The sequence below is a fragment of the Flavobacterium araucananum genome (assembly GCF_002222055.1).
GTDB lineage: Bacteria > Bacteroidota > Bacteroidia > Flavobacteriales > Flavobacteriaceae > Flavobacterium > Flavobacterium araucananum.
Genome location: NZ_MUGS01000015.1, coordinates 115,343 through 173,013, shown reverse-complemented (window position 1 = coordinate 173,013; position 57,671 = coordinate 115,343). Strand labels below are relative to the sequence as shown.

Here is a 57,671-nt window from a genome sequence, read left to right as displayed (position 1 = left end):
GAAACCTTAAGAAATGAGTTTTTTACTGCCGGAAAAGTACCATCAGACGTTAATGAAGAAACCTGGGCTGCATTTAAAACTGCCGTAAGAAACTTTAATTCTTTTAAAAATTCATTTTATAAAGACATTAAAAAAGATCAGAACGACAATTTGAATAAAAAAATGGCCCTTGTTGCAAAAGCCAAAGAATTGCAGGAAAGTACAGATTTTAGTGCTACTACTCCTGTAATGAAACAAATTCAGGAAGAATGGAAACAAATAGGTCACGTTCCTAAAAAGTATTCAGATAAAATCTGGAAAGAATTTAAAGATGCCTGCAATCATTATTTTGACAAACTAAAAGAACACAAATCAGAAGAAAACGTTGACGAAGTAGCTGCTTTTGATAATAAAAAAGCTTACCTGGATATTTTAAGAGCTTACCAACTTACAGGTGACCACAAAACTGATCTGGATGCTATTAAAGCACATATCGAAATCTGGAAAGGCTACGGAAAAGTTCCTTTTTCAAGACGTCATATCGAAGGAAAATTCAATAAAATTCTGGATGCTCTTTTTGAAAAATTAAGTTTGAGCAAAAAAGAAACAGAAATGATGCGTTTCTCGAATCGTATTGATTCTTTGTCTGATAGTAACGATACCCGTAAACTGGATAATGAAAAGATTTTCTTAATGCGTAAAATTGAAGAAGTTCAAAATGAAATTTTCCAATTAGAAAATAACATTCAGTTTTTTACGAATACAAAAAATGCTAAAAAGGAAAATTCAATAGTACTTGAAGTTCGCAAAAACATTGCTGTTCACAAAGAGAGTCTTGAACTTTGGAAAGACAAATTGAAACAATTGCGCAACCTGGGACAGGAATAAAGTTCTAAGTTTCTACCATAATCAAAAAAGGTGTAATGATATTTTCGTTACACCTTTTTTTGTTAGGCTCATTTTACCGCAAAGGTGCAAAGGTTTTATAAAAAGAATGCTAGCTCATTTTTTCGCAAAGACGCAAAGACGCAAAGTTTTATTTTTCTCCGCGTCTTTGCGCGAGATAAAACCTATGCGCCTCCTATGTTTGCGGTAAAATTCACTCCAATATTTATCTCATTTCAATCCCAAACATAACATTCTAATAAAATTTTATAAAATTATTCTTTAAAATATTGATTATATTTGAGAATCAAAAGATTACAAACCTAAAAATCGTATAAAATGAAATTTACAAGAAAAGCAAATGCCAACTGGAAAGGAACGGGCATGGAAGGAAAAGGAACTATCAGCACACAAAGTACAACACTGGATAATGCTCAGTTATCCTTTAAAACAAGATTTGCAGACGGAGTTGGAACAAATCCGGAAGAATTGGTTGCAGCAGCACATTCTGGCTGTTTTACGATGCAATTAAGCTTTTTACTTAACGAAGGAGGTTTTACGGCAGATGATTTAAATACAGAAGCTACAGTTACTTTTGAAGATGGAACAATAACATTGATTCATTTAGACCTTAAAGGAAAAGTTCCGGCAATCTCAGCCGAAGAATTTGAAAAAACAGCAGCAAAAGCAAAAGAAATCTGCCCGATTTCTAAACTTTTAAATACAACAATTACACTTTCTGCTACTTTGGTTTCTTAGAAATATATTTTTAAAGCATAAAAAAAACCATTCGCCGCGGCGAATGGTTTTTTTTATTTCTATGTCTGCTTATAATTACATTGTAGCTTTTAAAGCTTTTGCTTCAGCAGTCATTTCTAATGCTTTATAAACTCCTAATAATGTTTTAGAAACATCTTCGTTTTTAGGATCTAATTCATTTGCTTTTTTAAGGTATGGAATTACTCCTTTAAAAACGTTTTCTCTTTGTCCTTTCAACACATCGTAACGTTTCATATCTTTTGCAGAAGTACCCAATTTATTCATCTCATCAATAATTGGTTTTTCAGCTTCTAATTTCAAAGCTGCCAGGTTAAGATAAGCATTTGCGTAGTTTGGATTGATTTCGATTGCTTTCAAATAATATTTCTCAGCATCGGCATTGTTTTTAGAGTTAGCACTGATAACTCCTAAGTTAAATACTAAATCAGCATTGTTTGGTTCTTTTTGCAAAGCCTCACCTACTAATTTTTTGTATGTTTCAAAATCTTTAGATTCTAAATACAAGTTTGCTTCTGTAAGAATCAAAGAACTATCGTCCGGATTCGCTTTTCTGGCATCAGCGATCGCTTTTTTAGCATCTTCGCTGCGTCCTTTTTGAACTAATATCAAAGCTAAGTTTTTGTAAATCTCACCTCTTTTAGAAGGAATTGCTTCTGTTTTAGGTTTTTCGTGAGTTCCTAATTTTACAGCTAAATCTCTTTCTTTCGCATTATTAAAACCGTCTTCACTACCTGAAATTTTGTTTACAGCAGTAAAACTAGTTCCTTTTCCTGAATAGTTCAATTTTTTAAGCTCTTCGTACATTGGCAAAGCAAGATCAAAATCCTGAGCATTTACCGCTGTTGAAGCTGCGTAATATAAATTGATTGTATCATTTTTATCTAATAAATAAGCATCATACAATTTTTTTGCACCTTCGGCATGTTTACTTTCCTTAGAGTCTGCAATTGCAGCATTAATCAATTTTCCTTTGATCTCAGTAATCGAAGCGGCAGCCTGAGTAGAATATTTAATTTTTCCGGAAGCTTTTTCAACATCAATTAACTTTTTGTAGCTTTCGGCAGATAGAGAAAGGTTTTTGCTTTCATCTGTTTTTTTATCTGCCAGGGCCAAATAAGCATTACCTTGTACAAAGTAGTATTGTGCTTGTTCAACATCTTTGGCATTTACTACCAAATTTTCAGCATCTTTCAGGATTGCAATTGCTCCTTGAGCATCTCCTCCTTTTAACGCTTTTTCAGCACTTTTTATCTGATCTTTTTGAGCAAAAGTAGCTACTGAAATCAATAATGCTGACGCAAGTATTACATATTTACTTTTCATAGTATTCAATTTGTATATTTAATTATGTGTGGTTATTAATTTATTCTTCAGATTCTTCTTCTTCAGCGTCATCTTCATCTTCTAATTCTTCTTCTGTATCATCATCGTCGTCGTCTTCTACAGTACCGTCGTCTTCAAGAACTTCTAAGTCCGGTTTAACTCTTTCGATAACGGACTCTATAACATTACCGTCTTCATCAACAACAACTTCGGCAACATCATCTTTCATAACTTTTGTTACAGCTGCAATAGAATCTTTACCTTTTAAGTTAATCAATCGAACACCTTGTGTTGCACGACCCATAACACGTAAATCCTCAATAGCCATTCTGATTGTTAATCCGGATTTATTGATAATCATTAAATCATCAGCATCTGTTACAGCATTAATCGAAATTAATTTCCCTGTTTTCTCTGTGATATTAAGGGTTTTTACACCTTTTCCTCCACGGTTTGTAATTCTGTAAACATCCTCACCATCGTCATCAACTAATTTGGTACGTTTTCCGTATCCATTTTCAGTTACAACCAAAATTTGCGAATCGTTTACATTGTCTTTATCAACTGTAACCATACCAATCACTTCATCAGTATCGTCTTTTAAGGTAATACCGCGAACTCCGGAAGCTGTTCTTCCCATCGGACGTGTTTTAGTTTCTTCAAAACGAACCAATTTACCTGATTTAACAGCTAAGATAATCTGACTTTCGCCATTGGTTAATTTTGCTTCCAGTAATTCATCACCTTCTTTAATAGTAATTGCAGCAACACCATTTACCCTTGGTTTAGAATATTTCTCTAAAGAAGTTTTCTTAACCTGACCTTTTTTAGTTACCATTACCAGATTATGGCTGTTGATATAATCTTTGTCTTTTAAGTCTTGTGTACAAATGAAAGCTTTTACTTTATCATCACTTTCAATATTTACTAAGTTCTGAATCGCCCTTCCTTTTGCGGTTTTACTTCCTTCTGGAATTTCGTAAACACGCATCCAGAAACATTTTCCTTTTTGCGTAAAGAACATCATATATTGATGATTGGTTGCTACGAACATGTGCTCAAGGAAATCCTGATCTCTTGTTCCGGCACTTTTTTGTCCAACTCCACCTCTATTTTGCGTTTTGTATTCGGTAAGGTTAGTACGTTTGATGTAACCTGCGTGAGAAATGGTAATAACTACGTTTTCATCGGCAATCAAATCTTCGATACTTACATCTCCACCAGAATATTCGATTTGGGAACGACGGGCATCTCCGTATTTCTCACGAATCTCTTCAAGTTCTTCCTTGATAAGGTTCGTTCTTAAATTTACATCTTCTAATAAAGCTTTCAAATGTTCGATTAACTTCATTAATTCCTCATATTCAGCTCTTAACTTGTCTTGTTCAAGACCTGTTAACTGACGTAAACGCATTTCTACAATTGCACGGGCCTGAATATCTGATAATTTAAATCTTTCGATTAATTTCTCACGAGCTTCTTCTGTATTTTTCGAACCTCTGATCAAAGCAATTACTTCATCAATATTATCCGAAGCAATAATTAAACCTTCTAAGATATGAGCTCTTTCTTCGGCTTTACGCAATTCGAAACGAGTTCTGCGAACTACTACATCATGACGGTGCTCAATAAAATAGTGAATCATATCTTTTAGATTCAGCATTTGTGGGCGACCTTTTACCAGCGCAATATTGTTTACACTAAAAGAAGATTGTAATGACGTAAATTTATATAAGGTATTCAATACTACGTTTGGCGTAGCATCACGTTTCAGGATATAAACGATACGCATACCGTTTCTGTCAGATTCGTCACGAATATTGGCAATACCTTCAATTTTTTTATCGTTTACCAAATCAGCCGTACGTTTGATCATTTCGGCTTTATTCACCTGATATGGAATCTCTGTTACGATGATACATTCTCTACCGTCAACTTCTTCAAAACCAACTTTGGCACGCATGACAATACGTCCTCTACCGGTTTTAAATGCTTCACGAACTCCTTCATAACCATATATAATACCACCGGTTGGAAAATCCGGTGCTTTAATATGTGTCATTAATTCGTCAATTTCGATATCGTTATTACCAAGATACGCTAATGTACCGTTGATAACTTCAGTTAAATTGTGTGGAGGCATATTTGTTGCCATACCTACCGCGATTCCTGTTGCTCCATTAATTAATAAAGTAGGAACACGGGTTGGCATTACTTTTGGCTCATATAAAGTATCATCAAAGTTCAATTGAAAGTCAACTGTTTCTTTTTCGATATCTGCCATAATATCTTCAGATATCTTACGCATTCTGGCCTCAGTATAACGCATTGCTGCAGGACTATCACCATCGACAGAACCAAAGTTACCCTGACCATCCACTAATAAATAACGCATACTCCATTCCTGAGCCATACGAACCATCGCGTCATAAACAGAAGTATCTCCGTGTGGGTGATACTTACCCAGAACCTCTCCTACGATTCTCGCAGATTTTTTGTGGGCAGATCTTGAAGTTACACCTAAATCATACATTCCGTAAAGAACTCTTCGATGTACTGGTTTCAAGCCATCTCTAACATCAGGAAGCGCTCTCGATACAATTACTGACATCGAATAATCGATGTAAGCTGATTTCATTTCATCTTCTATGTTAATAGGAATTAACTTTTCTCCTTCAGACATAAGTTGTTATGTTTAAATAATTATATTAGTTTCAAAGCGTGCCAAGATACGGTTTTTTGAAATTTTTTCAGCTATTTACTTACACTTATTTCAATGATTTATTAACAACTTTATTTTAGGTTTTAGTTAATAAATTAAGCGTTTTTTAACGCTTTTATTGTTATTTTTTTTGTCACTTAGCTGTCAGGAGTTCCTTAAGGGTATGGTTTTTGTTTTTCAAACACTAATTCACTAAATTTACAATACCAATTATATATTATGGATGATAATTTTTCACCAAGAGTAAAAGATGTTATTACCTACAGTAAAGAAGAAGCCTTACGTTTGGGTCACGACTTTATTGGTACTGAACATCTAATGCTGGGCATTTTAAGGGATGGAAACGGAAAAGCTATTCATATACTTAATAACCTTGCAATCGATTTAGATCATTTACGCAGGAAGGTAGAAATACTGAGTCCGGCCAATCAAAGCGTTGAAGTAAATGCAGAAAAGAAAAATCTTCATCTAACCCGTCAAGCGGAAAGAGCCCTGAAGACAACCTTTCTTGAAGCTAAAGTATTTCAGAGCTCGTCTATTAGCACGGCGCACTTGCTATTATGTATCTTGCGAAACGAAAACGATCCAACAACCAAGCTATTGAATAAACTAAAAATAGATTATGACATAGCCAAAGAACAATATTTAAATATGACTCCAAACGAAGAAGAATTCTTAGAAAACTTGCCAAGAAACGAATCGTATAATGACGATTCAGGACAAGATGACAGTCTTAAAGAAAGTAGTTTTAACAATCCAGCCAATAAGTCAAACAAAAAATCAAAGACTCCGGTTTTAGATAATTTTGGGAGAGATTTAACAGAAATGGCAGAAGAAGGAAAACTAGATCCGGTAGTAGGACGCGAGAAAGAAATTGAACGTGTCTCACAAATTCTAAGCCGTAGAAAAAAGAACAACCCACTTCTTATTGGAGAACCTGGAGTTGGTAAATCTGCTATTGCAGAAGGACTGGCACTGCGCATTATCCAAAAGAAAGTATCTCGTATTCTTTTTAACAAACGTGTGGTAACCCTTGATCTTGCGAGTTTAGTAGCCGGAACAAAATACCGCGGACAGTTTGAAGAAAGAATGAAAGCCGTGATGAACGAGCTCGAGAAAAATGACGATATCATTCTTTTTATTGATGAAATTCACACTATTGTAGGTGCCGGCGGAGCAACTGGTTCTCTTGATGCTTCGAACATGTTTAAACCTGCTTTGGCAAGAGGAGAAATCCAATGTATTGGTGCTACAACTCTTGACGAGTACAGACAATATATTGAGAAAGACGGAGCACTAGAAAGACGTTTCCAGAAAGTAATTGTTGAGCCAACATCTGTTGAGGAAACAATTGCAATCCTGAACAATATAAAAGACAAATACGAAGATCACCACAATGTAACTTATACTCAGGAAGCTATTGAAGCTTGTGTTAAATTAACAAACAGATATATGTCTGAGCGTTTTTTACCGGACAAAGCTATTGATGCCCTTGACGAAGCAGGATCTCGTGTACACATTACTAATATTGATGTTCCTAAACAAATTTTAGACTTAGAACGTCAGTTAGAAGAAGTACGTGAAAACAAAAATCTGGTAGTCAAAAAACAAAAATACGAAGAGGCTGCCAAACTTCGTGATGATGAAAAACGTATCGAAAAAGATCTGGCTGTTGCGCAAGAACAATGGGAAGAAGACTCTAAAAACAACCGTATCGAAGTTACAGAAGATAACGTAGCCGATGTTGTTTCTATGATGACCGGAATTCCTGTAAACAGAATTGCCCAGACAGAAAGTAATAAACTAGCCAAATTACCTGAATTGATTCAGAACAAAGTAATTGGTCAAAACGAAGCAGTTTTAAAAATTGCACGTTCTATACAACGTAACAGAGCCGGACTTAAAGATCCTAACAAACCAATTGGTTCGTTTATTTTCTTAGGTCAGACCGGAGTTGGTAAAACACAATTAGCCAAAGTTCTTGCAAAAGAATTATTCGATTCTGAAGATGCATTAGTTCGTATTGACATGAGCGAATACATGGAGAAATTTGCTATCTCTCGTTTAGTGGGAGCGCCTCCGGGATATGTAGGATACGAAGAAGGTGGACAATTGACAGAAAAAGTTCGCAGAAAACCGTATTGTGTCGTACTTTTAGATGAGATCGAAAAAGCACATCCGGATGTATTCAACATGATGCTTCAGGTTCTTGATGACGGATATTTGACGGATAGTTTAGGTCGTAAAATCGACTTTAAAAACACGATCATTATCATGACATCAAATGTTGGTGCACGTCAGTTAAAAGATTTTGGACAAGGTGTAGGATTTGGAACTGCTGCCAAAGTGGCTCAGGCCGATGATAACTCTAAAAGCATTATCGAAAATGCATTGAAAAAAACTTTTGCTCCTGAATTCTTAAACAGAATTGATGATGTAATCGTATTCAACGCTTTAGAGAAACACGACATTGATTTGATTATCGAAATTGAACTTAAAAAATTGTATTCTCGTATTGCTGAGTTAGGATATACCCTAAGCCTTACCGATAAAGCAAAAGCATTTATTGCCGAAAAAGGTTTCGACAGACAATTTGGAGCAAGACCTCTAAAAAGAGCCATTCAAAAATATGTTGAAGATTTGTTAGCCGAGGAAATCATTACTTCAAAAATACATTCAGGTGATGAAATCTTGATGGACTTAAAAGACGATTCTCAGGAACTTTCAGTAGAAATACATAAAGCCGAAGAACCGAAAAATCAATAAATTAGTTTTATTTTATAACAGAAATAACAAACCCGTTACGTTTTCATAACATAACGGGTATTTTTTTTAGATAAATTACTATCTTTAATAAAAGCAAATAGCTATTTTTGACTATTAAATTTATATAATATAAAACAACGTATGCTTCAAAACAAAGTCATTTTAGGTAGCGAAGAATGGTGCTCATTTCCAGAATTAGGAATTCCAACAATCAAAGCTCGTGTAGATTCTGGTGCCAAAACTTCGGCAATGCACGCTATAAACATAGCTCCTTTTATAAAAAATGATGCCAATTGGGTGAAATTCGATATTAATCCAATTCAGAATAATATTAAAACCATCATTCATTGCGAAGCTCCTCTGGTTGACAAAAGAATTGTAAAAAGTTCGAGTGGTTTCAGAGAACATCGTTATGTAATTCAAACCAGCATAAAACTTGGCGAAATAAAATGGCCAATAGAAATGACATTGACCAACAGGGATTCAATGGGTTTTCGCATGCTTTTAGGCCGTGAAGCTATGAGCGGACGTGTATTGGTTGATCCGGAAGAAAAATACATGTTAGGGCAACCTTCTACTGAAACATTAAAAGAATTATATCAAAATTCAGAAAAAGCAACTTCTGGTTTGCGTATCGGACTTTTGGCGAGTAATCCTGAATTGTACAGCAATAAAAGAATCATGGAAGCCGGTGAAATGCGCGGTCACGAAATGCATTTCCTGAACATCAAAGAATGCTACATGAAACTGGACGCTAAAACTCCGGAGATTCATTATAGAGGCGGAAAAATATTAAATCAATTTGATGCGATTATTCCAAGGATTCGACCAAGCATTACTTTTTACGGTTGCGCTCTAACACGTCAGTTTGAAGCTTTGAAGGTTTTTGTTTTAAACTCGGCTACAGCCATAACGCAATCACGAGATAAATTATACTCTTTGCAATTGCTTTTAAACAACGGAATTGACATACCAACAACTGGTTTTGCCAATTCTCCTTTGGATACTGACAATCTGATTAAAATGGTTGGAGGCTCTCCTTTAATCGTAAAACTATTAGAAGGAACACAAGGAAAAGGGGTTGTTCTTGCCGAAACTAAAAAAGCAGCAGAAAGTGTTATCAATGCTTTTAAAAGCTTAAATGCCAATATTTTGGTTCAGGAGTTTATTAAAGAAGCAAACGGAAAAGACATTCGTTGTTTTGTAATCGACGGAAAAGTGGTTGCCGCTATACAGCGTGAAGCAATGCCAGGAGAATTTAGAGCAAATATTCACCTTGGCGGAACCGCATCGATCATAAAAGTAACTCCCGAAGAGAAAAAAATCGCCATAAAAGCCGCAAAAGCAATGGATTTAAAGGTTGCTGGTGTTGATATTATTCGTTCTTCAAAAGGACCTTTATTGCTTGAAGTAAACTCTTCGCCAGGTCTTGAAGGTATCGAAGGCGCGACAAACAAAGATATTGCCGGAGAAATGATTAGAGCAATCGAAAAGAATTTTAAAATAATTAGTTAGTTCATTCTAACTTAATATCCTATATTTATATTAGCAGCTTTGTCAGGGTTCAACACTTTGACAAAGCTTTTTTTTAATTTAAATCCTAAAAAGAAAATGAACCTACTACCCTATTTAGATATTATTTTAAGAAGTGTTGCTGTTTATTTTTTTATGACAATTGCTTTGCGAATCTTTGGAAAAAAAGAACTTTCGCAATTAAACACTGCCGATATTATCCTGATTTTACTGATTAGTAATTCTGTTCAAAACGCTATGGTTGGTCCTGACACGAGTCTTTCTGGTGGTTTGGTAGCGGCGTTGGTTTTATTTATAATCAATTACATCATTAAAAAGCTTACGCACAAATACAAAATTCTAAACAATCTGCTTCTAGACAAACCCGAGATTTTAATCCATGACGGAAAGCTGGATTTTACAGCATTAAGCAAATTAGACATCTCACACGAAGAACTAAAAGAAGCAATGCGGGAACACGGAATTGAATTTTTTGGAGATGTAAAGCTTGCTATGCTGGAAATCGACGGGACTATAAGCATCATTTCTGAAGATAAAAAAAATCTTAAGCAAACTCATTACAAGCGAAAACACAATCGCAAAAATTTACAAAAATAGCTTCATTTTACTTATTCGGGATCTTGATCTGATAGGTATCCGTATTTATATTTTTTATTGTTTTATTGGTTAAACCAAATGGTTTAAGCCTATGATTAAGATTAGCTAAAATATAATCTTCTTCTATTGGAAATTTTTCAGCAATGAGTTTATAAAACTTTAAAAGCTTTTTATCTTCTACTCCTTCCAACGCCTGCAAAGTTGTATGAATAACTCTGTTTGAATCATCATTAAGACCTGCAATAAAAACATCTGTATAATTGCTTTTATTCTCCAATTGTCCAAGCGAGTAATAAGCATCAATTCTTATTTTCTTATTTTTATGAGATGTAAAGGGAACAATAATACCACCATAATCCAGGTTCATCTCTCTTAGCAAATAGGTACAAAATCGAAAGGTTTCAACATCATTGATATTTTCTGTATTTGATTTTATAACTTCTAACCAATCCGTACTTCTATCTTTTGCGTACCAAAATACAAACTGAAAAACACCTAATAAACTTTTATTTGCAAAATCAATTAAATAAGGTTTTGCACGTTCATAATCAAACTTGGTCAATATTTGAAGTAGCATTTTTTGAATTTCACCCAAGCTTAATTCGTATTGTTTTTCTACCACAACAAGAACATCAGAATCTAATTTTTTCTTTTTTAAGATTCCGTTCAAACATTCTTTTTTAGTTTCATCATCCTCCGCACAAAAATAAACTTCAAAAATAGAACGAGACAACCCGCCTAATGTAAACTTAAACAAATCAGGATCAGTTACCATTACATCTTCAGGTATAATGGCATCCAGCCATCTTTCGTACCAATCTAAAAAATTAGTCTCAAAAGCAAAATATGGCTTTTGCCTGTCACTATCAACATAAACGACTCTATCTTTAAATTCACCGTTTAAAACAAGTGCATAATAATACGTACAACCTTGAGTTCCGACTGGTAATAATCCTGAAAATATTCTACCTAATTCAAGATCAAAGTCCTCTGTAGAAATATCTTCATTTTCTTCGATATTTTTATTCAGGTCAGACCAAAATTCATCAGACATATTTGGATAAATTACACAATCTTCTGCCAAATATTGTTTTACATTTTCAGAGATGAATTCATCAATGTTTTTTCCGAAAGGATAAATTCCATAACCTGGTCCAGCAGCAGAATTTGCATACGAAATTCCACCATTGCCAACGTGAAGTAAAAACGCTTTATAATCCTCCGGAAGCTCTAAATTATAGTCCTTTTCAAAACCCAGAATATCATCGCTACTTACCGTTTTTGTTAAAGTATATTGATGACTGCCTGCACCAAATACTTTAAAATCCTTATCCGCACCTTTTGCAAGGATCAGCTTGCTTTTTATTCTTTCTATTTGGTTCAATTTATCCATTCCTTAACCTTTATCTATTCTTTTATTATGGAGTAAATATAAATACATTATAATTTCAAAACAACTAACAACATCAAACAAAAAAGCCAGTTTCAGTAAAGAAACCAGCTTTTTTGGTATGTTTTAAAATATGATTTTTACCTCTCACATTTTTCAAAAATCTTTTTTATTTTAGATAAATACACTTAAAATATAGTATACTAAACCTGCTAATATTGCTGAGATTGGAATGGTTAATATCCAAGCCCAAATTAAGCTTACAGTAACTCCCCAACGTACAGCTGAAACACGTTTTGTTAATCCAACCCCGATGATAGAACCTGTAATGGTATGTGTTGTACTTACCGGAATTTTTAGGTGCTCTGTAAAATAAAGTGTCAAGGCTCCTGCAGTTTCAGCAGCAACACCTTCAAACGAAGTTACTTTTGTGATTTTAGAACCCATTGTTTTTACAATTTTCCAACCACCACTTAATGTTCCGGCAGCAATTGCAGAATAACACGCTAACGGAATCCATCCCGGCATTACTCCTTTGATACCTAAATCGTCGTTTGGTAATACAACATCTAACCAGGTAGCCATGTGAACACCCGGATTTGTATTGATATAAACTGCTACAGCAGCAGCAATAATACCCATTACTTTTTGCGAATCGTTTCCACCGTGACCTAAACTAAAGGCCGCAGAAGATAATAATTGCATCTTTTTTAATGCAGCATCTGCCTGATGAAGATTCAAACTACTAAATATCAAACAAAATGCACTTACCGTTAAGATGATAAAAGCAACTAAAAACCATTTAATATTATGCGGATCGAAAGCCACACTCCAAAAATGAGAAGCAAATCTAGGTTTGTCAATATCAGCATAAGGAACCATTAAACTGCTCACCAACCAAACTGTGGCAATCATTAAGGCAACTGTAAATATTTTAGGACCAATAACTTTTCGGGAAGCATTAAGCAACCAAATCGAAATTAAATAAGAAGCCAACGCCCCTAACAATGGTGCTAAAACAATAAAAGCAATAATTATAAGTACTCCTGAGGGCATTCCGCCATCTTTTCCTGCCTTATACCAACTTACGATTTGATACCAATAATGTGTGGCACCATCTGCATCGACATAACCAGAAAAACCGTGTACAGCGATCGCATGAGCAACTGCTGCTCCTGCAAAACCACCAATTAAAGTATGAGATGAACTTGAAGGAATTCCTAACCACCAAGTCAATAAATTCCAACAAATTGCTGCAATAACACCGGCCAGAATAACAACCAGGTTAATCTCCATGGTGTGCGCCGTTTTTGCAACAGTATCCGCAACACCAAATCCAAAAACCCAATAGGCCAAAAAGTTAAAAAATGCTGCCCAAAGAACTGCCTGAAAAGGCGTTAGAACCTTTGTGGCAACAACTGTTGCAATAGCATTTGCCGCATCATGAAAACCGTTGATGTAATCAAAAATTAAGGCTAATACTATAATGATTATAAGTAGCGTCATAAATTATAACTTCAGAATGAAATAAATTGAATTTAAGAATGTTTTACAGAAATAGATTCCAGTATGTTTGCAACACTCTTACATTTATCTGTTGCTGATTCTAAAACAGATAATACTTCTTTATATTTAATAATATTTTTAGCATCTGTTTCGTTTTCAAAAATTTCAAAAACTGCTTTGTTATAAACGTTATCTGACTTGTTCTCTAATTTATTAATTCTCGCACAAGCATCTTTTATGACTTTGAAATTTTTTAAATTTCTCAATTCTTTTACGGCACTATCAATGTTTTGACACGCTTCAAGATTAATTTCGGTCATTTTTCTGATCGATTTTGTAATCTTATCAACCTGATACAATCTCATTCTGCTTGCTGCACCGTGCAAATAATCTGCAACGTTATCAATAGAAGTAATTAATGTATGAATGTCCTCTCTATCAAATGGAGTAATAAAATTTCTACTCAATTCCAGATTGGTCTGACGTGTAATGTCTTCTCCTTTTTGCTCTAACTCGTCAATTTTCTGAAAAAGAACTTCTCTTTCTTTCAATGGAAGATTTACAGCTTCGTGTAAATTAGACGCTAATTCAATTAAATTGCTTGAAGCTTCTTCAAAAAGTGGAAAGAATTTCTTGTCTTTCGGCACTAAAAATTGGAAAATACTGTTTATTGACATTTTTATATTTTTGATAGTGCAAAATTACTTCAATAATACTTTGCAATGTTAAGCCATTGTTAACAAATCGTTTTCAATTTGAAAACTGTCCAGGAATTCAACAGTCTTTTCGATGTCGTAATGCAGGATTCTATCTTCCTTTACAAGAGGAACTACCTCTCTGTAACTGCTCAAAAACATCTCGATAAAATCACTTGATTTTAGAGGTTCTCTGTATGCAATCGCCTGAGAAGCATTCATTAATTCGATCGCCAAAATACGCTCCAGATTATCTAAAACACGTAACGCTTTTGTTGCTCCGTTTGCCCCCATACTTACATGATCTTCCTGCCCATTGCTGGATACAATACTATCTACGCTTGACGGAGTTGCCAATTGCTTGTTTTGACTTGCAATACTTGCCGCTGTATATTGCGGGATCATAAATCCGGAGTTTAATCCCGGATTATCTACCAAAAATGCCGGAAGATTACGCAATCCTGAAATCAATTGATAGGTTCTTCTTTCAGAAATGCTTCCTAACTCAGCCAAGGCAATTGCCATAAAATCTAAGGCCAAAGCCAAAGGTTGCCCATGAAAGTTTCCTCCGGAAATAATCTGATCGGCATCGATAAATATATTTGGATTATCGGTAACCGAATTGATCTCGGTTTTGAATACTTTTCGAACATAATCGATCGCATCTTTTGAAGCGCCGTGAACTTGTGGCATACAACGGAAAGAATACGGATCTTGTACATGTTTTTTCTCCTGAGCAATAATCTCACTTCCTTCCAGAAATTCATTAATACGTTGCGCCGTAACGATTTGCCCTTTGTGAGGACGTATATAATGTATCAATTCGTTAAAAGGTTCGCTTCTTCCGTCAAAACCTTCTAATGAAATGGTACCTATTAAATCTGCTAAATAAGAATATTTATAGGCTTTTATTAAAATATGAGCTCCGTAAGCACTCATAAATTGAGTTCCGTTTAATAATGCTAAACCTTCTTTTGACTGTAAAACAATTGGTTTCCAGTCAAAACGTTTTAAAACTTCGCTTGAAGCTACTTTTTTTCCTTCAAACAAAACTTCACCTTCTCCTAATAAAGGTAAAGATAAATGTGCCAAAGGTGCCAAATCTCCAGAAGCTCCAAGAGAACCCTGAGTATAGATAATAGGCAAAATATCGTTGTTGTAAAAATCAACCAGACGATTTACCGTTTGTAACTGAATTCCAGAATGTCCGTAACTTAAAGATTGAATTTTAAGCAACAACATTAACTTTACAATTTCAGCAGGAACTTCTTCTCCCGTACCGCATGCATGCGATTTTACGAGGTTTTCCTGAAGTTTTGATAAATTTTCATTCGAAATTTTCACATTACACAAAGACCCAAATCCTGTATTGATACCATAAATAGGTTCTGAATGCGAAGCCATTTTTTTATCTAAATAATCACGACATTTTTGAACATTTACTTTCGCTTCCTCTGATAATTCAAGTGTTTTTTGATTCACTATGATTTCCTGAAGGGCTTCTAAACTTAAGGTTTCTGTACTTATATAATGGATTTCTCTCATGTTGTTTGTATTTTAAGACCCCAAAATTCAACAAATCAATATTAAAAAGCAATGATTATTGAGGATTATTTAATCTTCATTGCAAATAAAATAAAAAAGACATCTTAAAAACAACAAAAGCAAGTCCTTATAGTATAATAAATCAAATTATAAATTTCGTCTTTGTAAACGGCAAAAATATTTCCTACTTAATATATAGGATAAAAACACTCCTTTTTGAACTAATTTTTAAAATTATTAAGGTTGTATTAATTTTAAACCATGTACGAAAAAGCTTTAAATATAGGAATAAGCCAACTTTAGAGTTTTAATTTTAACAAATACTCAATATTAAATTTCTTATAATTGAAATATTAAAATATTCGTAAAAAGGAAATTAGAGTTTTTAACTTTTATAAAAAACTGTACTTTTGAAAAATCAAAATGAAAAGTAACAGCGCAAAATATCAATCTACAATGACAACTCAAACCAGAGTTACAATTGCTGCTACAACAACTTCTACTACAACAACTACTACCCCTTAGGGGTATACATTTTACATATAATCCAGGTTATCTATACTTTTCTCTCGAAAGAAGAAAGGCAATGGATACATGAAAAACATTTACAAAGAAAAAAAAATAGTCGCAGTTTTCAGTTTCAGTTCACAGTGGATAACCATTGAACCTTTGTTACTCAAAATCTTTGCACCTTATTAAAAAACATCAAAATGAAAGTATTAAAATTTGGCGGAACTTCGGTTGCCAATGCTCAAAATATAAAACTCGTTCTCGAAATTATAAATCAAAAATCGAAACAAGATCAATTAATTGTCGTTGTATCTGCTTTAAGCAAAGTAACCGATTTATTGCAGTTAGCAGCGTCAAAAGCAGCAGCAAACGACGAAAGTTTCAGAGATATTGTCGCTGAAATCGAGAAAAAACACCTTGACACCCTAAAAGATTTAATTCCGGTAAGCGAGCAAAGCAGTTTGCTAAGCCATGTAAAAAGAATCATAAACCACTTAGAAACGTTATTAGACGGTTGCTTTTTATTAGGCGAATTATCGCCAAGAACTGCCGATACTATTTTAAGTTTTGGAGAATTGCTTTCGTCTTATATTATAGCACAAGCGTATCAACAAATTGATAAAAATGTCGTTTATAAGGACAGTCGCGAATTAATAAAAACCAACAATAACTTTGGTAAAGCGGTTGTGAATTTTGAAATTTCGAACAAACTCATTCAGGAATATTTTGGCGAAGACCAATCGAAAATCAATATTTTACCCGGATTTATCGCTCAGAATCTTGACGGAATCACAACTACTTTGGGTCGTGGCGGTTCTGATTATACTGCTGCCATTATTGCCGGAGCTCTTGATGCAGAACAATTAGAAATCTGGACTGACGTAAACGGTATGTTTACTGCCAACCCAAAAATTGTAAAACAAGCACAACCAATCGCGACTATCTCTTATCAGGAAGCAATGGAGTTATCGCATTTTGGAGCCAAAGTGCTGTATCCGCCAACGATTCAGCCTGTTTTACGAAAAAATATTCCAATATTAATCAAAAATACTTTTGAGCCGGAAGCTGAGGGAACTTTAATTTCCGATCACGTTTCATCAAAAGATACTGTTGTAAAAGGAATCAGCCATATCGACAATATTTCGCTTGTAACCCTTGAGGGTCCGGGAATGATTGGAGTTTCAGGTTCATCAAAACGACTGTTCGAAGTATTGTCTCAGGAAAAAATCAATGTGATCTTTATTACTCAGGCTTCTTCTGAGCACTCTATTTGTATCGGAATTTTAAACTCGGACGCAGATAATGCAGAAGCTGCGATCAACAAAGCTTTTGAAGTTGAGATTTTACAAAACAAAATTGATCCTGCTATTGTCGAAAAAGATCTTTGCATCATTGCTTTGGTTGGTGAAAACATGAAAAATCACCAGGGTTTAAGCGGAAGAATGTTTAGTACTTTAGGTAAAAACAACGTAAACATTCGTGCCATTGCACAAGGAGCATCTGAACGTAATATTTCGACTGTAATTAACGAAAGAGATGTTAAAAAAGCATTGAATACGTTGCACGAAAACTTCTTTGAAGAAAACACCAAACAGCTGAATCTATTTGTAATGGGCGTTGGAAATGTGGGTGAAAAATTCATCGAGCAAATTCATAACCAAAGAAAGTTTTTAAAAGAAAATTTAAAGATAAATGTTCGTGTAATTGCTTTATCAAACTCCAGAAAAATGCTTTTTGATGAAGACGGAATTTCACTAAAAGACTGGCAATCGGCTTTGGACAAAGGAGAACACGCGATTCCAACAGAGTTTATCGCACGCGCCAAAGAGCTTAATTTACGTAACAGTATTTTTGTGGATATTACTGCAAATGCAAGCGTTTCTGAAACTTACGAAAAATTCTTAAAACAAAGTATTGCCGTTGTAACTTGTAATAAAATAGCTTGTTCATCTGCTTATGATAATTATAAAAAACTAAAAAGTTTATCTCGTCAATACAATGCTCCGTTTTTATTTGAAACGAATGTTGGCGCGGGATTACCTATTATTGATACTGTAAAAAACTTAATTGCTTCTGGCGACAAAGTGCATAAAATCCAGGCGGTTTTATCCGGAAGTCTGAACTTTATTTTCAACAATTTTGATAAGAACAATTCTTTTCACGATGTAGTAAAAGAAGCCGGAGTTCAGGGATTTACTGAACCAGACCCAAAAATTGACTTAAGCGGAATTGACGTTGCCCGTAAAATCCTGATCTTAATTCGCGAAAGTGGTTACGAAATGGATATTGATGCCATTGCAAACGAGTCCTTCTTGCCAGAAGAATCTTTAGCCACAACCAATAATGAAGACTTTTTTGCTTCGTTAACAAAACACGCTGCTCATTTTGGAAAGATTTATGAAGAGGCATTAGCCAAAGATTCAAGATTGAAATACGTTGCTCAATTCGAAAACGGAAAAGCAAGCGTTGGTCTTCAATTCATCCCGAAAGATCATCCTTTCTATAACTTAGAAGGAAAAGACAATATCGTACTTTTCTACACAGATCGTTACGTAGATCAGCCGTTATTGATAAAAGGAGCCGGAGCAGGCGCAGCCGTAACCGCTTCAGGAATTTTTGCGGATGTAATTCGAATAGGGAATAACTAGTATTAGCCGCTAAGGCACTAAGACGCTAAGTTTCTAAGTTTTGTTCTTTGAAACTTAGCGCAAAAAATAAAAAAATCTTTGCGTCTTCGCGCCTTCGTGGCAAAAAACCAAAGCATTAAAAAATAAAACTTTGTGACTTTGTGCCTTCGTGGCAAAACCAACCAGAAATGAAAGAAATAAAACTATTTTGCCCGGCAACTATCGCGAATCTTTCGTGCGGATTTGACGTACTTGGACTTTGCTTAGACAATGCGGGTGATGAAATGATTGTTCGAAAAACAGAACAAAAAGGAGTTCGTATTACTAAAATTGTGGGTGCCGATTTGCCTTTAGAAACCGAGAAAAATGTTGCGGGAGTTGCGGCTCTGGCAATGTTAGAAGCCTATGAAAGAGATTTTGAACCGATAACTTTTGGTTTTGAAATCGAAATCTACAAACATATCAAAGCCGGAAGCGGAATTGGAAGCAGCGCTGCAAGTTCTGCCGGAGCCGTTTTTGGGATTAATGAATTATTAGGACAACCCTATTCTCGTAAAGATTTGGTGCAATTTGCGATGCAAGGCGAGAAATTAGCCAGCGGAAACGCTCATGCAGACAACGTTGCTCCTGCCCTTTTGGGTGGCTTTACTTTGGTAAGAAGTTATGCTCCACTGGATATTATCAGGATTGATAGTCCGGAGGAATTATTTGCAACGGTGGTTCATCCTCAAATTGAGCTCAAAACATCTGATGCACGTTCGGTATTAAAACAAACCGTTTCCCTGAAAAGCGCCATTATGCAATGGGGAAATGTGGGCGGATTAATCGCAGGTTTATACACCAAAGATTATGATTTGATAGGAAGATCTCTTCATGACGAGATCGTCGAGCCTCTGAGAAGTGTTTTGATTCCGGGTTTTGATTTAATTAAACAAACGGCTCTCGAAAACGGCGCTTTAGGTTCCGGAATTTCAGGTTCCGGTCCGTCGATTTTTGCGCTAAGCAAAGGAAAAGAAACCGCAGATAAAATTGCCAAAGCCATGAGCGATGTTTACGAAAAAATGAATTTGCCTTATGAAATTCACGTTTCGAAAATTAATCCGGATGGGGTTAGGATTATATAACACTAATTTCACGAATTTACACCAATTGGTTTGTGCAATAATTAAAACAAAAACATAACGTTTGTCAGACTGAGCGAAGTCGAAGTCCCGCAAAGTATAGCACACAAAGTATAGACGCTAACAAAAAACATGTCGTTTGTCAGACTGAGCGAAGTCGAAGTCCCGCAAAGTATAGCACACAAAGTATAGACGCTAACAAAAAACATAACGTTTGTCATTTCGAGGAACGAGACCCGAGCGATAGCGAATAGACGAAGTAAATCTCCGCTAGTAACTCCGTAATGTAAGTCAATCTTTGTCGAGCTTCTCGCGAAGATTCCTCGTTCCTCGGAATGACAAAAAAACCGAATAATAATTATTAAAATTAAAAAAATCACCACAAAGCTTTGCTCCCGATAGCTATAGGGATTGCGTTTTCAAAAGAAACCATTTCCTTGCGATCTTTGCGGTTAAATAAAAAACAACCATTAGAATTTAGAATTTAAAAAATTGAAATTTGATTACAGAAAGGTCTATTTTCTATACTCTATTCTCTTTTTTCGAAAAATTTAAAATCTAAAGTCTAAAATCTAAAATAAACCATGAAATACTACAGTTTAAACCATAATGCACCAGAAGTTTCGTTTAAAGAAGCTGTGATACAAGGATTAGCGAGTGATAAAGGATTGTATTTTCCTCAAACTATTACGCCTTTAAATCCTGCATTTTTTAACGTAATCGAAAATTTAAGCCACAATGATATCGCATTTGATGTGATTCAGCAATTTGTGGGCGATGAAATTCCAGAAGAAAATTTAAGAGAAATTATCGCCGAAACTCTAAGCTTTGATTTTCCCGTGGTAGAAGTCGAAAAAGGGATTTATTCGCTTGAATTATTCCACGGACCAACCATGGCTTTCAAAGATGTTGGAGCGCGATTTATGTCACGTTGTCTGGCCTATTTTAATAAAGATAAAAAAGACAGTAAAAATACGGTTTTAGTAGCAACTTCGGGAGATACTGGCGGCGCTGTTGCAAGCGGATTTCTTGGTGTTGACGGCGTTGATGTTGTGATTTTATATCCGTCAGGAAAAGTAAGCGACATTCAGGAAAAACAATTGACCACTTTAGGTCAAAACATTAAAGCACTTGAGGTCGATGGTGTTTTTGATGATTGCCAGGATATGGTAAAAAAAGCGTTTTTAGACGAGACTCTGGCGCATAAAAACCTGACATCGGCAAACTCTATTAATATTGCGCGTTGGTTGCCGCAAATGTTCTATTTCTTCTTTGCTTATAAAGCGTTGAAAAGCCAAAACAAACCATTGGTTTTCTCTTGCCCAAGTGGAAATTTCGGAAATATCTGCGCCGGAATTATGGCAAAGAAATTAGGTTTACCAATTGAACATTTTGTTGCGTCTACAAACGTAAATGATACTGTACCAAGATTCTTAGAAAGCGGAAAATACGATCCAAAACCTTCTAAAGCCACAATCTCTAACGCCATGGATGTTGGAAACCCAAGTAACTTTATTAGAATTCAGGAATTATATAATAACGACCTAAAAGCTTTCGAAAAAGACTTTTCTTCTTATAGTTATACTGACGAAGAAACGCTTGTTGCTCTAAAACAAATTTACAAAGTCGACGGTTATATTGCAGAACCACACGGTGCAGTTGGATATTTAGGTTTGAAAAAAGAATTACAAAAACACGAAAATGCAATTGGTGTTTTCTTAGAAACCGCTCATCCTATTAAATTCTTGGATGTTGTTGAACGGGCGCTAGGAATTACGCTTCCTATTCCGGAACAAATTGAGAGTGTTATTAATGAGGAAAAAGTTAGTGTTAAGATTAATACTTATGAGGAATTGAAGAGTTTCTTAGAGTAAAAACTCTTAAAAAAAATAAAGCCACGAATTACACTAATTTTCACTAATTTATTTTGAAAATTTGTGCAATTTGTGGTTTTCTTTTTATAGATAGTTTCTTATGTTTGATCCGCTATTTCAAATAACAAACTCATATGAACATAAAAATAATTATTCTTTTAGCAGTAATAATAATTCTACTTCTCAATTACAAAAGAATACTTTCATACATCAAATATATCAAAGAGCAAAAAGCAATAGAGTTTAAAAAAAGAACCAATCTTAATTTAGATGACCTTTACAAACTATCTGCCCCATCTACATTTTTATTATTTGGTTTCGAAAACAATATATTTCAAAAACCTGTTCTTTATTTTGATGAAAACAATCTCTATTGTATTACATCAAATTTACCAGTGGTTCAACATCCGCTATCTTCTATTACTGAAGTTCAAAGAACTGCTGTAATGATTAATAAAAGGAGAGTTTGGAAAATAATTATAAAAGATAATAACATACAAAAGGCTTATAAATTTAGAGTATATCGTAATCTTGATCTTTTTTTAGAGAAAGTAAAAGAGAACCCAAATTCAATTGTTGACGACAGATATATTTGGGGAATATTTGAATAAATATTTAATTACAATGCCTGCTGCAAATCGAACTTAATAATAAAAATACCAATGACAGGAAAACAATTGAAAATTACAGGAGAATTAATTATAGTAATTTCATTTTTAATTCAAAATTTACTCTTTGATTATTATAACGACAAATCTGAATCGTTATTAAATAGCGCTATGAGCCAATCTATTATTGACAAAGGTTCTGAATTAAAAGAATTAAAATACTTTATTGCTAAATTTCCAAATGATAGTATTACAGAACAACAGTACAGAACGTTAAACATTAACTTGGCAGCACAAAAAATCGCTTTTGCGAAAATAGTCCAAATTACAAGTTTAGATACTACTGATATAGTGAAATCTAAAATGAAAGACACTTTATCAAACGCTTCAAAAAATGTTCATAGCTTTTCAGACTACATGAATTTCATTACAAAAGTCAACACATTACAAATTGTAAATGAATCAACTACAAAACAAATACAAAAAGTAAATTCAAATAAAGATTTTTACCGTATTTTGTTTATTTTCCTTTATATTATTGGCTCAATTTTTCTTGTCTTGGCGATAAGAAAAGAAAAAAACTAGATATTATTTTCTTGTTCTTACTTCCTTACACCGGTGTGCGAAGTCTCAGACTTCGTACTCGTTCCAATAATCACAAAACAAATTACAAGACATTAGAATGGAATATAGGAGCCGGTACGAAGTCGGAGACTTCGCACAGCATACTGTTTTCTTAGAAACCGCACATCCTATCAAATTTCTTGATGTAGTTGAACGGGCGCTAGGAATTACACTTCCTATTCCGGAACAAATTGAGAGTGTTATTAATGAGGATAAAGTAAGCGTTAAGATTAAAACTTATGAGGAATTGAAAGCTTTTTTGGGGTAATATTGAGATAAATAAATTTAAAAGCCATGAAAAATAACTTCATGGCTTCTAATTTTTTTTTAATTATCTATATGCATATTATGCTTTTCGAAGTTTTTCATAGCAATACTTATAAACTTAGAAAAAGTTTTTTTTCTTTCACTCCATTGTTCAAGATGCTCTATTATAATTTCTTCTGACTTCGTTTTCTTATTTACAATAATAAAATCTATGGTTGATAATAATTCTAATCCAAATGAAGAATAAAAGCCATTTAAGAAAGCTTTTGTTTTTTCGACAGTTTCTTTATATTTTTTATTCTCAGGAAAATCTAAAAATTCAATTATTTCCATTTCGGTGTTAGCTCTTAACGCAATTTCCTCAAATGGTTTTTTATCTTTAGAACTATATCCTGTAATATAACTCCCATTCAAATAGTATAGAACATGTTTAACTTTCCCTGAATAAGGTCCATAAAAATTTGCAGAAAATTCTAATTTAAAATTATCTTTAGCTCCAAACTTTTGTAAAAAATATGCTATTTTTTCAGCTGCAAATTCTGAAACAAATTCTCCATTTCTAACCAATTCAAAAAGAACAGATAATAACATTGCTCTTGCAGGAGTTAATTTAACTCTTTCTTTTTTTAAAACTTCTTCAATTGTAGCATTTGGCTGAAAAATTGAAATATCAGTATCAATATCTTTTAGATAATACTGCATTAATCTACTTACTTTATTCCAATCTAATCCACCATGACCAGCACCCAGTGGAGGAATAGCTATTGATTTGATATTTCTATCTTTTATTACTTTAACAAGTTCAATCATTCCTTTTTCGATATAGCTATATTCTGAAGGTTTTCTCCAATCTGTTTTTGTTGGGAAATTTATGATTATTTTTTTTCCTCCTAATAATGATTGCTCTTCAGTAACTAATAACTCTCCAATATGAAATTCGTTGTTTTTACATGCCTTAGCATAAACCTTATAATTATTTGGAAATTGATTTTTAAACTGCAATGCAATTCCTTTACCCATAACACCAACAGTGTTTACTGTATTGACTAAAGCTTCAGCTTCACTTTCTAGTAAATTCCCTTTTATAAATTTGAGCATATTAAAAATAAAATTCGCTTTTTATTAAAATTTTGTCATCTGGTATTCCTAATCCTAAAAGCTTATCTTTAGCTTTTTGATTATACACCGCATATCTCCCAATTGCTTCGCAAGGTATGTCTTTTTCAATCAGAAATTCCGCTTCTTTTCTTCGTTTTTTATCCAAATCTTTAGGATCATTCCAATAAGAATCTTTAATAACCTTTAAATCAATTATTTCTTCAATTTTAGTAATTTCATTAGGTAAAAAAAAACTACTCAAGCAATTTACCGCATGACCATCCGTAAAAATATAATCAAGTCCTAAATTAATTATTTGAGCAACAGTAGTTATACAATAAACTATATTTTCTGCAGATGTAGCTTGAACTCCATTAAAACCTTTTTGTATAACATAAAGCATCGGCATTCTACACCAAAAATAAAAAGGTATGTAATTACTGAGAGTTTTCCCATTGGGAGTAAAAAAAAAATTGCGGTTATTTATTAGGCTTCCATCACCAATTGCTTTATAGTTTTTATTTGCATTAACGGAATCTATTTTAGTAATTCCATGTTGCAACACATGTTCCATGTTATCAATATGTAACATTCTAAAAAGATAAATTTTATTTAAATCTGTCACTACTATAGAGTTTTATCAAACGTAATTAATTCAACGCACTTATCAAAGAAAAGATTATTATGATTATAGAATTTTTAAAAGTATTGATATCAAAATTATTACTTTAAAAAAAAATAAAGAGAAGTAAAACCAAGTAATCTAAAATTTTCAATCAAACAATATAAACTTGTCTTTTTATTTATAAATACAATTTACCCTTTCAGTTTTCCTATTTCTATTTCCTTGTCTTCAGCATGAGCGTCCTGCTCATAAACGCAAAAAAAACAAAAAAAGAGACATTAGACCTTATCTTAATAAGATCTCTTTTTTATTCTAATCTATACTCAAAAAACGATTATTTCCCGTTCAATAATTTCTCCAAATATTCAACTTTATCTTGTTCTGCTTGCACCAAACGTTCGTAAAGTTCAACAACTTTATCTAAAGGATTAAAAGTGCAATTATAATTACCTGTGGTAGTCGAAAGTGTTCCGTTATCTTGAATGGTGTTTCCAATAATATTAAAAACCGCTTCTTCCGAAAAGTTCTTAATTGCTTCAACAGAAACTCCAAGAACTTTTGCTATGTCACTTAGTTTTTGTTCGTCGACAGTTTCGCTTTTTTCAATATTCGAAATTGTCTGCTGGCTTATTCCTAAAGCTTCCGCCAGTACTTCCTGTTTCATATCTTTAAGCTCTCTGATACGGCTTATATTTCTGCCGATATGTTTTGGTTTTATTGCTGTACTCATGATTCAAAGATATTTAAAATTCTTAAACGAAAATAAATTTAGGTAAAAAACAAGTCGTTTTTGTAAGATACGTATTTCATAATGTATACAAACTGTTGTTTACAAAAGCTTGCTATAAAATTAAATCTAAAATATCAGACGCAAATTCGACGGATTCGTTATCACGAAGACACGGATTAATACTGATTTTTAATATATAAACCGTTTAAATCTGCTCCCGATAGCTATCGGGATTGCGAAAGAAAATCCGTTTTATCAGCGTTCTATTACGAGCGAGACTTACTATTTTTTTATATCTTTAAAAACTCTAATTATAGTCACTATTTAGACCATTGAAATTCAATAACACTCCCTAATTCTATGAAAAAAACAATATTTTTATTTCTTTTAGCTGGATTTTTTACTTCATATTCCCAAGAGTCAAAACCAAAAGCTGCGGATAAACCACCGGTTGCAAAAGAAGAAAGTTCTGCTGCTAACCTTACTTTCAATCCGGATTCTCAGGTTATCACAAATCATACGACCACAATAAAAGGACAAAAAATTCCTTATAAAGCAACAACCGGGACGATGCCTGTCTGGGACGAAGACGGAAAAGCAATTGCCGGATTATTCTATACCTATTATGAGCGCTCTGATGTAAAAGATCGGGATTCACGTCCTTTGGTTATTTCATTTAATGGTGGTCCGGGTTCTGCTTCGGTTTGGATGCAGATTGCTTATACGGGACCAAGTTTGTTAAATATTGATGATGAAGGATATCCTGTACAGCCTTACGGAATAAAGGAAAATCCTTATTCTATTTTGGATGTTGCTGATATCGTTTTTGTAAATCCTGTCAACACAGCGTATTCAAGACCTACAAGCAAAGAAATCCCTACTACAAAGTTCTTTGGCGTAAATGCCGACATAAAATATTTAGCCGATTGGATCAATGGTTTTGTAACCCGCTCTAATCGTTGGGCTTCGCCTAAATACCTGATAGGAGAAAGTTATGGCACAACCCGTGTTTCGGGATTGGCGCTTGAATTACAAAACAATCAATGGATGTATCTCAACGGAGTGATTTTGGTCTCTCCTACTGATTTAGGGATAACCCGTGGTGTTGTTTCAGACGCTGCGCTTAAACTACCCTATTTTGCAGCTACCGCCTGGTATCACAAAATGCTGAGTCCTGATCTTCAAAACAAAGATTTAACTGCTATGTTACCCGAGGTTGAAGATTTTACCATCAACGAACTTCTTCCTGCATTATCTAAAGGGGGATCTTTAGAAGAACAAAAAAGAAAAGAAATTGCCACAAAAATGGCACATTATTCCGGTATTTCTGAGAAAGTGATCCTGCAAAATAATTTAGACGTTCCGTATGATTATTTTTGGAAAGAACTGCTAAGAGATAAAGGTTATACCATAGGAAGACTTGATTCAAGGTACAAAGGAATTGATCGTAAGGATTCTGGTGAAAGTCCGGATTTTAATGCCGAACTTACGTCCTGGCTACATTCTTTTACACCTGCCATCAATATGTATGTTCGTAATAATCTTAATTACAAAACAGATTTTAAATATAATATGTTTGGTTCTGTATTTCCCTGGGACAGATCTAATGATAAAACAGGCGAAAACCTGAGACAAGCCATGGCTCAAAATCCATATTTGCACGTAATGGTGCAATCAGGATATTATGATGGTGCCTGTGACTATTTTAATTCTAAATACAATTTATGGCAAATGGATACAAGCGGAAAACTAAGTGATCGAATGTCATGGAAAGGCTACAGAAGCGGTCATATGATGTATTTGAGAAAGGCTGACTTAGAAGCTGCAAATGAAGACATCAGAACATTTATAAAGCAATCATTGCCTAAGGCTGGCGAACCTGCAAAATATTAAATCTAATTTCTAATTTTAAAGAAGCTAAATTACAACTACTATAATTCATGATCTCAAAAGCTACAATACAAGATATTCCCTCATTAACAATATTAATAAACTCAGCGTACAGAGGCGAAACTTCAAAAAAAGGCTGGACTACAGAAGCGCATTTATTAGCCGGAAAAAGAACTACCGATGAAGAATTAACAGCAATTATTTTAGATCCTAAAAATACATTCCTGAAATATACAGAGAACGACAAGATTATCGGATCTGTTTTATTGGTCGAAAAAGGAGATCAATTGTATGTAGGAATGTTAACTGTTTCGCCTGAATTACAAAATAGCGGGATTGGTAAAAAGATGCTGGCAGAAGCTGAAATTCATGCCAAAACTTTGGGATTGTCTACGCTTAGTATGACGGTTGTTTCGGTTCGTTCAGAACTTATTGCGTGGTACAAACGTCATGGTTATGTTGATACGGGCGAAAGAGAACCTTTTCCTTCGAGTGATATTCATATTAATATTTCTGATAAACCTTTGGAGTTTATTTATTTAGAGAAGCACGTTTAAATGGTTTGCCAAGAAGACACAAAGGCGCAAAGTTTTTTTTCCTTTTTACCATATAAGTGATATAAGTTCATTTAAAAGTAGATTAAATATGAATCTTAGATACTTCAAATCTTATAAAATATTAAGTAAATGAACATAACCCATTTATCTAAAAAAGATAGTAAATCCTCTATCTGGAGTGGCGGGTTGACGTATGAATATATCATATATCCGAAAACAGCAAACTACGCCGACAAGGATTTTCTATTCAGAATAAGTAGTGCTACAATAGAGCAAGTTCCCTCGGAGTTTACCCAATTTAAAGGCTATCACCGCTATTTGGTTATGCTTGATAATGGCTTAGCTATTGAGGTAAACAAAGAAAAAAAGGTATATGAGAAATATGAAATCATAGAATTTAAATCTAATGATGATGTGACTTCTTATACAAAAGGCATTGATTTTAACTGGATGGTTTCTGAAAAAATAGCCCATCATAACCTTAAAATAACAAATAGTAATGAGAATTGTAAGGCTCAAATAATAATTTTATATTCTCTGGATACAACCGTTATTAAAATTAATGAGACGTCGTATGATCTAAAACCTTATGATTTATTAGTCATTGAAAATCCAGAAAAGGAAAATATAATAATTGATTTTTCTACTGAATGCCTCTTTGGGATATTGGATTTTTAATTAGATCACGAAGTTTTTTTAATGGCGCAAAGACGCGAAGTCGCAAAGATTATTTGTTTTTTACCACATAAGTGATATAAGTTCATTTTAGAAAAACAATCCCTGATAATCTGTCGAATCAGTAAAATCTGTGGGCTATTTCTTTATACAAAACTTAAATTTCCTTATATTATTACATGGTTTAAAAACTTTGCGTCTCTGCGGACTTTGCGAGATTTTTTTAATAATACAGAGACGCACTGCAGTACGCCTCTAAAGGAACCTTTGAACCTTTGAACCTTTTTTAAACCGTCCTTTTAATCTTTGATAAAAATTCGTGCGAAACACCAAGATAAGACGATAAGTTTCTATTATTGATTTTTTCTACTTTGTGCGGGTACTTATCGATAAACTCGAGATACCTTTGCTTCGAAGTTTTGTTTAAGACATCTATAAGTCTTTGCTGAATGGCGATGTTTGCTTTTTCGACCATAATGATATGAAACTGAATTAGCTTGGGCACTTGCTCAAATAAGAGCATTTTATTTGCTTTGCTAATGACCAAAATCTCACTGTCTTCAATCGCCTTGATATTGTAGGTTGTTGGCTTTTGATGATAGAAACTTTCGAGGTCACACATCCATTCGTTCTCAAAAGAGAAGAAAATAACACTTTCGGTACCGTTGTCATTCAAAATGTAGGTTTTGAAAGTACCTTTTAAAATAAAGCCTTCGTAGGAACTGTTTGAATCCTGAATTTGTAGGTATTCATTTTTCTTTAGTTTGATAAACTCGGCTTTTTCAACAACAAATTCCCATTCTTCATCTGATAACGGGATTTTGCGTTCAATACTTAATCTTAGGGGCTTGTACATGCGTTTTTACTTTTATTCTTACTTGGGGCGTAAGTTTTGAATTAATTAAAAAATTATGTAATCGATTACGCAAAAGTACTTTTTTTATGCATTTTTGTAAATTAACAATTGTTAAAAAAACACTTTTTATACAATTATTTTCAAAACATTGAACTTGTTCAACTTTTTACAAAGTTTTTATAGTCAGTTTTGCACTGTTAAATTAATATAAACCCCCAATTTATTATTATGAAATTTAAATCAACATTTTCAGTGTTCCTACTAACACTGATTTTAGGTTTTACAGCTTGTAACACCGAAGACATTGCATCTCCAAACAGTGAGAGCGCTATTATTGAAACTGCAACACCTACTTCTGGTAGTCTGACTGCAAAAGTTGGAAACTGTTCTGAAGTTCCCGGATGGGCTTCTCAAAACGGTGGTACAACCGGTGGAGGAACTGCTGCTGAAACAACTGTGACTAACTACGCTCAGTTGAAATTGGCAATTGAAAACAGTGCCGTAAAAGTGATCAAAGTTACCGGTACAATTACCGTTACGACAAGATTATCATTGCAAGATCAAAGCGGTAAAACTATTTATGGTACTAGCGGTGCAAAATTAGTTTCTACAAACCAAACTAAAGATGCTTCCGGTATTATCAACATCAAAAGAGTTAAAAACTTAATCATCAGAAACCTTATTTTTGAAGGTCCTGGTGCTTATGACACTGACGGTTGGGATAATGCTATTTTGGACGATTGCCAAAATGTATGGGTTGACCACTGCGAATTTAGAGATGGTGTTGATGGAAACTTTGACATCAAAAACAAATCTAATTATGTAACGGTTTCTTATACAAAATTTGGTTACCTGAAACCTGCCAAAGCTGGTGGTTCAGGCGGAACTGATGATCACAGATTCTCAAACTTAATTGGTTCAAGTGATGGTGCAACTGCTGATCGTGGTACATTAAAAATTACTTTTGCCCGTTGTTGGTGGTCTCCAGGTTGCAAAGAAAGAATGCCAAGAGTTCGTTACGGACAAGTGCATTTGATCAACAACTATTTTAATAGTACTGCAAGTAATAAATGTATTGCAGCTGGATTTGAAGCAAACCTTCTTGTTGAAAGAAACTCTTTCGACGGTGTAAAAACACCTATCGATTTAATGACCGGTTATACAGCGGTTACTGCAGTAGATAATGTTTTTGCTAATACATCAGGAAATCAATTAGGTAGTAAAACTGCTTTTACACCTCCTTATACAATCGTGAAACTTGCTGCATCTGCTGTTAAAGCTGATGTTACTGCAGGAGCCGGAGCTACTTTTTCCGGTAACACGTGTGGATCGTTCTAGTTAAAAAAGATGAGTTAGTTTAGTTTTTTTTATTTAAACCATATAAGTTATTTAAGTTGTGTTGAGTCTAATTGACTTTTGCATTCTTAAACTACTTATATGGTTCTTTTTTTTACTGTGATTTTTTTTGCCGCAAAGACACAAAGACGCTAATTTTTTTATAGTATGCCTTTATAATCTCGCAAAGGCGCAAAGTTTTTGACATTCTTTGCGCCTTTGCGAGATTTTTTAAATATGAAATGTTAGACGCACTGCAGTACGTCTCTACAGAAAAACCTCTGAACCTTTGTTACTCTGTACCTTTGAACCTTAAAAAAAACCTGTGAAGATTTAGACGCATTGCAGTACGTCTCTACAGAGAAACCTCTGAACCTTTGCCTCTCTGCACCTTTGAACCTTAAAAAAAAACCTGTGAAGATTTAGATGCATTGCAGTACGTCTCTACAGAGAAACCTCTGAACCTTTGCCTCTCTGGACCTTTGAACCTTTAAAAAAAAACCTTTGAACCTCTTTTAAAGAACTAATTCCTCAAACAATCGTTGAATCGTTTTATCTAAATCCTGACATAATCCTGAATGTGGTCTGGAAGTCTGAATTGCTGAACTCCGAATGGCTGTTAACCAGCGAAAGCGTTCCGGAATCTCCATTTGGCCAATTGGACCGCCATCTTTGGCTCCGTTAACAATTTTTTCTAATGCAGTAATATTGCAATGCAATTGTTCGATATCAAAATCGTTTGACAATGCTTCGACTTTTGCATCGTTTATGTGGTGCAATACTTTTATAAATTTGGCTTTTTTGCAAAATAAAATGATTCCGATATTCAGGAATTCTTCGCGTTCTACTCTTGGTACCACGCGAATTACGGCATACTCATATAGGTGACTATCTTGCATTTTGCGCTTGGTTTACAAAGATTTCTGAATTGTTTAGTCTTGTTTGCAAAAACTGTAGGTAAACATTTCGCAAAGCTTCCGGCGTTTCATCGCTATCTTCCCATTGCAGCCATTCTTCTGGAATTGTGTTTACAATTTCTTTTAGAATTTCTGGTGTTAGAAGTGTTTTATATTCAGCATCAACCTCTTTTAAAAGGGAAGCTTGCGGCAATAAAACGTGGTCTTTTATTAAGGCAAACGGACTCTTGGCGTGTTGCTCCCAATTGTTCCAGGAATGGTGAAAATACAAACATGCTCCATGATCTATAAGCCATAATTCTTTATGCCAGATCAGCATATTGGTGTTTCTAAAGGTACGGTCGACATTGGTAATATAAGCATCCAGCCAGACTATTTGCGAAGCTAGTTTGGGATCAACGGTTGTTACAACAGGATCAAAGGTTATGGCACCTGACAAAAAATGAAGTGCCAAATTTAATCCCTGACTTCCTTGTAGTAAATCCTGAATTTCTTCGTCGCCTTCGCTTCGTCCAAATGCTTCGTCGAGATGGGCAAAAACCAATTCCGGCAGTTGAAGTTTTAAAGCTTTTGCAATTTGTCCGCCAACCAATTCGGCAATCAGAGCTTTTATACCATGACCGGCACCTTTAAATTTTAGGACGTATTTAAAATCGTCATCGGCTTCTGCCAAAGCGGGCAAAGAACCGCCTTCGCGCAAAGGTGTAATATAACGTGTAACGTTTACCGTTCTGAGATCGAAATTGTTTTTCATAAGCAGTATTTACTGGAATACAAACTTACGAATTTAGATTTCTGATTGTAGAGTTTAGATTGTAGATTTCTGATTGTAGATTTTAGATTTTAGATTTTTCTTAAACCGCAAAAAACGCTGGGAATGATTTTTAAGCTGTTATTTTTAAGTACGCGGATGAAACAGATTCGCTAAAGCGAAAGCGCGGATTTACACAGATTTTTAATTCTTATCTGTGATATTTTAGCCGAAGGTTTATAGTAAAAAAATTTAATTGAAAAATTTCAAATTCCAACTATCTTCATTTTGTCACCCTGAGCGAAGTCGAAGGGCGTACCAATTGGAACGTGGGCTTCGACTTCGCTCAGCCTGACAAGCTGAATACAACAAAAAAACTTTGCGAATCTTTGCGTATCCCGATAGCTATCGGGATTGCGCTCTTTGCGGTTAAACTACGATCCGACAAAACTTGAAACCTGAAACCTGAAACTTGAAACTCAAGAAACTTTCTCGATCTCCAAAAAAGCTTTACCCAGATTCTCTATAATATCTGATGCTATAAACGCCTGATAACCTGTTTGTGGCAAGGCAATATCTGCGGTTAAGCCGTGGAGAAATACACCTAGTTTTGCGGCATATTTAGGTTCATACCCTTGTGCGAGTAAACTGGTGATAATTCCGGTTAGGGTATCGCCACTTCCTGCGGTGGCTAGTGCGGCATTTCCGGTAGTATTTTCGTAGATATCGGTTTTAATGATGATGTGGGTTGGTGCCCCTTTCATGACAACAATTACTTTATATTTTTCTGAAAAAGCGATTGTTTTTTGAAACTTTTCAGACTCTGAATTCCATTTTCCTATCAGGCGTTCGAGTTCTTTGGGATGTGGTGTCAAAATGGTGTTTTCAGGAACCAGCTCTAACCAGGATTGATTTTGTGATAAAATATTCAACGCATCGGCATCTATAACCAAAGGTGCTGTATTGATTCTTAAAAATTCGAATAATGCTTTTTGTGTGCCTAACTCCTGCCCTATTCCGGGACCAATTGCAATTGCCTGCGCGCTTATTGGGATATGAATATTGGTTATGAAATTAGCATTTTCATCGGTCACTACCATAACTTCGGGAATCGAGATTTGAAGAATCTGATAACCACATTTTGGCGTATAAGTTGTTACGAGTCCGCAGCCCGATTTTAGACAGGATTTTGAAGCAAGAACTGCTGCTCCTATTTTGCCATAACTTCCGGCAATAATCACAGCATGTCCCTGAAGTCCTTTGTGTGTATGAGGATTTACAGGTTTGTAGAATTTTAGAATTTCTTGTTTTGTGATTAAAAGCGGATCTTTCATTTTGGTTTATTTATTGTAATCATTATTTTTTAATCACTTACGGATTTAGGTTGAGGTATTAGAACGCTGATGAAACGGATTTACTTCGTAAAACGCGGATAAAAACAGATCTTTTACCTGGATGCTGTATGCTCTTTCTTAATTAAATAAATAACACGTTGCGTATATTTTTTGAACACATAGAAACATTAGCATGATTGAACTCATAAAAGGCGTTTTACTTGCATTAACGCACATAGCTATGTGTGAGAAACGAGTTTCTTTTCAATTTACTTTTTCAAAATCATAAAAGCTATGTTTCTATGTGTTTAATTAATTTCTTACGCTTACACCAATGGATTAAATTAGATGATTAAAGTTACATAAAAATTTGAAGAAGAAAGTGTTTCTTGTTACCGTTAATTCCTAGCCCTGATAGGAGCGATATCCTTTTATATTTTTCTTTAAAATATAAAAGATATAGCGGATAGCAGGAAATAGCTCCTAAACATTGCGAAATTTATAATTTAGACTGCTATTTTTAGATATTTTTTGAATAAATTTGCGACACAATTTTATAAAACAACACAATGAAAAATACTGCGCTTACGCACATACATGAGAGTTTGGGAGCGAAAATGCTACCTTTTGCAGGTTATAATATGCCTATTACTTATGAAGGAATCAACGCTGAACATGAAACAGTTCGTACTAGTGTGGGCGTTTTTGACGTTTCGCACATGGGTGAATTTTTGTTGACAGGTCCAAATGCTTTGGCTTTGATACAAAAAGTGACTTCGAACGATGCGTCGACTTTGACAATTGGAAGAGCTCAATACTCTTGTTTGCCAAATAATGAAGGCGGAATCGTAGATGATTTGATTGTTTATAAAATGAAAGAAGAGCAGTATTTACTGGTTGTAAATGCTTCGAATATAGAAAAAGACTGGAACTGGATTTCATCTCACAATGATTTGGGTGTCGAAATGAAAAACTTGTCTGATGATTATTCTTTACTGGCAATCCAGGGACCAAAAGCGGTTGAGGCGATGCAGGCTTTGTCTTCTATCGATTTAGCTGCAATACCTTATTATCATTTTGAAGTAGCAGATTTTGCCGGAATCGACAACGTAATTATCTCTGCTACAGGATACACAGGTTCTGGAGGATTTGAAATTTATTGTAAAAATTCTGAGGTTGAACAAGTTTGGAACAAAGTTTTTGAAGCTGGTGCAGCTTTTGGAATCAAACCAATTGGATTGGCTGCCCGTGATACTTTGCGTCTGGAAATGGGATTTTGTTTGTACGGAAACGATATCAACGATACTACTTCTCCGCTAGAAGCTGGATTAGGCTGGATTACTAAATTTACTAAAGATTTTACCAATTCTGAAAGTTTGAAAAAACAAAAAGAAGCTGGTGTTACCAAAAAATTAGTAGCTTTTGAAATGCAGGAACGTGCTGTACCAAGACATGATTATGAAATTGTTGATGCAACTGGTGCTGTAATTGGTGTGGTAACATCCGGAACAATGTCGCCATCTATGAACAAAGGGATTGGTCTGGGATATGTTACGGTAAATAATAGTACTGTTGATAGTGCTATTTTTATTAGAATCAGAAAAAATGATGTTCCTGCAAAAGTGGTAAAATTACCTTTTTTCAAGAAATAGTTTTTTAGAACATAAAAATTTTGAAAATGCATTGCTATTTAAGCAATGCATTTTTTTTGCCACGACCCGAGATAGCGCAATGTCATTAAGTTAAGCTTTAAAAAAATAAAATCCGTTTTTATCTGCGTCTTTACGAAGTAAATCTGTTTTATCCGCATCAAAATTAGACGCTGATTTTACTGATTCGCTAAAGCGAAAACGCTGATAAAAACGGATTTTTCTAATTACTTTTTTGATTAAACTGTTAAGTAATTTTATAGATTTCCCCTTAACTTAATGACATTGAGCGATAGTGAACAGGCGAAGCAATTCACGAATTATTATAAAAAGCATAAAGAAAAAATTCGTGAATTCGTGGCGAAAGTTTTATCAAAATAAATCGTCCTCATGTAAGAAATTTTAGAGAAATTGTAACTTTTTATCAAAAAATAAAGTGTAATTTTAATCTAAACGAAGATTTTCGATTTATGAAAAAAATAATATTACTACTGGTATTAACAACAAATGTTCTGTTTAGTCAAAATAGTGACAGCACTTGTGAAATACTAAACAAAATAAATGCACTTATTCAGGCAGAACACATCAGACCAAAACCGGTAGATGATAGTTTGTCGATTTTTGTTTTTGATAATTTAATCAATGAACTGGATCCGTCAAGAAATATATTTTATAAAACAGAATATGATGAATTGGCAGATAAGTACCGTACGAATTTAGATGATTTGATCCTGAGTAATCAATGTAGCTTTCTGGATGATATTACTGCAAAATATAAAGAGGGCCTTTTAAGAACCAAAGCTGTGATCGAGAAAATACAAAAGGAACCTATTGATTACAACAAAAAAGATACGATCCGATTTTATAAAAAATCTTTTCCGTTTTATCTCAAAAAAGAAGATTTGGAGAAAGTCTGGATTAAAAAACTTCGTTATCAAATTCTGGACGAAATAGCCGAAACCAGCGATAATCTAGATTCGATTACAGCCAATTTTAAGTCTATTGAATTAAAGTCGAAAAACAGGATTATATCAAATGAAATTTGCCGTATCAATACACTTTTAGAAACGAATCTAAAACAGGAAGAAAAACTATACAATTTCTTCTGTACTTATTTTGATCCTCATACCGCCTATTTTAGCGATGACTCTAAAACGAGTTTTGTCGCTTCGCTATCAAAAGAGCATTTATCGCTGGGAATGACGGTGAATTTGAATGAAAAAAATGAAATCATCATTGCAGAAATTGATCCTAATGGTCCGGCATATCAAACAGGATTGCTAAAAAAAGGGGATCAGATTGTTTCTATATCCAACCAAAAAGAGACTTTGCAGGTTTCGTGTGCTTCGCTGGAATCTATTTCGACGATGATTTTATCTGAATCAAACAAAAGCATAACGCTTACGCTAAAACGAAATTCCGGTAAAAGCTTTGACGTCTACATCGAAAAGCAGGTTATGAAAGATGAAGAAAATTCTGTTTTTAGTTTTATTATTGGTAAAGACAGTAAAATTGGATATATTAAAATCCCCAGTTTTTATGCTGACTTAGACGGTAATAGCCGCAAAGGTTGTGCTGATGATGTGGCGAGAGAAGTAATAAAACTCGAAAGAGATAATATAAAAGGTTTGGTAATTGATTTGATTGACAACGGCGGCGGATCTATGGAAGAAGCCATAAAACTAGCCGGAATGTTTATTGATTACGGGCCATTATCGATTGTGGTGGACAATAAAGATGGCGAATCAGTGATCAATGATCCTTACAAAGGTTTAATTTACAAAGGTCCAATCGTGATTTTGGTCAATAGCAACACAGCATCTGCAAGTGAGTTTTTTGCCTCTATCCTGCAAGATTACAATCGTGCTTTATTATTGGGCAGCAATACACTGGGCAAGGCTACCATGCAAACTATTCTTTCGCTTGACGAAAGCAAGAATACTGATTTTCTAAAAATAAGTATCAATAAATTTTACAGGGTTACCGGCAAAAGTCACCAATATATTGGTGTAAAACCAGATGTAATTCTTCCTGAATTTTATGAGAGTGTGTATCAAAAAGAAAGTGATTTTCCTACTGCCATAAAAAACGACAGTATCAAAGTGGCACTAAAATATAAGCCTTACGTAAAAAGAAGTCTAATCGATAAACTGGCTAAAAATAGCTCCACAAGATTGTCTGACAATTACTTTTTTAATAATATTAAAAAGATAAATTTAAAAATTGACCAAATTGTAAACACACCAAAAGCGGAGATTCCGATGACTTTGGAGGCTATTTTTAAACAGAAAAAAATAGTAAATTCTCTATGGACAGAGATCAATACTTTTAATGATGAAAATAATCCGCTGGATGTCTATAATTCTACTGTAAATCAGTTTTTATTGGGTGTTTATCCTAATGACAAAACAATAAACCAATACCAGATCGACAATCTAAAAACAAATCCATACCTGAATGAAGCCGTAAATGTTATCAACGAGTTCAATGCAATGAAGTAATGATTTTAGATTTTAGATTTTAGATTTTAGATTTTAGATTTTAGATTTTAGATTTTAGATTTTATCAAAATTTTCAATTTTGAAAAAGATATTTTGGGGTGAAACTTTGCGAACTTTCTAAAACAAACTTTAAATAAAATCTTTGCGAACTTTTTAAAAAACTTAGCGCAGTCTGGGCTAAAATTTAAAAACCTTTATAATAAAACCAGACCTTGTAACATAATTTAAAAAAGAATCCAATTGATTTTGCAAAAATAAGGAATAACCGTATTTTTGCATCTCAAAATAAAAAATAGTAATGGGAAGAGCGTTCGAATTTAGAAAAGGAAGAAAAATGAAACGTTGGTCAGCAATGGCTAAAACATTTACCCGAATTGGTAAAGATATCGTTATGGCCGTTAAAGAAGGTGGTCCTAACCCAGATGCCAATTCTAGATTAAGAGCTGTAATACAGAATGCAAAAGCCGCCAACATGCCTAAGGACAATGTCGAGCGCGCGATAAAAAATGCAAGTAATAAAGATACTGCCAATTATAAAGAGATTTTGTTTGAAGGTTATGCTCCTCACGGAATTGCTATTTTGATCGAAACAGCATCTGACAACAATAATAGAACTGTAGCAAATATTCGCAGCTACTTTAATAAATGCAACGGTACAATGGGAACTCAGGGTTCTGTTGAGTTTATGTTTGACCATACTTGTAATTTTAGAATTGCAAAAGGAAATCTTGATCCGGAAGAATTAGAACTTGAACTGATTGATTTTGGTGCCGAAGAAGTTTTTGAAGACGAAGACGGAATCTTAATCTATGCTCCTTTTGGAAGCTTTGGTGCTTTGCAAAAAGAATTAGAAAACAGAGGTCTTGAAATTTTATCTTCAGGTTTTGAGCGTATCCCGCAAATTACCAAAGAACTTACAGAAACTCAAATTGCAGACGTTGAAAAACTAATCGAAAAAATTGAAGAAGATGATGACGTTATGAACGTTTATCATACCATGCAGGAAGCATAATATTTTTTTTATACTATAAATTAAACTCCAGAGAAATCCGGAGTTTTTTTTTTGCCATAATGAGGAAAGCCGTAAAGAAAGAAAATATAGAATGTTTATGTTTGGAAAAAAATTAACAAAAACAGCTCTTAAGAAGTGTCTACAGTAAATATGTATTCATTTTAAGAATACATATTTAAGTATTTTCTTATAGCAAATGATAGTTCTGGAAAGTTATTAAACATTTTTAGAACAACTCTTTTCCTATTAGGAATAATATCTATTTGAGGATACTCAGCTTATATATTTCTATCGAGTTGTGTTGTTAATACATTGCTTTTTACCAAATAAAACCTGCTATAAAATTGAAAAAAATTACTCCAAAATTTCCCTCTTTCCTATTCAGTTCAGTTTTATTCCTTATAAGTTTCAATAGTTTTTCTTCTACTTATAGAGATACCATTAGTAATGGTAAAAAAAACAATCCCATACTAAATATAGGTTCTCAAAAAGGATTAGGTGCCTTTTCTTATGATCCTAAAAGTGACGAAAATCAATTTACGGAATCTTATATTAAGAAAAACTTTCCTGTTGCAGATCCAACAAACAAAAATCTAAACAAAGCACTGGAACTTTTTAAGGCAATTGACCTTAATAACAACATTATAGACTTTTTAGAGCCTAAAAATCTTGCAAGCCTTCCTATTGGAATAAAAAAAACTGTTAATGGTATACAATATATGTTGGGTATCAGTAATGCAAAGTTTACCCCTGAATATACTGAACTAACGGCCTTTGTTAGGATCATTTTGCCTCAAATAGATGCCGCAGGAAAGCAAGAACAACTCTTTTTTGGCGCAAATAATATCAAACTTTCGCATAAAGGCGGCTTAATTGGTGATACCAATTTAGTTTTGTTAGGTGATGTTCCGCTTAAAATATTAGGAAATCAAGCTTTATTGGTTTTAAAAGGTGGAATGGATATGGCCACTGGAAAAATTGAAAACAAAACTTACGTAAAAATTGATTGTAGTGGATTTAAAGAATTGGGAATAACTGCAGATGTCCAATTTTCACAAAAAATCATAAAACCCGTAGATGCAGATAATAATGTAATCCCTGATAAATCTGTAATAGGTACTTTTCAAACCAGCGCTTCTAACTGGAATGACATTCTTATAGAGCTTTCTTTACCTAAATTTCAGATCAGCACATTTAACGGATTAATCTTTGAAATTAAGAAGGCTAAAATAGATTTAAGCGATATTCGAAATCCAGACAAAATAAATTGGCCTCCAAATTATCAAACTGATTATTTGGTTCCGGGCAACGAGCTATTATGGAGGGGTTTGTATGCAAGTGCGGTCGATATAACCTTACCTGAAGAATTTCAAATAGCGGGAAGTAGTAAAAGAATCTCTTTTTCTGCCAAGGATTTACTAATTGACGGAATGGGAGTTTCGGGCACTTTTACAGGAAATAATATCTTAGATCTTGGCGAAGGTTCTGCTAGCGGATGGTCCTTCTCTGTTAATAGTATTAATTTAGGTTTTAAAGCAAATGCATTGGTTTCTGGTGGTTTTGGGGGAGCTATTGTATTACCAATGTCTAATCCGGAAAAAAGATGCAAAGAAGGCGCCGGGAGTGAACTTGCTTATACTGCCAGCATAAATCCTATAGATCATGAATATCTATTAAGAGCCGATGTAAATAAAGATCTCTGTTTTAATGTATTCAAAGCTACTGCAAATATAGAAAAGGGTTCTTATATTGAATTAAAGGTAAAAAACGGAAAGTTTTTACCAAGGGCATTATTAAATGGAAATCTTACGATAGCTGTTGGTCTTTCAGAAACAAGTGAAGCTGATACAGAAAAAGTAAAAGATCCCAAAGCTCCGGTAACAACCTACATGTATGAAAATGGTGCCAGCTCTGGTGCACTTTATGACATAAAAAATGTCACGACCGATCCTAAAGAAACGTCAAAAACGGAGACTGATGATACAAAAAAAACAGTGCTGTTTGACGGAATCATATTTCAAAATTTACAACTACAAACTGTAACTCCAATTATTAAAGCGGATTATTTTGGTTACAAAAACAATTTTGATGAAGGTCCTAAATCATCAAAAGTTGCAAATTTCCCAATTACAATTCATGAAATTGCATTAATTGCAGATGATAATTCTGCAGCTTTAAGAGTTGATTTGTCCATTAATTTAATGGAAAATCAATTTAACGGAAGGACAAAATTTGATCTTGTTGGAAGATTTAACGAAAAAACCGGGATCAAAAAATGGAAGTTTGATTACGTAAAATTTCAAAGGATAGACCTTGCAGCAGATATTGGTGGTGCCAAATTTGAAGGAAGCATTACCATAATGGATAATGATCCTGTTTATGGCAAGGGTTTTAAAGGAAATTTGAAAGCCGAATTTAAAGGTGGAATAATTGTAGAAGCCAATGCCATTTTTGGCAAAATGACAACTTTCAGGTATTGGTATGTAGATGCCATGGTTGATGGTTTAAATATTCCCTGCAGTGCATTTGTCATCAAAGGTTTTGGTGGAGGTGCGTATTATAATATGAAGAAACAAGGTTTCAGTTCTACTTTTACAGCATCCGGTGTTCAATATGTTCCAGACGAGGCATCTTCATTAGGAATAAAAGCTATGATTCATTTTGCCAATGCTGCAAGCCCTAATGCATTTTGGGGAGGTGCAGGTTTTGAAATTGCATTTAATGATCACGGAGGTATAAATAGAATCAGTATCTACGGTGAAGGCCATGTTATGCAAGAGTTTGGTTTCAAGGCTCCTTTAAGTTCTTTGAAAAAAGATCTTCAACAGGTAAGTTTAAAAGAAAGTACGTATCCTAAAGAAACTTTAGACAGCTTAAAAGAAAGTAATTTAATTGAAGCATCAAAAGAAGTCTATCCAGATCGGGTTTCCGGCCAGGCAGGACTTAATGCCTATGCTGCAATAGAATATGATTTTACAACAAAAACCCTGCACGGATCATTTGATCTGTATGTAGATGTTGCCGGTGGTATCATAAAAGGTATATCGTCTAAAAACAGGGCTGGATGGGCAGTGCTCCATTTTGCTCCGGACAAATGGTATATTCATATGGGGACTCCTACAGATCGATTAGGTCTTAAAATGGCTATAGGCTCTGTAGAAGTCGAAGCCGGAGGTTATTTTATGATTGGGGATGATATTCCCGGAAGTCCTCCGCCCCCGGATATTGTAGCGCAAATTTTAGGCTTGGATGTTCAGTCACTAAATTACATGAGGGATGAAAATAGTGTTGCTTCAGGTAAAGGTTTTGCCTTTGGATCTAATTTTAGTATAAAAACAGGAGATCTGACTTTTCTTATTTTCTATGCAAATTTTCAAGCAGGATTTGGATTTGATATTATGGTAAAAGATTATGGCGAAGCACAATGTAAAGGGTCCGGACAAATTGGTATAGATGGCTGGTATGCTAATGGTCAATCTTATGCTTATCTGCAAGGGGAATTAGGTATAAAGATTAAACTCTTTATGATAAAAAAGAAAATCACCATTATAAAAGGTGGAGGAGCCGTACTCTTGCAAGCCAAATTACCTAATCCGGTATGGATTAGAGGATATTTAGGCGGTTACTTTAATTTACTGGGAGGTGCTGTTAAAGGTAGTTTTAGATTTAAATTAGAATTTGGTAAACAATGCGAATTCGTTAATGATACGCCACTGGGCGGTCTAAAAACAATAGCAGATATAACTCCGGCGGATGGTACAAAAGATGCAAGCGTTTTTACATTACCTCAAGTTGGATTTAATATGCCTATAGAAAAAAACTTTACTATTGAAGATGATAATGGCGTAAAAACGTATAAGTTAAAACTGGAAGAATACACTATTAAAAAAGAGGGTACTCCGATTGTTGGAGAAATCTCATGGAATGAAAACAAAGATTTAGTAAGTTTTACATCGCATGATATATTACCTCCAAATTCGAATATTACATTGACCGTAAAAGTAAGTTTTCTTGAGTACGTAAACGGAAACTGGAAAACGGTATATGATGATGGGCAAATAGCGATAGAAACCGAAACCAGAAATTTTACAACAGGTGTTGCTCCAAACAATATACCTGTTAACAATATAGCGTATTGTTATCCGGTATTTGATCAAAAATATGTATATCAAAATGAGTCTAAACAAGCCTATATTGTATTGAAACAAGGACAACCTTACTTGTTTGATTTAAAATCAGGACAATCGCAAAAAGCATTTTATACAACCGGAGATAAAACTGCTACAGCCGGTTTATCTTACGATAGTACGCTTAGAAAAGTGAATGTTGATTTACCTGTTTTACAAACACTAAAACCGTATAATCTTGTATTGATGACGCTTGAAACTAAAAGTGATGCGAATGCAAACTTAACTGAAAATTTCGAAAAACAGGATCTGGGCTTAGATGCGAAGCTTGAAGTTAAAAGCAATAAATTAAGCGAAACAGTAACTGGTGGTCAAGGTATTGAATTACTTCAATATAATTTTAACACAAGCCAATACAATAGTTTTCAGGAAAAAATGATTGCTAAAAAAGCAAGAAGAATACATACTGAAATTATTGACGCAGATTTGCATGCACTAAATGCTGAAAATGTATCAACCGAACCTTTTGATGAAATCGAGATAATTGGTAATGCAAAAACAATGAATATTCCGCTGGTAAATGTTGAAGCAATTTTAGACGATAACTATTTTAAAAATGATATATATCCTTTGATTTATAAAGGATATCCATTAGAAGCTGATTTAACATTAAACAGAGATACCAGAATACTAGGAAATCCTCCTAATAAGGGAGTTGAACTTGTTGCCTCGTACCAATCTGATTTAACCAATAATCCTAAAAGTGCTTATTTAAGAGAACGTTTACCTTATCGTTATAACCAACCATTTTATTACAAACAAGATTTTATAAAAATCCAGTATAAAGTAGTCAATAAATATCTTAACAGTCAGAATCAAAGTATGATTGATAAATATAGATATATCATAAATGGAGTTTTTCCTATGATAAAAGACGGAGCTTATAATATTAAGATCAACTATACTCTTCCTGGTGGACAGGCAGGAACCAGTTCAATTTTTACATTCAATAAAACAAATTAGCATGAAGCTTAAATTTTTAATTATCCTTTCTTTTATTATAATCGGTGATATGTCTGCGCAAGATAAAAAGAGCGCAGTAGATCCTGCACCAACCGATGTAAAACCAGAAATACAGGTTATAGCTAGGGTACAAAAAGATAAAATTTTGTTACGATGGGCTGTAACCAGTGCTATGGCATGGAAAAAACTGAATACTTATGGTTATTCATTAGAACGATATACGGTAACCAGAGATAATAAAACCTTAACCACTCCTGAAAAAGTTGTTTTAGCAAAAGTTATAAAACCAGAACCGGTGGAAACATGGGAGAAATTAATTGAAAATAATGACAATGCTGCGATTGTTGCACAGGCAATTTATGGCGAAGAGTTTTTGGTTGGCGGAACAGATAAATTAGAAACTATTGTGAATCTTTCTGAAGAAAATGAGCAAAGATTTACGTTTGCTTTATTTACCGTGGATAAGGATTTTGAAATTGCAAAAAAAGCGGGTTTGGGATTTGAAGATACGACTGCCAAAATAAATGAAAAATATGCTTACAGAATATCTTCTAATGTGCCAAATAGTGAAATTGAGATTGCCTACGGCGGAATCTTTACAGGTTTAAAAGACTATCAGCCATTACCAAAACCTCTGGATTTTAGAGCCTATTTTAATGACAATAGCACTATGTTAAGCTGGAATTTTAAAACATTATCTCATGCTTATGGAAGTTATCTTGTAGAAAGGTCGACAGATAAAAAGAATTTTGAACGAATAACTGAAAAGCCGTATACAAATTTAAACCAGTCAAACGCTAATAACAGCCAAATTTTTTATGTAGATTCTATAGCAAACAACAAACAATATAGCTATAGAATTCAAGGAATATCATCGTTTGGGGAATTAGGTCCCTACTCGGAAATTATTAGTGGCAAAGGCAAATCAATTCTAAAATTTGTACCTCATCTTACGGTTAAAAATTTTAAGGATGATAAAACTGTTACTTTAACATGGGAATTTCCCGAAGAAGGAAATACTGAAATTTTAGGGTTCGAACTGAACCGTTCCGATAAAGATGATGACAAATATGTAACAGTAATTAAAAACATACCTGCAAAAAATCGTTCTATAACATACGACAAGCTTTCGCCTACAAACTATCTTACCATTACAGCCGTAGGCAAACAAGGAAATAGCAGAACTTCTTTTCCTATGCTTGTACAACCGGTTGATTCTATTCCTCCATCTAAACCTATTGGATTAAAAGGGGTTATTGATAGTTTGGGAGTTGTTAAAATAACCTGGGATATTAATAAAGAAAAGGACTTAATGGGTTACCGTATTTATAAAGGAAATACTGCCGAAGAAGAATTCAGCCAAGTAACCGTTAGTCCGCAAGAACTTAATGCTTACGAAGATAAAGTAATCCTTAAAAGCTTAAACAGTAAAGTATATTATAAAATTATTGCTGTTGATAACCACTACAATATGTCTCCGTTTTCGGAAGTGCTAATTGTAAAAAAACCAGATGTAGTTCCTCCTACTTCTCCAATCTTTACAAAATATGAGATAAAAGATGGCGCTATATTTCTGGAATGGATTAATAGCCAAAGTGAAGATCTAGCTTCTCACCAATTATATCGTAAAGAAAATGACCAGGAAAAATGGGAACTAATCTTAAATGATGTAACTAAATTAGAGGCCTATCAAGATAAAAAAACAACCGAAGGTTCTACTTACAGATATGCAATTTTTGCCAAAGATCAAAGTGGTCTTACTTCTAATCCATCTCCTGAAGTAGCTTTATTTGTGCCAAAATACAGCGTGAAGCCGGCTGTAAAAGGTTTTTATGCTCAAGCAAATACTAAAACAAATACTATAGAATTATCATGGGATTATAAAGAAAGTGATGTTGATAATTTTGAAATTTACAAAGCAATAAATCAGGAATCGCTACAATTAATACAAACTGTAAAAGGAGTATCAAGAAAACTATCAGATCCAACACTTACTATTAATACTGTATACAAATACGGTATAAGAGCAGTTTTTAAAGATGGACGTATGTCTAAAATGGTTTTTTTTACTGTAAAATTTTAAAAGATGATGAATATCGCCAGAGTGAATCACTATTTAATTTTAGTTGTTTTTTTTGCAATGAATATAATTTATTGTCAAAAAAGTCAAATGTTAATTGAAACTCAGTTAAAGAAATATGGACCGGACTTAAAAACAAATTACTATATTTTAAATGTTACGCCTAGTTCTGGTACTAGCTCTTTTGGTAAAAGTTATGATATAAATAATGGCGATAATGTCTTGTTTTTTTATGATCTGGTGCAGTTTGATATAACAAACTATCCCCTTAACTGTACAATCAGTTCTTATAATAAGGTACAACCAACTCAAACTGGTGGGCCAGAATGTTCTCAAGGTGATCAAGCAACAATCGTTTCTCCAAAAAGTTTTAGTATGAGTGGTTGTCATGGATTAACACGTTTTCTACTTTTAGACTTACCTACAAACGGAGAGTCTGGTAATTGCGAAATTATTTCAATAAAAAAACAAGTGATACTTTCGAATGAAGGTTATTCCTGGCAATACAAAAAAGAAAATGATACAGAATGGAACTATTTTGAATATGATAAACAGTATAATGCAAATGGTTTAAGTTTTAGCCCAAGTGATGTCTCAGATTTGGTCAATTACACGGGAAATTTGTTCATTAGATTTGTAGTGGATTATGAAAATTTGGAACTGGATAAAATTGAAAATTATGTATCAAATATCTCAATATATAACATCAAAACTTGTTCTCCTCTTTTAGATAATACATCAAGTCCTAATTATACTACTTGCAATTATAGCAATGGCGAGGTTATATTTACTTTCAGCAGGCCTATAGAGACGGACGAAAAATATCTTTTTAACCGTAATATCGTCGGCAGTACCTTCGTAACTTCTACCACTTCTAATGATAATGATGTTGAAAAAATATCACCAACAACTTTCAAATGGAAAAATATACCTCCGGGAGATTATCAATTTAAATATCAAACACAATTTGAAGATAACAAACCTGGTTCTGTCTCTCTTATTTCGTCTTTTACAATCCTTCCAAGAGAACAATTAAATTTTAAAGCAACAGCTGTACAACCATTATGTAGTTCTGATAAAGGTGCCATAATAATTAGCGCTTCAGGTGGAACATCTCCTTATTACTACATTCTGGATAATGAGAGCAAAAAATTATTAATTAATAATCCGGATACAATACCACTATCAACAGACGGAGTTCATAAAGTGATAGTAATGGATAGTAAGGAGTGCATAGAAAAATAATTATATGATAAAAAAACTACTCTTTTTTATACTTTTTTTAGGAAGCTTTATTGTTCACGGACAAGAAGTAGGAATTTTAATAAAATCTACATTGTATCCTTACGATAAATTGATCGGGTGGCATTCAGCAAAGCATATTATCAAGATTGGTCAAAATTCTATTCAAAAAGGAACTAATAGTCCAGTTGATGTAATTGAATATGACTTTTTCTATATTAATGACAATCCTACAGAAATAAATTGCATAGGAAGTTATATTAGTAGCATAGATGGTAACGATTGTAAAGTTGGCGAATATCCTAGTCCTCCATATAATATACCCTATAACAAATATGATTTTCGATATTCCTTGTTTAATGGATGTACTGGTTCATCAGAAATAATGGGTATCTATATACCGCAACCAGACACAAATCAAAAATGCGCAGAAGAAGTAATGACACTAACAAATGGTTGGAACTGGCAATATAAATATAATGATGGTGAATGGACAGATTTCCCTTCTCAATTTCAAGAACAAACATCAATTTCATTCAAAATTAAGGACTTGGGAGGTCATGAAAATAAATCTCAGATTTATTTTCATGCTGGTTATGGAGTAGGTAGTCAAGCAAAATATACTAATACAAGATCTTATGATATTATCGGTTGTTCCCCAGAATTAGTCGATAAAAAACCAATTACAACAAACGTTAAATGTAGTAATGAATCTAGCGGAAGTGCTACTTTACAATTTAAAACAGAACTTAAAGACAACCAAGAGTTTCTTTTTAACCTGTTTAAATACAACATAGATTTAAAAGATTTCGACTTTTTGAGTAGTGCATCTTCATTGAAAAAGGATATTAAAAACAATACATATATATGGAATAACATAGCGCATGGTACTTATTTTATAAAATATCAGGCACAAACTAACACTGAGACTAATGATAAAGTCGGATCTAGTGCTATTAAAACTGATTCCTTTATAATAGAAGATGTACAACCATTAACTTTTAACTTAACTGGTATACAGCCTAAATGTAGTACAGATAAAGGGGGAGTATTAATTACTGTTAAAGGCGGAACATCTCCTTATTACTATATTTTGGATAATGAGACTAAAAAATTACTTATTAAAAATCCGGACACCATAACACTATCCAAAGATGGAGATCATAAGGTCATAGTTGTTGATAGTAATAATTGCATAGAAAAATAATTATATAATGAAAAAACTACTCTTTTTTATACTTTTTTTAGGAAGCCTGTTAGCTCATGGGCAAAGTGAATATGCAATATTAATAAAATCAAAGATTAATCCTCGCGCTAAATGGCCTGCAATGGATAACGAAGGTACTCACTCTATTTTTGCAGGACCTAATAATAGTTGCGAAATATTTTTTGCTAATCAATATGATAACAAAGACAAATTTTGTTTTTTTTATATTACAGGAAACCCTACTGAACTTATTTTTCTTGAAAATATGGTGGGTACCCAAATCTGCGGAACAATACGACAAACAAGACCATACAACAGGGATACTTTTGAATCTTGGGATTTTGGCGGATGTCTTGCTAATTCTAGAATAATGGCAATACATATCCCGGAACTTCAGCAGGGAGAAACAAATTCAAAATGTAATGAAGATGTTTTAACACTAAAAAATGGATGGAACTGGCGTTACAAATTGGCAGATGGTGCATGGCAAGATTTTCCAACACAATTTCAACAAAAAACATCAATTTCCTTTAAAATAAAGGATCTACCCGGTTACAGTAATCAATCTCAAGTTCATTTTCAAGCGGGTTACGAAACTCAATATACTAACATAAGAACTTATACTATTATAGGGTGTTCTCCTGAATTAGTGGATAAAAAACCCATTACTTCTAATGTTAAATGTAGTAATGAATCCAGCGGAAGTGCGACTTTACAATTTAAAACAGAACTTAAAGACAATCAGGAGTTTCTTTTTAACCTGTATAAATACAACACAGATCTAAAAGATTTCGACTTTTTGAGTAGTGACTCTGCATTGAAAAAGGATATTCACAATAATATATATACATGGAATAACATAGCGCATGGTACTTATTTTATAAAATACCAGGCACAAACTAACACTGACACTAATGATAGAGTTGGATCTAGTGCTATTAAAACTGATTCCTTTATAATAGAAGATGCAACACCATTAACTTTTAACTTAACTGGTATACAACCTAAATGCAGTACAGATAAAGGGGGAGTATTAATTACTGTTAAAGGAGGAACATCACCTTATTACTATATTTTGGATAATGAGACTAAAAAATTACTTATCAAAAATCCGGACACCATAACATTATCGTCAGATGGAGAGCATAAAGTTATAGTTGTTGATAGTAATGATTGTATAGAAAAATAACATGATAAAGAAAAAATCACTCTTTTTTATATTCTTTCTAGCAAACCTGTTAGTTCATGGGCAGACGGAGTATGCGATTTTAGTAAAATCTAAAATCACTTCAAATTCTGTCTGGCCTGGTAATGATTATAACGGATTACATCAAATTACGACGGGAACAAATTCATGCTCAATTAATTTTTTTGAAGAAAATTACAAGGATGATCTATATTGTTTTTTTTATGTGACTGGCAATCCAAATGAATTAAGCTTTACCGAAATTTTGAGTGGGTCACCAATATGCGGACAAATAAAACGAACTGCACCATACAATAAAGACAACTTTTCGTACTGGTATTTTGGTGGATGTCTTGCAAATTCTGAAATAATGGCAATACATATACCGGAACTTCAGAAGGGAGAAACAAATTCAAAATGTAATGAAGATATAATTACACTAAAAAATGGTTGGAACTGGCGTTACAAATTAGCAGATGGTGCATGGCAGGATTTTCCAACACAGTTTCAGCAACAAACATCAATTTCCTTTAAAATAAAGGATCTACCCGGTTATAGCGATCAATTGCAAGTTCATTTTCAAGCGGGTTACGAAACTCAATATACTACTATAAGAACTTATACTATTATAGGGTGTTCTCCTGAATTAGTGGATAAAAAACCCATTACTTCTAATGTTAAATGTAGTAATGAATCCAGCGGAAGTGCGACTTTACAATTTAAAACAGAACTTAAAGACAACCAGGAGTTTCTTTTTAACCTGTTTGTATACAACACAGACTTAAAAGATTTCGTCTTTTTGAGTAGTGCATCTGCATTGAAAAAGGATATTCACAATAATATATATACATGGAATAACATAGCGCATGGTACTTATTTTATAAAATACCAGGCGCAAACTAATACTGACACTAATGATAGAGTTGGATCTAGTGCTATTAAAACTGATTCCTTTATAATAGAAGATGTACAACCATTAACTTTTAACTTAACTGGTATACAACCTAAATGCAGTACAGATAAAGGGGGAGTATTAATTACTGTTAAAGGAGGGACACCTCCTTATTACTATATTTTGAATAATGAGACTAAAAAATTACTTATGAAAAATCCGGACACCATAACACTACCTAAAGATGGAGATCATAAGGTCATAGTTGTTGATACTAATAATTGCATAGAAAATTAAACTCCCAAATAAACATATAAAAATTATGAAAAAATACTACTTACTATTACTCTTCTTTATAAGTTTATTTGGGTTTTCTCAAACTGATCCTAATAAAGCTGATGAAAATGGAGCCAAACCTGTTACAATTACCACTCCCAAAGCCATTGTAGTAGATGGAGTTGTAAGCAAAAAAAATCCAACCGGTTTTAATAGAAATGATGGTTCAATATCCATTTTTTTCAAAGGCGGAACAGGTTCATATACTTACAATTGGACGAAAGCAGGAGATCCTTCTTTTACTGCTCCCAGTGATTGGACAAAACTTGGTGCTGGCAGTTATACCATAACTGCAGTAGATGGTAATTCCTGTAAAAGTGATCCATATCCGTTTACAATAGATCAAATTAAAGAACTTTTAGTTACCATTACGGGTAATAAAATTGCTTGCAAAGGTGATGCTACCGGAACACTATCAGTTACTTCAACAAGTGGAGGAATAGTTACATCCGGGTATAGCTATGAATGGTATAAAGAAGTTAATAATGTATATGTATCAACTGGTAAAATAGGGGCTACAGCTGCAAAAACTTTATCCGAAGGGGTGTACAAAGTATATGTAAAAGATAATGTAGCACTACCTGCTTTGCCTAACGAAGCTTGGTCAGATCCTTTTAGAATTACTGAACCAGCAAATGCATTAAACGCAACTCATTCTAAAACAGATATAACCTGCAACGGAGCAACAGACGGTACAATTACCCTTAACATTACTGGAGGAACTGCGGGATATTCAATTCTTTGGAGTGATAGCGTTATTACAACATCTGAAACAGGACAAACTACCAGAACAGGATTATCAAAAAGAACTTATTCTTATACTATAACTGATGCTAATGGATGCAAATTCAATAGCACCAGTAGTATTCAGATTATTGAACCTGCAAAACTATCTGTTACAACAACATCTCAGAAACAACCAACAAGTCCTGTCATTAATGATGGACAAATCACTATAAATGCAAGCGGAGGAAAACCTAATTATAGTTATGTTGTAACCAAGAAGAATGGTACTCCTACTGAATATACCACAAATATAATTACAGGATTAGGAAATGGTATCTATGATGTATTTGTAAAAGATGCTAATGGTTGTGTGACTACTTCACAACAGTTTGAACTTGAAGCACTGTCCATAAAACTAGTAAAACAAGAAAATATTAAATGTTTCGATGCTAAAACCGGGGCAATAACTATAACGGCAGCCGGAGGAACAAGTCCTTATACCTATAGATGGTTTACTGTAAAAAATGGTGTAGAAACTCAAATTCCTTTACAAACTACTTCTACCATAACTGATCTTATTCTTGGCGACTACAGAGTGGGACTTACAGATGCTTACAATAAGGAGATTTATGCCGATTACTATATTTCTCAACCAACAGCTCCTCTTACAGCAACTTCTACATTTACAAACGTAAGTTGTAATGGTGGAAATGACGGTACCATAAAATTAGATATTAAAGGAGGAACGGGCAGCTATAATGTAGTTTATAAAGATGTTACGGACAATGCAAGAATAATAGATCCAACAAAATTAATTGCCGGAACTTATTCTTACAGTATTAAAGATGATAACAATTGTACATTTAATAGTCCTGCAAACATTACAATCATTCAAAATACTGCTGTTACTATAACAATTAATAAACCAATACAGCCTACTATAGTTACGGCAAATGATGGACAAATAACGATTAATGCAAATGGAGGGACAAATACATATACCTACATTTTGAAAAATAATGGTATTAGTACTGAATATCCAACAAATACAATTACCGGTTTAGGCGATGGAGTTTATGAAATAATTGCAAAAGATAGTAACAATTGTACTTCTACTATTGAAACCGTTACTCTAAAAGCATTGGCTGTAGCCTTTGTAAATAAAGTAGATGTAACCTGCAATGGGGCAAATACCGGTAGTATTGAGGTTATTGCAAGCGGTGGAACTCCGGTAATGCCAAACCAATATGATTATAAATGGTATTACAAGCAAAAAGCAACAGATAATTATACGCTATTAACGGGTGGAATAACAAATAAAATCGAAAATTTATATGCTGGTTTTTATAAAGTTGTTGTAACAGACAATGTAAATATTTCAAGAGAACTCATAATTGCAGAACTAACTGAAAGACCTGCGATCACCTGTACCTTTACGCAAACAAATGTTAATTGTTTTAAGGGTAGCGATGCAACTATTACATTAAATATTCAAGGAGGAACAGGAGATTATCATGTTATTTGGAATGACGGTAGTACGACAAAGGACAGAACCGGAATTCCTGCTGGGGATTATTCCTTTAGTATTAAAGATGATAACGGATGTTCTTACTCGGTCGCACCAATTGCGGTTAAAATTACGCAACCCCTTAAACCATTAATCATTGCTTCATCTACAAAAATAGAAGCCAGTGGTTATGGCTTAAAAAATGGTAGTATAGATGTCGTGGTTTCTGACGGAACATTCCCGTACACCTATCAATGGTACGAAGGCACCGGTCAAATAGTAATGACAGGTAAAAAGAATGCTTTATTAAACGGAATCGGAGAAGGCACATATACCGTTATTGTTACAGACAAAAATCTATGTACAACACAAGACACCTTTACCGTTTATCAACCGGACGAACTTTTAATTACTTCGATTGTTGAAACTGAATCAATAAAATGTTTTGGTAACAAACAAGCTATTCTAAAAGCTACAATATCAGGAGGTGCGCCAATTGGTGTTCCTGATGCAAACAAAAAGTACGAGTATAAATGGTACAACACATTAACTCCCGGCATCATTGCCTCTACAACAAATCCTTCCGGGACATTAGTTGCAGGTGATTATATTTTAGAAGTTAAAGACGGATTTGGAAATAGCTACACCTCAAATCCTGTAACGGTGAGCGAACCAAAACTTCTAAAAATCAATTATACCCAAAAGAATGTTTCCTGTAATGGTAATAACGATGCCGAAATTACCATTAATGTAACGGGAGGTACGGGAAAATATGCGATTGTATGGAGTACCGGAACAAATGCCAACGAAAACACAATCAAAAATCTTTATGCATCAACATACAATGTTACTGTAACTGATGACAATGGTTGTCAGGATTTTAAAGAGATTATTATTACAGAACCTAAAGTAATGGGGATAAAAGTAGAAAAAACTGCTCCATCTGCTTTAGGAGTCGATGATGCCAGTATTAAAGTTACAGTTATCGGAGGTACTCCAAATTATAATTTTGAATGGTATGATAAAGATGGTAAATCGATCTATACCGATAACGATAAAGAATCTAATAGCATTTACAACATTTATGTAGGACAATATTTTATTACCATAATCGATGCAAATGGTTGTATGATCGAAAAAAGAGACTTAGATAAAGTTGATCCACTTTTTATCAAATTGACTCAAATCAACGTTGTAAAATGTTATGGAGATGCCACAGCAAGTATAAAAGCAATTACTTCCGGAGGTCTTCCTGATTATTACTATAAATGGTATAATGTAAACAATCCTACAGTCATCATAAGTGAAGCCGAAACTTTACTGAATGCAAAAGCAGGCACTTATTTTGTCATTGCAACAGATTATTTTGGCAAATCGATTACAAGTGAAACCATTACAATTACTGAACCTACAGCTTTAGATAATTCTCTTTCCTCGCAATATACAAGATGTGGTGACGGAAATGACTGGACAATTACTTCGGCAGCCACTCAGGGTACTGCACCCTACTCCTACTTATGGAATACTGGTGACAGAACTCCTAATTTAGTCAATGTTGTTCCCGGAAATTATTCACTATTAGTGACAGACAACAATGGCTGTACAATCACAAAAACAATTACCCTTGTTGCACCAGCTCATTTGGATGCAGCCGAAGTTATAAAGATCCCAACCTGTTATGGTGGTTCTGATGCCACTATCACTGTTACGACAATTGCTGGTATTGCTCCTTATACCTATTTATGGAATACAGGCGAAAAATCAAATACGTTGACTAATGCTGCTGCGGGCAATTATACGATTGAAATCACGGATAGTAAAGGATGTATAATCAGCCGTACCTATACCATCAAAAACCCGCCTAAAGATATTATTAATATTGGCGAAGATGTAACATTGTGTTTTGATCAAACCCTGACCATTAATGCCACTATTGATGATGATAAAGCTACTTATGCATGGACATCAGACAAAGGATTTAAAAGCAATAAAGCAATGGTTACAGTTTCTGAACCTGCAAACTATACTGTAATTGTAACCAACAAATTAGGTTGTCAAGCTACAGATACTATAAAAGTATCAAGCCAAAACACCGCCATTAGTGCTGAATTTGCGGTTTCTAGTCAGGTATTCAAAAATGAGAAATTTATAATTGTAGACATTAGTAATCCCGATGCTGACGAGATCGAATGGGTATTGCCAGGTAATGCCACGATTATCTCTAAAAACAAAGATTTTGCTGAGATAAGTTTTAGTCAAGCCGGTGAATATGATATTACGATGAACACCAAAAAAGGAAATTGTACCGCTTATCAAACCAAAACAATTTTAGTTACCGAAGGTGAATTCGAAGAAAATAATCCCGATGAAGTTTCGAAAAAATTTGATTTGAAAATTTATCCTAATCCATCAAAAGGAACTTTTACAGTAGATGTATTGCTTGATAAAGTTATGCCTGCACATGTTAAGGTTTATAATTTAAATAACAATATGCTAATCGATTCAAAAACACAAGATGGCAAAGATAATTATCTGTTCAACTTTAGTTTTAACGGACTGCCTTCAGGAGTATATTTCGTTCTGTTTGAATCGCAACAAGGAAGTAAATTGAGAAAAATTATCATTCAATAAACTTTAAAATATAAAGCAAGTAAAAATTATCAATTTCAAATAACAATGGAAATCAAGAAGAGAGAACTTAATTTTCATGGCATAAAAAGAATGATTTTAAAAAAAATAATTTTAATTACAATACTACTTTTTACAAGCACTTTTGGTTTTTCGCAAAACTTTGATGTGCAGGAAGTAGCCAAAGCCAAACTAATAAATGTTAGCGGTGGCGCATCTGCCAATACGGTATTTTATTCCGGAAATGCTACAAGAGAGCCTTTTAGCTATTTTTTGAATGGAAATATCAATTTCAACATTGCCAATTTGTACAATGTTCCTTTATCGTTTTCTTATACAAATCAAAAATTTGGATATAATAAACCCGTATTAATGAATCGTTTGAGTATACATCCATCTTACAAATGGATTACGGCGCATATTGGAGATGTAAGCATGAATTTTTCGCCATATACTTTAAGTGGTCATCAGTTTTCAGGTTTTGGAATTGATTTAACGCCACAGGGAAAATTTAAAATTAGCGCTATGTACGGACGTTTATTAAAAAGTAACGAATTTGATTCTGCATATCCGGATATTCTGCCATCTTATAAAAGATTTGGATATGGATTTAAAACGTCATACGCTTTAGAGAAAATAAATTTAGGGGTCACTTTATTTAAAGCCAAAGACCAGATAAATTCGCTGAACAACCCGGTTCCTTTTGAATTGGATGTAACGCCAAAAGAAAATACAGCTATTAGTTTTGAAACTTCTTTTAAGCTTTTTCAAAAATTACAGGTCTCTACAGAATATGCAAACAGTAGTATTACAGAAGATTTGAGAGTAACAGAAAGCGGAAAAGCGCAAGGGATTTCATCTTTCCTTTTAGGCAGAAACAGTACCACTACAAGTTATGATGCTTTTAAAGGTCAATTAGTATATCCAGCCGGAAAAGGAACTTTAGGTATAGGATACGAACGAATTGATCCTAATTACAGAACTTTTGGAGGGTATTATTTTAATAATGATTTAGAAAACATTACTGTGAATGCAACACAAAATTTAAATAAAGACAAGATCTCTCTTGCTGTAAATCTTGGTCTTCAAAAAGATAATTTAGAAAAGCAAAAAGAAAGTCAAATGAAGCGATTAGTAACCTCTGTTAATGCCGATTTCAGACCCAATCAAAAACTAAATTTAAACTTTAATTATTCTAATTTTCAATCCTACACTAACAGTCGTAATCAGTTCGATTATATTAATCAGGTATCTAATTATGAATATTTAGATACTTTAAATTTTAGGCAAGTCAATCAAAATATTGGTCTGACTCTAAATTATTTACTTAAAAATGATAAAAAAGTAAAGAAAGCGATAAGTGCCAATTTCTCTATGCAAGATGCCAAAAACCAACAACAAGGACAAACAGTTGAAGGAGGAGCCTCTACCTATT

At 33.8% G+C, this 57,671-nt stretch carries 38 protein-coding genes and 1 pseudogene (2 of these 39 running past the window's edge); 26 read left to right on the top strand and 13 right to left on the bottom strand.

Translation table 11 applies throughout. From position 1 onward, the window contains the following. Positions 1 to 867, top strand: the 3' end of a protein-coding gene (locus B0A64_RS10770; protein WP_089479523.1) for a DUF349 domain-containing protein. The gene continues 1,125 nt to the left of window position 1, outside the view; 867 of the gene's 1,992 nt are visible here — the last part of the coding sequence; its start codon lies beyond the left edge, outside the window; it ends in the stop codon at positions 865 to 867. 336 nt (positions 868 to 1,203) lie between these two features. Continuing rightward, positions 1,204 to 1,623 carry an OsmC family protein gene (locus B0A64_RS10765; protein ID WP_089479522.1) on the top strand — a complete coding sequence of 140 codons (420 nt, stop codon included), beginning with the start codon at positions 1,204 to 1,206 and terminating at the stop codon, positions 1,621 to 1,623. A 75-nt stretch (positions 1,624 to 1,698) separates the two neighbouring features. On the opposite strand, the gene B0A64_RS10760 is transcribed toward B0A64_RS10765, so the two are convergent. Further along, positions 1,699 to 2,967 (bottom strand): tetratricopeptide repeat protein, encoded by a 1,269-nt coding sequence (locus B0A64_RS10760; RefSeq protein WP_089479521.1) that lies wholly within the window; start codon positions 2,965 to 2,967, stop codon positions 1,699 to 1,701. Between the two features lie 40 nt (positions 2,968 to 3,007). After that, positions 3,008 to 5,650, bottom strand: a complete 2,643-nt coding sequence (gene gyrA, locus B0A64_RS10755) for a DNA gyrase subunit A (protein WP_089479520.1) — start codon at positions 5,648 to 5,650, stop codon at positions 3,008 to 3,010. Positions 5,651 to 5,908: 258 nt separating this feature from the next. Here gyrA and B0A64_RS10750 point away from each other — a divergent pair, with 258 nt between their 5' ends. The 3 genes from B0A64_RS10750 to B0A64_RS10740 all read left to right on the top strand — a co-directional run bounded on the left by B0A64_RS10750 (position 5,909) and on the right by B0A64_RS10740 (position 10,585). Continuing rightward, positions 5,909 to 8,455, top strand: a complete 2,547-nt coding sequence (locus tag B0A64_RS10750) for an ATP-dependent Clp protease ATP-binding subunit (protein ID WP_089479519.1) — start codon at positions 5,909 to 5,911, stop codon at positions 8,453 to 8,455. Between the two features lie 141 nt (positions 8,456 to 8,596). Next, complete coding sequence (rimK, locus tag B0A64_RS10745) at positions 8,597 to 9,970, top strand: 30S ribosomal protein S6--L-glutamate ligase (protein ID WP_089479518.1); 1,374 nt, start codon at positions 8,597 to 8,599, stop codon at positions 9,968 to 9,970. 96 nt (positions 9,971 to 10,066) lie between these two features. Next, positions 10,067 to 10,585, top strand: a complete 519-nt coding sequence (locus tag B0A64_RS10740; RefSeq protein WP_089479517.1) for a DUF421 domain-containing protein — start codon at positions 10,067 to 10,069, stop codon at positions 10,583 to 10,585. 7 nt (positions 10,586 to 10,592) lie between these two features. Here B0A64_RS10740 and B0A64_RS10735 read toward each other — a convergent pair whose 3' ends face one another. From B0A64_RS10735 to hutH, 4 genes are all read right to left on the bottom strand, one after another. Then, positions 10,593 to 11,978: an SMI1/KNR4 family protein gene (locus B0A64_RS10735; RefSeq protein WP_089479516.1), complete on the bottom strand. Its 1,386-nt coding sequence runs from the start codon at positions 11,976 to 11,978 to the stop codon at positions 10,593 to 10,595. 171 nt (positions 11,979 to 12,149) lie between these two features. Further along, complete coding sequence (locus B0A64_RS10730) at positions 12,150 to 13,481, bottom strand: inorganic phosphate transporter (RefSeq protein WP_089479515.1); 1,332 nt, start codon at positions 13,479 to 13,481, stop codon at positions 12,150 to 12,152. Positions 13,482 to 13,513: 32 nt separating this feature from the next. Further along, positions 13,514 to 14,158, bottom strand: coding sequence for a DUF47 domain-containing protein (locus B0A64_RS10725; RefSeq protein WP_007810732.1), 645 nt, complete (start codon positions 14,156 to 14,158; stop codon positions 13,514 to 13,516). A 48-nt stretch (positions 14,159 to 14,206) separates the two neighbouring features. Beyond that, positions 14,207 to 15,721 (bottom strand): histidine ammonia-lyase, encoded by a 1,515-nt coding sequence (gene hutH, locus B0A64_RS10720; protein WP_089479514.1) that lies wholly within the window; start codon positions 15,719 to 15,721, stop codon positions 14,207 to 14,209. 710 nt (positions 15,722 to 16,431) lie between these two features. On the opposite strand from hutH, the gene thrA reads away from it, so the two are divergent. The 6 genes and pseudogenes from thrA to B0A64_RS10690 form a co-directional block, all read left to right on the top strand. Then, positions 16,432 to 18,879, top strand: a complete 2,448-nt coding sequence (gene thrA, locus B0A64_RS10715) for a bifunctional aspartate kinase/homoserine dehydrogenase I (RefSeq protein WP_089479513.1) — start codon at positions 16,432 to 16,434, stop codon at positions 18,877 to 18,879. Between the two features lie 167 nt (positions 18,880 to 19,046). Beyond that, complete coding sequence (locus B0A64_RS10710) at positions 19,047 to 19,982, top strand: homoserine kinase (protein ID WP_089479512.1); 936 nt, start codon at positions 19,047 to 19,049, stop codon at positions 19,980 to 19,982. A gap of 581 nt (positions 19,983 to 20,563) precedes the next feature. Next, positions 20,564 to 21,853 carry a threonine synthase gene (gene thrC, locus B0A64_RS10705; protein ID WP_089479511.1) on the top strand — a complete coding sequence of 430 codons (1,290 nt, stop codon included), beginning with the start codon at positions 20,564 to 20,566 and terminating at the stop codon, positions 21,851 to 21,853. A gap of 134 nt (positions 21,854 to 21,987) precedes the next feature. Beyond that, positions 21,988 to 22,464 (top strand): hypothetical protein, encoded by a 477-nt coding sequence (locus tag B0A64_RS10700; RefSeq protein ID WP_089479510.1) that lies wholly within the window; start codon positions 21,988 to 21,990, stop codon positions 22,462 to 22,464. A 51-nt stretch (positions 22,465 to 22,515) separates the two neighbouring features. Continuing rightward, entirely contained in the window at positions 22,516 to 23,046 is a 531-nt protein-coding gene (locus B0A64_RS10695; protein WP_089479509.1) for a hypothetical protein, read from the top strand. Between the two features lie 145 nt (positions 23,047 to 23,191). After that, positions 23,192 to 23,353: pseudogene (locus tag B0A64_RS10690) on the top strand (threonine synthase); the annotation flags it as partial. A gap of 59 nt (positions 23,354 to 23,412) precedes the next feature. Here B0A64_RS10690 and darG read toward each other — a convergent pair. The 3 genes from darG to B0A64_RS10675 all read right to left on the bottom strand — a co-directional run bounded on the left by darG (position 23,413) and on the right by B0A64_RS10675 (position 25,805). Continuing rightward, positions 23,413 to 24,450, bottom strand: a complete 1,038-nt coding sequence (gene darG, locus B0A64_RS10685) for a type II toxin-antitoxin system antitoxin DNA ADP-ribosyl glycohydrolase DarG (RefSeq protein ID WP_089479507.1) — start codon at positions 24,448 to 24,450, stop codon at positions 23,413 to 23,415. A gap of 1 nt (position 24,451) precedes the next feature. Next, a complete protein-coding gene (darT, locus tag B0A64_RS10680; protein ID WP_123875913.1) occupies positions 24,452 to 25,075 on the bottom strand; it encodes a type II toxin-antitoxin system toxin DNA ADP-ribosyl transferase DarT in 624 nt (207 codons plus the stop codon). Positions 25,076 to 25,409: 334 nt separating this feature from the next. Further along, the gene (locus tag B0A64_RS10675; RefSeq protein ID WP_089479505.1) at positions 25,410 to 25,805 is read right to left on the bottom strand and encodes a helix-turn-helix domain-containing protein; all 396 of its coding nucleotides are present in this window, start codon (positions 25,803 to 25,805) and stop codon (positions 25,410 to 25,412) included. A 360-nt stretch (positions 25,806 to 26,165) separates the two neighbouring features. Between B0A64_RS10675 and B0A64_RS10670 the strand changes: the two genes are divergently transcribed. The 3 genes from B0A64_RS10670 (at position 26,166) to B0A64_RS10660 (ending at position 28,930) form a co-directional block, all read left to right on the top strand. After that, entirely contained in the window at positions 26,166 to 27,698 is a 1,533-nt protein-coding gene (locus tag B0A64_RS10670) for a S10 family peptidase (protein WP_089479504.1), read from the top strand. Positions 27,699 to 27,745: 47 nt separating this feature from the next. Further along, positions 27,746 to 28,252 (top strand): GNAT family N-acetyltransferase, encoded by a 507-nt coding sequence (locus B0A64_RS10665; protein ID WP_089479503.1) that lies wholly within the window; start codon positions 27,746 to 27,748, stop codon positions 28,250 to 28,252. A gap of 129 nt (positions 28,253 to 28,381) precedes the next feature. Next, the gene (locus B0A64_RS10660; protein ID WP_089479502.1) at positions 28,382 to 28,930 is read left to right on the top strand and encodes a HutD family protein; all 549 of its coding nucleotides are present in this window, start codon (positions 28,382 to 28,384) and stop codon (positions 28,928 to 28,930) included. A 283-nt stretch (positions 28,931 to 29,213) separates the two neighbouring features. Here the strand turns inward: B0A64_RS10660 and B0A64_RS10655 are convergent, their stop codons facing one another. After that, complete coding sequence (locus B0A64_RS10655; protein ID WP_089479501.1) at positions 29,214 to 29,783, bottom strand: Crp/Fnr family transcriptional regulator; 570 nt, start codon at positions 29,781 to 29,783, stop codon at positions 29,214 to 29,216. 228 nt (positions 29,784 to 30,011) lie between these two features. Between B0A64_RS10655 and B0A64_RS10650 the strand changes: the two genes are divergently transcribed. Further along, positions 30,012 to 31,121: a pectate lyase family protein gene (locus tag B0A64_RS10650; RefSeq protein WP_089479500.1), complete on the top strand. Its 1,110-nt coding sequence runs from the start codon at positions 30,012 to 30,014 to the stop codon at positions 31,119 to 31,121. A gap of 512 nt (positions 31,122 to 31,633) precedes the next feature. Here the strand turns inward: B0A64_RS10650 and B0A64_RS10645 are convergent. The 3 genes from B0A64_RS10645 to B0A64_RS10635 form a co-directional block, all read right to left on the bottom strand. After that, positions 31,634 to 32,017, bottom strand: coding sequence for a DUF3037 domain-containing protein (locus B0A64_RS10645; RefSeq protein WP_089479499.1), 384 nt, complete (start codon positions 32,015 to 32,017; stop codon positions 31,634 to 31,636). After that, a complete protein-coding gene (locus tag B0A64_RS10640; protein WP_089479498.1) occupies positions 32,007 to 32,789 on the bottom strand; it encodes a HipA family kinase in 783 nt (260 codons plus the stop codon). The genes B0A64_RS10645 and B0A64_RS10640 overlap by 11 nt, the downstream gene beginning before the upstream one ends. Positions 32,790 to 33,265: 476 nt before the next feature. Beyond that, entirely contained in the window at positions 33,266 to 34,120 is an 855-nt protein-coding gene (locus tag B0A64_RS10635) for an NAD(P)H-hydrate dehydratase (protein ID WP_089479497.1), read from the bottom strand. Positions 34,121 to 34,689: 569 nt separating this feature from the next. On the opposite strand from B0A64_RS10635, the gene gcvT reads away from it, so the two are divergent. The 11 genes from gcvT to B0A64_RS10580 all read left to right on the top strand — a co-directional run. Further along, entirely contained in the window at positions 34,690 to 35,772 is a 1,083-nt protein-coding gene (gene gcvT, locus B0A64_RS10630) for a glycine cleavage system aminomethyltransferase GcvT (RefSeq protein WP_089479496.1), read from the top strand. Positions 35,773 to 36,239: 467 nt separating this feature from the next. Beyond that, the gene (locus B0A64_RS10625; RefSeq protein ID WP_089479495.1) at positions 36,240 to 38,270 is read left to right on the top strand and encodes a S41 family peptidase; all 2,031 of its coding nucleotides are present in this window, start codon (positions 36,240 to 36,242) and stop codon (positions 38,268 to 38,270) included. 298 nt (positions 38,271 to 38,568) lie between these two features. Then, the gene (locus B0A64_RS10620) at positions 38,569 to 39,282 is read left to right on the top strand and encodes a YebC/PmpR family DNA-binding transcriptional regulator (RefSeq protein ID WP_089479494.1); all 714 of its coding nucleotides are present in this window, start codon (positions 38,569 to 38,571) and stop codon (positions 39,280 to 39,282) included. 344 nt (positions 39,283 to 39,626) lie between these two features. Next, complete coding sequence (locus B0A64_RS10615) at positions 39,627 to 44,432, top strand: hypothetical protein (RefSeq protein ID WP_089479493.1); 4,806 nt, start codon at positions 39,627 to 39,629, stop codon at positions 44,430 to 44,432. Position 44,433: 1 nt separating this feature from the next. Next, positions 44,434 to 46,515, top strand: a complete 2,082-nt coding sequence (locus B0A64_RS10610) for a fibronectin type III domain-containing protein (RefSeq protein ID WP_089479492.1) — start codon at positions 44,434 to 44,436, stop codon at positions 46,513 to 46,515. A gap of 3 nt (positions 46,516 to 46,518) precedes the next feature. Beyond that, positions 46,519 to 47,757, top strand: a complete 1,239-nt coding sequence (locus tag B0A64_RS10605; RefSeq protein ID WP_123875912.1) for a hypothetical protein — start codon at positions 46,519 to 46,521, stop codon at positions 47,755 to 47,757. A 4-nt stretch (positions 47,758 to 47,761) separates the two neighbouring features. Further along, on the top strand, positions 47,762 to 48,961 hold the full coding sequence (locus B0A64_RS10600; protein ID WP_089479490.1) for a hypothetical protein: 1,200 nt from the start codon (positions 47,762 to 47,764) through the stop codon (positions 48,959 to 48,961). A gap of 7 nt (positions 48,962 to 48,968) precedes the next feature. After that, on the top strand, positions 48,969 to 50,150 hold the full coding sequence (locus B0A64_RS10595) for a hypothetical protein (RefSeq protein ID WP_089479489.1): 1,182 nt from the start codon (positions 48,969 to 48,971) through the stop codon (positions 50,148 to 50,150). 223 nt (positions 50,151 to 50,373) lie between these two features. Further along, entirely contained in the window at positions 50,374 to 51,336 is a 963-nt protein-coding gene (locus B0A64_RS10590) for a hypothetical protein (RefSeq protein ID WP_123875911.1), read from the top strand. 25 nt (positions 51,337 to 51,361) lie between these two features. Next, the gene (locus tag B0A64_RS10585) at positions 51,362 to 56,239 is read left to right on the top strand and encodes a T9SS type A sorting domain-containing protein (protein WP_089479487.1); all 4,878 of its coding nucleotides are present in this window, start codon (positions 51,362 to 51,364) and stop codon (positions 56,237 to 56,239) included. 45 nt (positions 56,240 to 56,284) lie between these two features. Then, positions 56,285 to 57,671, top strand: the 5' portion of a protein-coding gene (locus B0A64_RS10580; RefSeq protein ID WP_123875910.1) for a porin family protein. Its footprint extends 1,118 nt past the window's final position; the window shows 1,387 of its 2,505 coding nt (coding positions 1-1,387); it begins with the start codon at positions 56,285 to 56,287; its stop codon lies beyond the right edge, outside the window.

What these genes read in the sequence shown, in the direction of transcription:
- B0A64_RS10765 (WP_089479522.1), top strand. Translation starts at nt 1,204, where the DNA reads ATGAAATTTACAAGAAAAGCAAATGCCAACTGGAAAGGAACGGGCATG.
- B0A64_RS10760 (WP_089479521.1), bottom strand. Translation starts at nt 2,967, where the DNA reads ATGAAAAGTAAATATGTAATACTTGCGTCAGCATTATTGATTTCAGTA.
- gyrA (WP_089479520.1), bottom strand. Translation starts at nt 5,650, where the DNA reads ATGTCTGAAGGAGAAAAGTTAATTCCTATTAACATAGAAGATGAAATG.
- B0A64_RS10750 (WP_089479519.1), top strand. Translation starts at nt 5,909, where the DNA reads ATGGATGATAATTTTTCACCAAGAGTAAAAGATGTTATTACCTACAGT.
- rimK (WP_089479518.1), top strand. Translation starts at nt 8,597, where the DNA reads ATGCTTCAAAACAAAGTCATTTTAGGTAGCGAAGAATGGTGCTCATTT.
- B0A64_RS10740 (WP_089479517.1), top strand. Translation starts at nt 10,067, where the DNA reads ATGAACCTACTACCCTATTTAGATATTATTTTAAGAAGTGTTGCTGTT.
- B0A64_RS10735 (WP_089479516.1), bottom strand. Translation starts at nt 11,978, where the DNA reads ATGGATAAATTGAACCAAATAGAAAGAATAAAAAGCAAGCTGATCCTT.
- B0A64_RS10730 (WP_089479515.1), bottom strand. Translation starts at nt 13,481, where the DNA reads ATGACGCTACTTATAATCATTATAGTATTAGCCTTAATTTTTGATTAC.
- B0A64_RS10725 (WP_007810732.1), bottom strand. Translation starts at nt 14,158, where the DNA reads ATGTCAATAAACAGTATTTTCCAATTTTTAGTGCCGAAAGACAAGAAA.
- hutH (WP_089479514.1), bottom strand. Translation starts at nt 15,721, where the DNA reads ATGAGAGAAATCCATTATATAAGTACAGAAACCTTAAGTTTAGAAGCC.
- thrA (WP_089479513.1), top strand. Translation starts at nt 16,432, where the DNA reads ATGAAAGTATTAAAATTTGGCGGAACTTCGGTTGCCAATGCTCAAAAT.
- B0A64_RS10710 (WP_089479512.1), top strand. Translation starts at nt 19,047, where the DNA reads ATGAAAGAAATAAAACTATTTTGCCCGGCAACTATCGCGAATCTTTCG.
- thrC (WP_089479511.1), top strand. Translation starts at nt 20,564, where the DNA reads ATGAAATACTACAGTTTAAACCATAATGCACCAGAAGTTTCGTTTAAA.
- B0A64_RS10700 (WP_089479510.1), top strand. Translation starts at nt 21,988, where the DNA reads ATGAACATAAAAATAATTATTCTTTTAGCAGTAATAATAATTCTACTT.
- B0A64_RS10695 (WP_089479509.1), top strand. Translation starts at nt 22,516, where the DNA reads ATGACAGGAAAACAATTGAAAATTACAGGAGAATTAATTATAGTAATT.
- darG (WP_089479507.1), bottom strand. Translation starts at nt 24,450, where the DNA reads ATGCTCAAATTTATAAAAGGGAATTTACTAGAAAGTGAAGCTGAAGCT.
- B0A64_RS10675 (WP_089479505.1), bottom strand. Translation starts at nt 25,805, where the DNA reads ATGAGTACAGCAATAAAACCAAAACATATCGGCAGAAATATAAGCCGT.
- B0A64_RS10670 (WP_089479504.1), top strand. Translation starts at nt 26,166, where the DNA reads ATGAAAAAAACAATATTTTTATTTCTTTTAGCTGGATTTTTTACTTCA.
- B0A64_RS10665 (WP_089479503.1), top strand. Translation starts at nt 27,746, where the DNA reads ATGATCTCAAAAGCTACAATACAAGATATTCCCTCATTAACAATATTA.
- B0A64_RS10660 (WP_089479502.1), top strand. Translation starts at nt 28,382, where the DNA reads ATGAACATAACCCATTTATCTAAAAAAGATAGTAAATCCTCTATCTGG.
- B0A64_RS10655 (WP_089479501.1), bottom strand. Translation starts at nt 29,783, where the DNA reads ATGTACAAGCCCCTAAGATTAAGTATTGAACGCAAAATCCCGTTATCA.
- B0A64_RS10650 (WP_089479500.1), top strand. Translation starts at nt 30,012, where the DNA reads ATGAAATTTAAATCAACATTTTCAGTGTTCCTACTAACACTGATTTTA.
- B0A64_RS10645 (WP_089479499.1), bottom strand. Translation starts at nt 32,017, where the DNA reads ATGCAAGATAGTCACCTATATGAGTATGCCGTAATTCGCGTGGTACCA.
- B0A64_RS10640 (WP_089479498.1), bottom strand. Translation starts at nt 32,789, where the DNA reads ATGAAAAACAATTTCGATCTCAGAACGGTAAACGTTACACGTTATATT.
- B0A64_RS10635 (WP_089479497.1), bottom strand. Translation starts at nt 34,120, where the DNA reads ATGAAAGATCCGCTTTTAATCACAAAACAAGAAATTCTAAAATTCTAC.
- gcvT (WP_089479496.1), top strand. Translation starts at nt 34,690, where the DNA reads ATGAAAAATACTGCGCTTACGCACATACATGAGAGTTTGGGAGCGAAA.
- B0A64_RS10625 (WP_089479495.1), top strand. Translation starts at nt 36,240, where the DNA reads ATGAAAAAAATAATATTACTACTGGTATTAACAACAAATGTTCTGTTT.
- B0A64_RS10620 (WP_089479494.1), top strand. Translation starts at nt 38,569, where the DNA reads ATGGGAAGAGCGTTCGAATTTAGAAAAGGAAGAAAAATGAAACGTTGG.
- B0A64_RS10610 (WP_089479492.1), top strand. Translation starts at nt 44,434, where the DNA reads ATGAAGCTTAAATTTTTAATTATCCTTTCTTTTATTATAATCGGTGAT.
- B0A64_RS10605 (WP_123875912.1), top strand. Translation starts at nt 46,519, where the DNA reads ATGATGAATATCGCCAGAGTGAATCACTATTTAATTTTAGTTGTTTTT.
- B0A64_RS10600 (WP_089479490.1), top strand. Translation starts at nt 47,762, where the DNA reads ATGATAAAAAAACTACTCTTTTTTATACTTTTTTTAGGAAGCTTTATT.
- B0A64_RS10595 (WP_089479489.1), top strand. Translation starts at nt 48,969, where the DNA reads ATGAAAAAACTACTCTTTTTTATACTTTTTTTAGGAAGCCTGTTAGCT.
- B0A64_RS10585 (WP_089479487.1), top strand. Translation starts at nt 51,362, where the DNA reads ATGAAAAAATACTACTTACTATTACTCTTCTTTATAAGTTTATTTGGG.